Annotated in this window: 54 protein-coding genes (2 of these 54 cut by a window edge); 35 read left to right on the top strand and 19 right to left on the bottom strand. The window is 69.3% G+C overall.

The annotated features are described in order from the left end of the window. On the bottom strand, positions 1–630 hold the 5' portion of the coding sequence (locus FHW73_RS11105; RefSeq protein ID WP_183426775.1) for an HlyD family efflux transporter periplasmic adaptor subunit. Its footprint begins 318 nt before the window's first position; only the first 630 of its 948 coding nucleotides appear in the window; it begins with the start codon at positions 628–630; its stop codon lies off the left edge, out of view. Then, on the bottom strand, positions 627–1,286 hold the full coding sequence (locus FHW73_RS11100) for a TetR/AcrR family transcriptional regulator (RefSeq protein WP_255492927.1): 660 nt from the start codon (positions 1,284–1,286) through the stop codon (positions 627–629). Before FHW73_RS11100 ends, FHW73_RS11105 begins: the two co-directional genes overlap by 4 nt. Positions 1,287–1,386: 100 nt before the next feature. On the opposite strand from FHW73_RS11100, the gene FHW73_RS11095 reads away from it, so the two are divergent. The 3 genes from FHW73_RS11095 to ybeY are packed head-to-tail and all read left to right on the top strand — an operon-like array spanning position 1,387 to position 3,469. Further along, on the top strand, positions 1,387–2,367 hold the full coding sequence (locus tag FHW73_RS11095; RefSeq protein ID WP_183426773.1) for a PhoH family protein: 981 nt from the start codon (positions 1,387–1,389) through the stop codon (positions 2,365–2,367). A 3-nt stretch (positions 2,368–2,370) separates the two neighbouring features. Continuing rightward, entirely contained in the window at positions 2,371–2,943 is a 573-nt protein-coding gene (locus tag FHW73_RS11090) for a hypothetical protein (protein ID WP_183426772.1), read from the top strand. Between the two features lie 40 nt (positions 2,944–2,983). After that, positions 2,984–3,469 (top strand): rRNA maturation RNase YbeY, encoded by a 486-nt coding sequence (gene ybeY / locus FHW73_RS11085; protein WP_183426771.1) that lies wholly within the window; start codon positions 2,984–2,986, stop codon positions 3,467–3,469. 23 nt (positions 3,470–3,492) lie between these two features. Here ybeY and FHW73_RS11080 read toward each other — a convergent pair whose 3' ends face one another. Beyond that, on the bottom strand, positions 3,493–3,993 hold the full coding sequence (locus tag FHW73_RS11080; RefSeq protein ID WP_183426770.1) for a hypothetical protein: 501 nt from the start codon (positions 3,991–3,993) through the stop codon (positions 3,493–3,495). A gap of 213 nt (positions 3,994–4,206) precedes the next feature. Here FHW73_RS11080 and FHW73_RS11075 point away from each other — a divergent pair, with 213 nt between their 5' ends. From FHW73_RS11075 to FHW73_RS11060, 4 genes are all read left to right on the top strand, one after another. Next, positions 4,207–5,073, top strand: a complete 867-nt coding sequence (locus FHW73_RS11075) for a transporter associated domain-containing protein (protein ID WP_183426769.1) — start codon at positions 4,207–4,209, stop codon at positions 5,071–5,073. Continuing rightward, positions 5,060–6,283, top strand: coding sequence for a DUF4105 domain-containing protein (locus tag FHW73_RS11070; protein WP_183426768.1), 1,224 nt, complete (start codon positions 5,060–5,062; stop codon positions 6,281–6,283). The genes FHW73_RS11075 and FHW73_RS11070 overlap by 14 nt, the downstream gene beginning before the upstream one ends. A gap of 164 nt (positions 6,284–6,447) precedes the next feature. Further along, a complete protein-coding gene (locus FHW73_RS11065; RefSeq protein ID WP_183426767.1) occupies positions 6,448–8,481 on the top strand; it encodes a glycoside hydrolase family 97 protein in 2,034 nt (677 codons plus the stop codon). Between the two features lie 82 nt (positions 8,482–8,563). Next, entirely contained in the window at positions 8,564–9,577 is a 1,014-nt protein-coding gene (locus tag FHW73_RS11060) for a magnesium and cobalt transport protein CorA (RefSeq protein WP_255492926.1), read from the top strand. A 45-nt stretch (positions 9,578–9,622) separates the two neighbouring features. Here FHW73_RS11060 and FHW73_RS11055 read toward each other — a convergent pair whose 3' ends face one another. Next, positions 9,623–10,267 (bottom strand): exopolysaccharide biosynthesis protein, encoded by a 645-nt coding sequence (locus tag FHW73_RS11055; protein WP_183426766.1) that lies wholly within the window; start codon positions 10,265–10,267, stop codon positions 9,623–9,625. Between the two features lie 253 nt (positions 10,268–10,520). Here FHW73_RS11055 and FHW73_RS11050 point away from each other — a divergent pair, with 253 nt between their 5' ends. Continuing rightward, a complete protein-coding gene (locus FHW73_RS11050; RefSeq protein WP_183426765.1) occupies positions 10,521–12,614 on the top strand; it encodes a carbon starvation CstA family protein in 2,094 nt (697 codons plus the stop codon). 28 nt (positions 12,615–12,642) lie between these two features. Beyond that, on the top strand, positions 12,643–12,867 hold the full coding sequence (locus tag FHW73_RS11045) for a CstA-like transporter-associated (seleno)protein (protein ID WP_183426764.1): 225 nt from the start codon (positions 12,643–12,645) through the stop codon (positions 12,865–12,867). Positions 12,868–13,104: 237 nt separating this feature from the next. Here FHW73_RS11045 and FHW73_RS11040 read toward each other — a convergent pair whose 3' ends face one another. From FHW73_RS11040 to FHW73_RS11030, 3 genes are all read right to left on the bottom strand, one after another. Then, positions 13,105–14,364, bottom strand: coding sequence for a DUF819 family protein (locus FHW73_RS11040; protein WP_183426763.1), 1,260 nt, complete (start codon positions 14,362–14,364; stop codon positions 13,105–13,107). Positions 14,365–14,471: 107 nt separating this feature from the next. Continuing rightward, entirely contained in the window at positions 14,472–16,565 is a 2,094-nt protein-coding gene (locus FHW73_RS11035; protein ID WP_183426762.1) for a S9 family peptidase, read from the bottom strand. Positions 16,566–16,679: 114 nt separating this feature from the next. Beyond that, on the bottom strand, positions 16,680–18,644 hold the full coding sequence (locus tag FHW73_RS11030) for a S9 family peptidase (RefSeq protein WP_255492925.1): 1,965 nt from the start codon (positions 18,642–18,644) through the stop codon (positions 16,680–16,682). A 146-nt stretch (positions 18,645–18,790) separates the two neighbouring features. On the opposite strand from FHW73_RS11030, the gene FHW73_RS11025 reads away from it, so the two are divergent. The 3 genes from FHW73_RS11025 to FHW73_RS11015 all read left to right on the top strand — a co-directional run bounded on the left by FHW73_RS11025 (position 18,791) and on the right by FHW73_RS11015 (position 21,109). Next, entirely contained in the window at positions 18,791–20,518 is a 1,728-nt protein-coding gene (locus FHW73_RS11025) for an oligopeptide:H+ symporter (protein ID WP_183426761.1), read from the top strand. 151 nt (positions 20,519–20,669) lie between these two features. Further along, positions 20,670–20,822, top strand: a complete 153-nt coding sequence (locus FHW73_RS11020) for a hypothetical protein (protein WP_183426760.1) — start codon at positions 20,670–20,672, stop codon at positions 20,820–20,822. Then, positions 20,819–21,109: a DUF6522 family protein gene (locus tag FHW73_RS11015; RefSeq protein ID WP_345776177.1), complete on the top strand. Its 291-nt coding sequence runs from the start codon at positions 20,819–20,821 to the stop codon at positions 21,107–21,109. The genes FHW73_RS11020 and FHW73_RS11015 overlap by 4 nt, the downstream gene beginning before the upstream one ends. Before the next feature lie 34 nt (positions 21,110–21,143). Here FHW73_RS11015 and FHW73_RS11010 read toward each other — a convergent pair whose 3' ends face one another. Further along, positions 21,144–22,811 carry a phosphoethanolamine--lipid A transferase gene (locus FHW73_RS11010; protein WP_183426759.1) on the bottom strand — a complete coding sequence of 556 codons (1,668 nt, stop codon included), beginning with the start codon at positions 22,809–22,811 and terminating at the stop codon, positions 21,144–21,146. A gap of 76 nt (positions 22,812–22,887) precedes the next feature. Between FHW73_RS11010 and FHW73_RS11005 the strand changes: the two genes are divergently transcribed. From FHW73_RS11005 to FHW73_RS10995, 3 genes are all read left to right on the top strand, one after another. Beyond that, the gene (locus FHW73_RS11005; protein ID WP_183426758.1) at positions 22,888–23,583 is read left to right on the top strand and encodes a response regulator transcription factor; all 696 of its coding nucleotides are present in this window, start codon (positions 22,888–22,890) and stop codon (positions 23,581–23,583) included. Positions 23,584–23,608: 25 nt separating this feature from the next. Beyond that, on the top strand, positions 23,609–24,841 hold the full coding sequence (locus FHW73_RS11000) for a HAMP domain-containing sensor histidine kinase (protein ID WP_183426757.1): 1,233 nt from the start codon (positions 23,609–23,611) through the stop codon (positions 24,839–24,841). 121 nt (positions 24,842–24,962) lie between these two features. Beyond that, complete coding sequence (locus FHW73_RS10995; RefSeq protein WP_183426756.1) at positions 24,963–25,355, top strand: diacylglycerol kinase; 393 nt, start codon at positions 24,963–24,965, stop codon at positions 25,353–25,355. Positions 25,356–25,532: 177 nt separating this feature from the next. On the opposite strand, the gene FHW73_RS10990 is transcribed toward FHW73_RS10995, so the two are convergent. Beyond that, positions 25,533–26,051 carry a single-stranded DNA-binding protein gene (locus tag FHW73_RS10990; RefSeq protein ID WP_183426755.1) on the bottom strand — a complete coding sequence of 173 codons (519 nt, stop codon included), beginning with the start codon at positions 26,049–26,051 and terminating at the stop codon, positions 25,533–25,535. A 178-nt stretch (positions 26,052–26,229) separates the two neighbouring features. Between FHW73_RS10990 and FHW73_RS10985 the strand changes: the two genes are divergently transcribed. Beyond that, a complete protein-coding gene (locus FHW73_RS10985; protein WP_183426754.1) occupies positions 26,230–27,228 on the top strand; it encodes a polyprenyl synthetase family protein in 999 nt (332 codons plus the stop codon). 47 nt (positions 27,229–27,275) lie between these two features. On the opposite strand, the gene FHW73_RS10980 is transcribed toward FHW73_RS10985, so the two are convergent. The 5 genes from FHW73_RS10980 to FHW73_RS10965 all read right to left on the bottom strand — a co-directional run bounded on the left by FHW73_RS10980 (position 27,276) and on the right by FHW73_RS10965 (position 34,036). After that, the gene (locus FHW73_RS10980) at positions 27,276–28,058 is read right to left on the bottom strand and encodes a dienelactone hydrolase family protein (protein WP_183426753.1); all 783 of its coding nucleotides are present in this window, start codon (positions 28,056–28,058) and stop codon (positions 27,276–27,278) included. Positions 28,059–28,125: 67 nt separating this feature from the next. Continuing rightward, positions 28,126–29,592 carry a UDP-N-acetylmuramoyl-L-alanine--D-glutamate ligase gene (gene murD, locus FHW73_RS10975; protein ID WP_345776176.1) on the bottom strand — a complete coding sequence of 489 codons (1,467 nt, stop codon included), beginning with the start codon at positions 29,590–29,592 and terminating at the stop codon, positions 28,126–28,128. After that, entirely contained in the window at positions 29,573–30,946 is a 1,374-nt protein-coding gene (gene murL / locus FHW73_RS17475) for a UDP-N-acetyl-alpha-D-muramoyl-L-alanyl-L-glutamate epimerase (protein ID WP_255492924.1), read from the bottom strand. Before murL ends, murD begins: the two co-directional genes overlap by 20 nt. Further along, the gene (locus FHW73_RS10970; RefSeq protein ID WP_221187518.1) at positions 30,943–31,338 is read right to left on the bottom strand and encodes a hypothetical protein; all 396 of its coding nucleotides are present in this window, start codon (positions 31,336–31,338) and stop codon (positions 30,943–30,945) included. The genes murL and FHW73_RS10970 overlap by 4 nt, the downstream gene beginning before the upstream one ends. Positions 31,339–31,432: 94 nt before the next feature. After that, positions 31,433–34,036, bottom strand: a complete 2,604-nt coding sequence (locus FHW73_RS10965; RefSeq protein ID WP_183426750.1) for a bifunctional aspartate kinase/diaminopimelate decarboxylase — start codon at positions 34,034–34,036, stop codon at positions 31,433–31,435. A 187-nt stretch (positions 34,037–34,223) separates the two neighbouring features. Between FHW73_RS10965 and FHW73_RS10960 the strand changes: the two genes are divergently transcribed. Next, the gene (locus FHW73_RS10960) at positions 34,224–35,105 is read left to right on the top strand and encodes a PhzF family phenazine biosynthesis protein (RefSeq protein WP_183426749.1); all 882 of its coding nucleotides are present in this window, start codon (positions 34,224–34,226) and stop codon (positions 35,103–35,105) included. A 78-nt stretch (positions 35,106–35,183) separates the two neighbouring features. Here the strand turns inward: FHW73_RS10960 and FHW73_RS10955 are convergent, their stop codons facing one another. Further along, entirely contained in the window at positions 35,184–35,618 is a 435-nt protein-coding gene (locus tag FHW73_RS10955) for an OsmC family protein (protein ID WP_183426748.1), read from the bottom strand. A gap of 299 nt (positions 35,619–35,917) precedes the next feature. On the opposite strand from FHW73_RS10955, the gene FHW73_RS10950 reads away from it, so the two are divergent. The 6 genes from FHW73_RS10950 (at position 35,918) to FHW73_RS10925 (ending at position 39,650) form a co-directional block, all read left to right on the top strand. After that, positions 35,918–36,319 (top strand): HU family DNA-binding protein, encoded by a 402-nt coding sequence (locus tag FHW73_RS10950; RefSeq protein ID WP_183426747.1) that lies wholly within the window; start codon positions 35,918–35,920, stop codon positions 36,317–36,319. 198 nt (positions 36,320–36,517) lie between these two features. Beyond that, positions 36,518–37,156, top strand: a complete 639-nt coding sequence (locus tag FHW73_RS10945; RefSeq protein WP_183426746.1) for a tellurite resistance TerB family protein — start codon at positions 36,518–36,520, stop codon at positions 37,154–37,156. 51 nt (positions 37,157–37,207) lie between these two features. Next, the gene (locus FHW73_RS10940) at positions 37,208–37,810 is read left to right on the top strand and encodes a M23 family metallopeptidase (protein ID WP_183426745.1); all 603 of its coding nucleotides are present in this window, start codon (positions 37,208–37,210) and stop codon (positions 37,808–37,810) included. A gap of 109 nt (positions 37,811–37,919) precedes the next feature. Next, on the top strand, positions 37,920–38,369 hold the full coding sequence (locus tag FHW73_RS10935; RefSeq protein WP_183426744.1) for a hypothetical protein: 450 nt from the start codon (positions 37,920–37,922) through the stop codon (positions 38,367–38,369). A gap of 56 nt (positions 38,370–38,425) precedes the next feature. Beyond that, positions 38,426–38,983: a DUF1439 domain-containing protein gene (locus FHW73_RS10930; protein WP_183426743.1), complete on the top strand. Its 558-nt coding sequence runs from the start codon at positions 38,426–38,428 to the stop codon at positions 38,981–38,983. Continuing rightward, the gene (locus FHW73_RS10925) at positions 38,973–39,650 is read left to right on the top strand and encodes a hypothetical protein (protein ID WP_183426742.1); all 678 of its coding nucleotides are present in this window, start codon (positions 38,973–38,975) and stop codon (positions 39,648–39,650) included. Before FHW73_RS10930 ends, FHW73_RS10925 begins: the two co-directional genes overlap by 11 nt. A gap of 30 nt (positions 39,651–39,680) precedes the next feature. On the opposite strand, the gene FHW73_RS10920 is transcribed toward FHW73_RS10925, so the two are convergent. After that, on the bottom strand, positions 39,681–40,160 hold the full coding sequence (locus FHW73_RS10920; RefSeq protein ID WP_183426741.1) for an SET domain-containing protein-lysine N-methyltransferase: 480 nt from the start codon (positions 40,158–40,160) through the stop codon (positions 39,681–39,683). Between the two features lie 161 nt (positions 40,161–40,321). Here FHW73_RS10920 and FHW73_RS10915 point away from each other — a divergent pair, with 161 nt between their 5' ends. The 9 genes from FHW73_RS10915 (at position 40,322) to FHW73_RS10875 (ending at position 49,777) form a co-directional block, all read left to right on the top strand. Continuing rightward, a complete protein-coding gene (locus FHW73_RS10915; protein ID WP_183426740.1) occupies positions 40,322–40,792 on the top strand; it encodes an SUF system Fe-S cluster assembly regulator in 471 nt (156 codons plus the stop codon). Positions 40,793–40,811: 19 nt separating this feature from the next. After that, complete coding sequence (gene sufB / locus FHW73_RS10910) at positions 40,812–42,275, top strand: Fe-S cluster assembly protein SufB (RefSeq protein ID WP_183426739.1); 1,464 nt, start codon at positions 40,812–40,814, stop codon at positions 42,273–42,275. Between the two features lie 107 nt (positions 42,276–42,382). Beyond that, positions 42,383–43,147 carry a Fe-S cluster assembly ATPase SufC gene (gene sufC, locus FHW73_RS10905; protein ID WP_183426813.1) on the top strand — a complete coding sequence of 255 codons (765 nt, stop codon included), beginning with the start codon at positions 42,383–42,385 and terminating at the stop codon, positions 43,145–43,147. Next, the gene (sufD, locus tag FHW73_RS10900; RefSeq protein WP_183426738.1) at positions 43,147–44,379 is read left to right on the top strand and encodes a Fe-S cluster assembly protein SufD; all 1,233 of its coding nucleotides are present in this window, start codon (positions 43,147–43,149) and stop codon (positions 44,377–44,379) included. Before sufC ends, sufD begins: the two co-directional genes overlap by 1 nt. Continuing rightward, positions 44,376–45,656, top strand: coding sequence for a cysteine desulfurase (locus FHW73_RS10895; protein ID WP_183426737.1), 1,281 nt, complete (start codon positions 44,376–44,378; stop codon positions 45,654–45,656). The genes sufD and FHW73_RS10895 overlap by 4 nt, the downstream gene beginning before the upstream one ends. A gap of 88 nt (positions 45,657–45,744) precedes the next feature. Further along, positions 45,745–46,302 (top strand): GNAT family N-acetyltransferase, encoded by a 558-nt coding sequence (locus tag FHW73_RS10890; protein WP_183426736.1) that lies wholly within the window; start codon positions 45,745–45,747, stop codon positions 46,300–46,302. Continuing rightward, a complete protein-coding gene (locus FHW73_RS10885) occupies positions 46,299–46,634 on the top strand; it encodes a non-heme iron oxygenase ferredoxin subunit (protein ID WP_183426735.1) in 336 nt (111 codons plus the stop codon). The genes FHW73_RS10890 and FHW73_RS10885 overlap by 4 nt, the downstream gene beginning before the upstream one ends. A 160-nt stretch (positions 46,635–46,794) precedes the next feature. After that, complete coding sequence (locus FHW73_RS10880; protein ID WP_183426734.1) at positions 46,795–47,196, top strand: hypothetical protein; 402 nt, start codon at positions 46,795–46,797, stop codon at positions 47,194–47,196. 136 nt (positions 47,197–47,332) lie between these two features. After that, positions 47,333–49,777, top strand: coding sequence for a TonB-dependent receptor (locus FHW73_RS10875; RefSeq protein WP_183426733.1), 2,445 nt, complete (start codon positions 47,333–47,335; stop codon positions 49,775–49,777). Here the strand turns inward: FHW73_RS10875 and FHW73_RS10870 are convergent. Next, complete coding sequence (locus FHW73_RS10870) at positions 49,767–50,450, bottom strand: HutD family protein (protein ID WP_183426732.1); 684 nt, start codon at positions 50,448–50,450, stop codon at positions 49,767–49,769. The genes FHW73_RS10875 and FHW73_RS10870 overlap by 11 nt on opposite strands. 285 nt (positions 50,451–50,735) lie before the next feature. Continuing rightward, entirely contained in the window at positions 50,736–51,089 is a 354-nt protein-coding gene (locus FHW73_RS10865) for a ComEA family DNA-binding protein (protein WP_183426731.1), read from the bottom strand. Positions 51,090–51,298: 209 nt separating this feature from the next. Between FHW73_RS10865 and FHW73_RS10860 the strand changes: the two genes are divergently transcribed. From FHW73_RS10860 to murU, 3 genes are all read left to right on the top strand, one after another. Next, positions 51,299–52,819 carry a M20 family metallopeptidase gene (locus FHW73_RS10860; protein WP_183426730.1) on the top strand — a complete coding sequence of 507 codons (1,521 nt, stop codon included), beginning with the start codon at positions 51,299–51,301 and terminating at the stop codon, positions 52,817–52,819. Between the two features lie 119 nt (positions 52,820–52,938). Then, a complete protein-coding gene (locus FHW73_RS10855) occupies positions 52,939–53,958 on the top strand; it encodes a sulfate ABC transporter substrate-binding protein (RefSeq protein ID WP_183426729.1) in 1,020 nt (339 codons plus the stop codon). 135 nt (positions 53,959–54,093) lie between these two features. After that, positions 54,094–54,798, top strand: a complete 705-nt coding sequence (gene murU, locus FHW73_RS10850; RefSeq protein WP_183426728.1) for an N-acetylmuramate alpha-1-phosphate uridylyltransferase MurU — start codon at positions 54,094–54,096, stop codon at positions 54,796–54,798. 77 nt (positions 54,799–54,875) lie between these two features. Here the strand turns inward: murU and FHW73_RS10845 are convergent, their stop codons facing one another. After that, on the bottom strand, positions 54,876–55,228 hold the 3' portion of the coding sequence (locus FHW73_RS10845) for a hypothetical protein (RefSeq protein ID WP_183426727.1). It continues 187 nt past the right edge of the window; 353 of the gene's 540 nt are visible here — the last part of the coding sequence; its start codon lies off the right edge, out of view — the gene reads right to left on this strand; its stop codon occupies positions 54,876–54,878.

Genomic DNA, 55,228 nt, shown 5'->3' with positions numbered 1-55,228 from the left:
CGGCAGGCTGTCCACACGCGCCGCGCGCGGCGCAACGACATCCAGCCGCCCGGTGCTGACCGACTGCGTCCGCGCCTGGGCCTGCGCCGCCTCGAGCGCGGCCTGCGCCTGCGCGATCTGCTCGGGGCGCGCGCCGTTCTGCAGCTCGGCCAACGCGGCCTGGGCGCCGGCGACCTGGGCCTGGGCATTGCCGGCGGCCGCACGCGCGCGATCGACATCGGCGGCCGAGACCAGTTGCCGGCCGCCGAGCGGCTGCAAGCGCTCGTAGTAGGCACGCGCATCGCGGGCCTGCGCCAGGGCGGCGGCGAGATTGGCCCGCGCCTGGTCGATGTCCTCGCGACGTGTGCCGTTGCGCAGCTCTTCCAGCACCTGGCGCTGGCGCGCGACTTCGGCTTCGGCGGCTGCGAGCTGGGCATCGCCGCGGGTGCGCTCCAGGGTCAGGATGCGCTCGCCGGCCTCCACGCGCTGGCCCTCGCGCACCGCAATCTCGGCGATGCGCTCGGCAGCGGGGGCCGGCAGCGTGATGCGGTCGTATTCCAGGGTGCCGAGCGCATGCGGCGGCTCGCGGCTGCAACCGGCGAGCAACGCGGCCGCGAGCGCGAGACCGGCGATCGGGATAAGACGGGTCATGCGGGCAGCTCCAGGCCGCGATCGAGCAAGGCGAGCGCGTGCAGGCGAATGTCGTCGATGCCCAGGTCGTCGCTGGCGAACAATTGCCGCCAGATCGGGGTGCCGGCGGCCGGGAACAGGGTCAGCCCGACCAGCGAGACCATCAGCAGCCGAGGATCGAGCGCGGGATTGAGCCGACCGGCCTGCTGCTCCTGGGCGAAGCGCGCGGCCATGAACGCACTGATCTCCGGCGCCAGCCGGGTGACCAGCAGGTCGCGCAGGTCGCCACCTTCGCTGACCACCTCGCGGATCCACAGCGCCGGCATCCACGGGTGCCGTGCGACCAGTGCGCACAACAGGTCGACGAACGCGACCAGCACCGTGCGCAGCGACGCATCGGCCATGCCCAGCAAGGTCTCGCGGACCTCGTCGAACACCGGCATCAGCCGTTCGGCGATCACCGCATCGCGCAGACCGGCGGCATCGCGGAAGTAGTAATGCAGCAGCGCCGGGGTCACCCCGGCCTCGGTGGCGATGTCGCGCAGCGAGGTCGCCGCAATGCCGCGGCGCACGTAGCAGGCAAGCGCGGCATCGAGCGCGCTGCCGCGCCGGTCGGTGTCGCCAGCGGGCGGACGCCCTGGCGTGCGTGCGGGGTCGGGGGTGCGGGATCGGGCCATGCGCCTGATATTAATTGATCGATCAATTAATGTCCGACTGCGCGCTGAATCCTGGGCCGCGACGCCGTCCTGCATGGCGATGCGCTACCCTGCGCGCCCTATGCAGACCAGCCCCCAGACCGACTTCGTCCTCGAACCGGACGACACCGAGCGCCTCGCCAACCTCGCCGGCCCCTTCGACGGCCACCTGCGCCAGATCGAACTGCGCCTGGGCGTGGAGATCGCCAACCGCGGCCATGTGTTCCGCATCACCGGCCGCGACCGCGATGGGGTCGCGCGCGCCGAAGCCTTCGTGCGCGCGCTCTACGACGAGACCGAAACCGAGACGCTCGACAGCCAGGCCGTGGCGATGCGGCTCTCGGAGGCCAATGTGGCGCGCGACGACGATGTCGTGCCGCAGGAAGTGGCGGTCCGGGTCAAGCGCGGCACGGTCCGCGGGCGCGGCGCCAACCAGGTCCGCTACCTGCACCGCATCGCCACCCACGACATCAATTTCGGCATCGGCCCGGCGGGCACCGGCAAGACCTTCCTCGCGGTGGCGATGGCGGTCGAGGCGCTCAACGAATCCAAGGTCCAACGGCTGGTGCTGGTCCGTCCGGCGGTCGAGGCCGGCGAGAAGCTGGGCTTTCTGCCCGGCGATCTGAGCCAGAAGGTCGACCCGTACCTGCGCCCGCTCTACGACGCGCTGTACGAGATGCTCGGCGTGGAGAAGGTCGCCAAGTTGCTGGAACGCAACGTCATCGAGATCGCGCCGCTGGCCTACATGCGCGGACGCACGCTCAATGATGCATTCGTGATCCTCGACGAGGCGCAGAACACCACGATCGAGCAGATGAAGATGTTCCTGACCCGCCTGGGCTTCGGCTCGACGGCCGTGGTCACGGGCGACCTGACCCAGATCGACCTGCCCAAGCACGTGAAGTCCGGCCTGCGCGACGCGCTGGACGTGCTGCGCGAGGTCGAGGGCGTGAGCTTCACGTTCTTCGAAGCACGCGATGTCGTGCGCCATCCGCTGGTCGCGCGCATCGTTGGGGCCTACGAGCGCCGCGATGCCAGCGACGCGGCGACCGGGCCGGCCTGAGCGATGGCGCTGCGCCGCATCGGTGCGTTCGCCCTGGCGCTGGCCCTGCCCACTGCGGCCGCGGCGCAGACGCCTGCGACATCGCAGCGGATCGCCACCGCGGCCGCGATCGCCGCGCCCTGCCTGTCGATCGAGGCTGGATCGGTCATGGTGAGCCTGCCGCTGGTCGACCTCGAGCGCGCGGTCGTGGCCCGGCCGCAGCCCCCGCAAAAAGAAAACGACCGCGCGGCCGACCTCGACGCGCCGCTGTGGCGCGACGAGTCCGAACGCCTGGCCCTGATCCGCGGCAATCGCGCAGCCCAGCTGCTGGCCTCGCCCCGGCTGCCTGGACATGACCGATACGGCTGCCTGCGGGCGGCGCTGGAGGACGTACCGGGCGACGCGCGCTATCTGATCGGCGCGATGCTCGAGCGCGGCGACGCCGCGGTGTGGCGTTCCGACGAGGCGGGCCTGCGCGATGCGGTGTTGGTCACGCGGACCAATCCCCGCCGGGGTGATGGCCCCATGGGCACCGTGCTCTATCGGCTGGACGAGGGCGAACGCCCGTTCCTGATGCTGGTCGAGTGGATCGCCTGACCGCCTGCCCCTGATTTTTCCTGTTTGCATGAGACCCGCCATGACCCAGGCCGCGCCCCATCTCGACATCGCCGTCGGCTATGCGCTGCCGCGCAAGGGCATTCCCTCGGCGGCCAGCTTCCGCCGCTGGGCGAGTGCCGCGCTCGATGGCCGGATCCGCGAAGCCGACCTGGCGATCCGCCTGGTCGACGAGGACGAAGGCCGTGCGCTCAACCGCCACTACCGCGGCAAGGACTACGCGACCAACGTGCTGAGCTTCCCGGCCGAGCTGCCCGAGGGGCTGCCCGAAGGTGTCCGCCTGCCCTTGCTGGGCGACCTGGTGATCTGCGCACCGGTGGTCGCGCGCGAGGCTGCCGAACAGCACAAGCGCCTGGGCGACCACTACGCCCACCTGACCGTACACGGCGTGCTGCACCTGCTGGGCTGGGACCACGAGAACGACAAGGACGCCGAGGCGATGGAGCAGCTCGAGCGCGAAGTCCTCGCCTCGCTCGGCATCGACGACCCTTACCGGTTACCCGGCTAAGCCGCCGGCGCTTGCCCAGGCGCTCAGAGGCAATCGACCAGCCCGTCGAAGATCGACCGCCCACCCGGCAGTACCGCATCGAGCGCGTCCCCGCCGGCCACCGCGTCGAGCATCGCCGGCAGCGTGGTGCCGGCCGCCAGCGGTGTGCGGCAATGCCAGACCTTCGGCTGCACGATGATCCGGCCGGTGCGCGCCACCAGGAACTCCTCGCTGGCCGCGAAACTCCACACGCACATGCCGATCCGTCCATCGTCCCGGTGCACCGAGCATTCGAAGCGCAAGGGCTGGAGGTTGGTGTACTCGCCCTCGCAAAAGGTGTCGCCGCAGATCTGGTCGAACTGCCGGGGCAACTGGTAGGTCATCGCGTACCAGGCCTCGACGCGCGCATCGTCGCCGCGGGCGTAGGTCGCGGCGTCGATGTAGGGCCCGTCCAGACGCGCGTCGGCGCTGGCCAGGCCAGGCAGCGCGAGCACGGCGGCCAGCCCCAGGGCGGCCAGGCGGGATGGGCGGATCGCAATCGACATATCGGTGCTCCTGAATGAACGTGTGGCCAGCATCGCCGCCAACCGCCGACCGCCGCGATCGGGCATCGCCGCAGCGCGGGCTCGGAATTCGCCGCGCCGGGCGTCGGGGTTCGGCCCGTGACGGCCGCCTGGACATCGGCGGCGGCGGACGCGCTAGACTTTCCCGCACGCCCCACCATCGCCCCTCCCCCCTGGGGCGCCCATACCAACGCAATGTCAGAAGACGACAGTAGTCAAACCGCCACCGAGCCCCACGAAAAGCGCCGCAGCTGGCTGGACCGGATCAGTTCGGCGATCTCCGGCGAACCCACCAACCGCGAGGACCTGGTCGAGCTGCTGCGTGACACCCACGCCGACGGCCTGATCGACGCCGACACCCTGCGCATGTTCGAAGGCGCGCTGGGCATCTCCAGCAAGACGGTCGGCGATGTGATGGTGCCGCGTGCGCAGATGGTCGCGCTGCCGGCCGACGCCAAGTTCCTGGACCTGATGAAGCAGGTGGTCGAGTCCGGCCATTCGCGCTTTCCGGTGCACGGCGACGACAAGGACGAGGTGCTCGGCATCCTGCTTGCCAAGGACCTGCTGCGCGGCGTGGTCGCCGACAACGGCCCCGGCTCGATCCACGAGCTGCTGCGCCCGGCGGTGCTGATCCCCGAATCCAAGAAGCTCAATGTGCTGCTGCGCGAGTTCCGGCTCTCGCGCAACCACATGGCGATCGTCATCGACGAGTACGGTGGCGTCGCCGGGCTGGTGACGATCGAGGACGTGCTCGAGGAAATCGTCGGCGAGATCGACGACGAGCACGACGACGCCGAAGATCCGAACGCGCTGATCGCCGCCCAGGCCGATGGCCAGTTCGCGGTCAGCGCGCTGACCCCGATCGCCGACTTCAACGAGCGCTTCGGCGCCGACTTCGACGACGACGAGTACGACACCATCGGCGGGGTGATCATCGGCGCGATCGGCCATCTGCCCGAGGTCGGCGAGGAGCTGGCACTGGGCCGGTTTGCCTTCCGCGTCACCGATGCCGACTCGCGCCGGCTGCATGCGCTGCACGTCAGCGTGCATGCCCAGGACTGAGACACCGCGCGCGACCGTTTCGCGCGCCTGGCGCCACGCGTTCGCGCTGCTGCTGGCGCTGCTCGCCTGGCCGGCGCTGGCGCAGGTCGCAGGCGATGCCCCGCGGGTCGGGGTGGCGACGATGCAGCCGGGCGAAGTGTTCTTCGAACGCTTCGGCCACAACGCGATCGTGATCGACGACCCGGCAGCGCCGGAGCCTGTGTCCTACAACTTCGGCTTCTTCGACCCGTCGGAGCCCGATTTCGTCGCCCGCTTCGTGCGCGGCGACATGCGCTATCAGCTCGCCGCGCTGCCGCTGGCCGACGATCTGGCCTACTACCGCGAGGTCGGGCGTGGCGTGTCGATCCAGTGGCTGGACCTCGACCCGGCGCAGGCCCGGCATCTGGCCACGGCCCTGGCCTGGAATGCGCGCCCCGAGAACGCGCATTACCGCTACGACTACTTCACCGACAACTGCTCCACGCGCGTGCGCGACGCGCTCGATGACGCCTTGGGCGGATTGCTGCACCGGCAGTTGCAGGGCCGCTCACGCGGCAACACTTATCGCGGCGATGCGGTGCGCCTGGCGTCCCCGGCGCTGTGGATGTGGCTGGGCTTCGACATCGGCCTGGGCCCGGCCGCCGACCGGCCGAATGCGCTATGGCAGGACATGTTCGTGCCGATGCGGTTGGCCGAAGCGCTGCGCGGCATCCGCCATGCCGATGGCCGGCCGCTGGTCGCCGAGGAAGTCGAGGTGCTGCCGCACCGCCAGCCGGCCGAGCCGCCGGAGCGTGCGCGCCAGTGGTGGCCGTGGCTGCTGGCCGGCCTTGCCCTGGGCGCGGCCGTGTTGGCGCTGGGCCGCCGCGCGCCGCGCGCGCTGGCCGCGACCGCGCTCGGGTTCTGGACGCTGTGCGCGCTGCTCGGCACAGTGATGCTGTTCCTGTGGCTGGGCACCGAGCATGTGTTCGGCTGGCGCAACCACAACCTGCTGCTGTTCAACCCGCTGTGCCTGTTGCTGCTGCCCGGTGGCTGGCGGCTCGCGCGCGGCCGCGCGCCTGGCCGGTTGTTCGCGATCGTGCTGCCGACGGTCGCCACGCTCGGCATCGTCGCGCTGTTCCTGCACTGGTTGCCGGTGCTGCCGCAACGCAATGCAGCCTGGCTGTCGCTGGTGCTGCCGCTGCATCTGGCCCTGCTTGCGGCGCTGCGCCCCAAGCAAGCCGCCCTCGCCTAGGCACGCCGCAGCGGCGACGGATGGCCGCAGGTTGCGGCCGCGCGCACTGCTTGCATGGCAGACACCGCGCGTGGCGCCTGCATACGTATGCGGCCGCGGCGCCTCGGACCTGCGTGACAGAATCGGGACGACCGCACGCGAATGCGCTTGGGAGGGCGCCGCACATGTCGAACCGGTTCACGCTCTGTCTCGCCCTGCTGCTGCCGCTGTCGGCCTTGGCGAATCCGTCGGCCGGATCGGCCGCCCGCATCACCTCACCCGACGCGACGATTGCCGTCGAGGTCACGACCGACAACGAGGGCCGCGCGAGCTACCGCGTCAGCCGGGCCGGTCGGCCGGTGATCGCCGATTCGCGTCTGGGCATGCTGTTCGCCGACGCGCCGAAGTTCGAACGCAACCTCGCAATCGTCGACCAGCGCACGCGCCGCCACGACGAGGCCTGGGAGCTGCCGTGGGGCGAGCGCCGGCAGATGCGCGACCACCACAACGAACTGCGCGTCACCTTCGCCGAGACCAGCGGCGCCCAGCGTCGTTTCGACGTGGTGTTCCGCGTGTTCGACGATGGCGTGGGCTTTCGCTACGACTTCCCCGACCAGCCGGAACTGCGGCGCCTGGCGATCAGCGAAGAGCTGACCGAATTCGTCGTCGCCGATGCGGCGACCGCCTGGTGGATCCCCGCCTTCGAGTGGAACCGCGAGGAGTACCTCTACCATCGCACTCCGATCGAGCAGATCGGCGATGCGCAGACACCGATCACGCTGCGCACCGACGACGGCCTGCATCTGTCGATCCACGAGGCGGCGCTGGTCGACTATTCGGGCATGAACCTGACCCGCGTCGATGGCCGCAAGCTCAAAGCGGCCCTGACGCCGGGCATCGGCGAGGCCAAGGTCGAGGTCGCCGCGCCTTTCGCCACGCCGTGGCGCACGATCCAGGTCGCCGATCGTGCCGGTGGCCTGGTCGAGTCGGGGCTGATCCTCAACCTCAACGCGCCCAACGCACTCGGCGACGTGTCCTGGATCCGACCGATGAAGTACGTCGGCATCTGGTGGGAGATGCATCTCGATCGCAAGACCTGGGCCTCAGGCCCCAAGCACGGCGCCACCACCGCGCATGCCAAGCGCCACATCGACTTCGCCGCGGCCAATGGCCTGGGCGGTGTACTGGTCGAAGGCTGGAACGTCGGCTGGGACGGCGAGTGGTTCGGCAACGGCGAGACCTTCAGCTTCACCCGCGCCTATCCCGACTTCGATCTCCAAGAGGTCACCCGCTACGCCCGCGAGCAGGGCGTGATGCTGATCGGCCACCACGAGACCTCGGGCAATGCCGCCCACTACGAGCAGCAGCTCGACGACGCGTTCGACCTGTACGCACGGCTGGGCGTGCACGCGGTCAAGACTGGCTATGTCGCCGACGCCGGGCAGGCCAAGGTGCGCGATGCCCAGGGCCGCCTGCGCTACGCCTGGCACGAAGGCCAGGCGATGGTGCGCCACCACCAGCGCGTGGTCGATGCAGCCGCGAAGCGACGCATTGCGGTCAACCCGCACGAGCCGGTCAAGGACACCGGGCTGCGCCGCACGTATCCCAACCTGATCACGCGCGAAGGCGCACGCGGCATGGAGTTCAACGCCTGGGGCAATCCGGGCAACCCGCCCGAGCACGAGGCCACGCTGGTGTACACGCGACTGCTGGCCGGGCCGATGGACTTCACGCCCGGCGTGTTCGGCATGGACACCAAGTCCGGCGAACCGATGGCCAGCACGCTGGCCAAGCAGTTGGCGCTGTATGTGGTGATCTACAGCCCGCTGCAGATGGCCGCCGACCTGCTCGAGCACTACGAGGCACGCCCCGAGGCGTTCCAGTTCATCCGCGACGTGCCGGTGGACTGGGAAGACACCCGCGCAGTGGCCGGCGAAGTCGGCGAGTACGCGGTGATCGCGCGCCGCGCGCGCGGCGGCGACGACTGGTACCTGGGTGCGGTCACCGACGACAGCGCGCGCAACGTCGAGGTGCCGCTGGACTTCCTCGCGCCCGGCCGCCGCTACACCGCGCAGATCTACCGCGACGGCGACAACGCCGGCTGGCGCGACGATCCCCACGACCTGGTGATCGAAACGCGCACCGTCGATGCCGGCGACACCCTGTCGATCCGACTGGCCTCTGCCGGCGGCCTGGCCGTCCGCCTCGTCGCCCTCTAAAACCAAACCGGGGTCAGCGTGCAATTTCTCGTCGCACGGCGAGAAATTGCACTCTGACCCCGGTTTCGCGGACGATGCGGCGATGAGCGAGTCTCCCGCAACGTCCGGCGCCATGCCGTCCAATCCGCCGAGTGTGGTGAACTGCGCTGTCTACGGGCCTGGCGGCAAGCGCGACGTCGCCTTGGCCGATGTCGGCGAGGCGCTGGCCGACGATCCGGCGTGCTTTGCCTGGATCGGCCTCTACGAACCCGACCAGAGCGTGCTGGCGCAGTTGCAGGCCGAGTTCGACCTGCACGACCTGGCGATCGAGGATGCAGGCAAGGCGCACCAGCGCCCGAAGATCGAGGCCTACGGCGATTCACTGTTCATCGTCGCCAACACCGCGCAGGCGGTGGACGAGCGCATCGCCTACGGCGAGACCCACCTGTTTCTCGGCCCCCGCTATCTGGTGAGCGTGCGCCACGGCGCCTCGCTGTCGTACGCGCCGGCGCGCCGCCGCCTGGAGCGCGAGCCGGCACTGCTGGCGATGGGGCCGTCCTCGGCGCTGTACGCGGTGCTCGATGCGATCGTCGACAACTACCTGCCGGTGGTCGAGGAGTTCCGCACCACGCTCGATGCGCTCGAACGCCACATCGTCAGCGCGCAGTTCCACCGCCGCATCCTGATCCGACTCTACGAACTCAAGCGCGAACTGACCTGGATGCGGGTCGCGGCCACGCCGCTGCAGGATGTGCTCTCGCAACTGATGCGCAACACCGGGCCGCTGGTGCCCGCCGACATGAAGCCCTACATCCGCGACGTGCTCGACCATTCGGCCCGCATCAACGAGACCGTCGATGCGCTGCGCGACATGCTCGGCACCGCGCTTGCGGTCAACCAGGCGCTGGTGACGCTGACCCAGGGCGAGATCGTCAAGAAGCTCGGCGCCTGGGCCGCGCTGCTCGCCGCCCCCACGCTGATCACCAGTTGGTACGGCATGAACTTCCACAACATGCCCGAGCTCGACGAACGCTACGCCTACCCGCTGCTGATCGGTGGCACCGCCGTGGTCATGGGCCTGCTGTACCGCATGTTCAAGCGCGCCGGTTGGCTGTGACGTCGGCGTTTCCACCGCGCCATCAACACCGCGGGGCGGCCGGCGCTACGCCGGCCAGAAGCGCGTGACCGCCTCGCGGATCGCCAGTCCGCCACCGCCGATCAGCACTGCGAAATAGACGATCGTCAGCACATTGGCCAGGTGGCCCAGCAGCACCATCGTGCCGTCGCGCTGCAGCAGGCCGATCGCCAGGCACATCAGCGCCACGCCCGGCACGGTGTTGCTGAAGGGAATGAAGCCGAACGGCGCCATCAGCAGCAGCGCCCCCAGGATCAGTGCCGCGTCGTTGAACAACCCGACACCACGGCCGTGGGTCAGGCCCGCCAGGCGGCCGGGGCGTGTGATGCGCTCGAGCCGGCGCACCCACTTCAGGCCGGTGTCGAGCGCACCGCGCATGCGGCCGGCCGGCACCGAACGGCGGCGCACCGCGGACGGCAGCCACAAGGGACGCCCCATCATCCGGGCCACGCCGATCAGCACGATGACCGCACCGAACACCGTGCTCACCCCCGGGATCGAGACCGGGATCAGGAACACCAGCGTCAGCAGGATCACCAGCAGCAACATGCCCTGCGCGCCGAGCTCGTCGACCAGCGGGCCGACCTGCACGTCGCCGTCGGGCAAGCCTGCGATCAGCGCCTGCAGTTGCTCGCGCAGCGAGGCCTCCGAGGCCTCCATCGGAGCGTTCATCGCCAAACGCGCGGTCGATACGGGGCGGGCATGCGCAGGGCGGGCAGCGGCATCGTCGACACGGGGCAGGTCCGAAGGCGAAAGGGCGCGCCATCCTAGCAGGACGCCCGGGCCCGCCCCTGCCCCATTCACATTGCCGCGCGCGGCGTCTAATACGAAAGTCGTAAGGCTTTGGGCCGCGATCGTCCTCGATGCGCATTGACCGCGCCGCCCCCCGGCGCGACCCTGTGCGCGGTCTTTCCGGGGAATCGCTATGAAGGGTGTCGTCAACCACGTCGTCTGGGGCGCGGTCGCGCTGCTGGGCGCCGCCTGCATGGGCGTCGTCGCCCTGCGTCAAGGCGAACAGATCAGCGCGCTGTGGATCGTGGTCGCAGCGGTGTCGATCTATCTGGTCGCCTATCGCTACTACAGCCTGTACATCGCCAAGAACGTGATGGGGCTCGACGTGCGGCGTGCCACGCCCGCGCACGTCAACAACGACGGTCTGGACTACGTGCCGACCAACAAGCACGTGCTGTTCGGGCACCACTTCGCCGCGATCGCCGGTGCCGGTCCGCTGGTCGGCCCGGTATTGGCCGCGCAGATGGGCTACCTGCCCGGCATGCTGTGGCTGATCGTCGGTGTGGTGCTGGCCGGCGCGGTGCAGGACTTCATGGTCCTGTTCGTGTCCACCCGCCGCAACGGCCGCTCGCTCGGTGATCTGGTCCGCGAGGAGATGGGCCAGGTCGCAGGCACGATCGCGCTGTTCGGCGCCTTCATGATCATGATCATCATCCTGGCGGTGCTGGCGATGATCGTCGTCAAGGCGCTGGCCGAGAGCCCCTGGGGCATGTTCACGGTGATCGCGACGATGCCCATCGCGATCTTCATGGGCCTGTACATGCGCTACATCCGCCCCGGCAAGATCGGCGAGATCTCGGTGGTCGGCATCGTGCTGCTGCTGGGCGCGATCTGGCTGGGCGGCAAGGTCGGCGCCCATCCGACCTGGGGCCCGGCGTTCACCTTCACCGGCACCCAGATCACCTGGATGCTGATCGGCTACGGCTTCGTCGCTGCGACGCTGCCGGTGTGGCTGCTGCTGGCGCCGCGCGACTACCTGTCGACGTTCCTCAAGATCGGCGTGATCGTCGCGCTGGCGATCGGCATCGTCATCGCCAGCCCCGAGGTCACCTCGCTGAAGATGCCGGCGCTGACCGAGTTCGCGTCCACCGGCGACGGTCCGGTCTGGAAGGGCGGCCTGTTCCCGTTCCTGTTCATCACCATCGCCTGCGGCGCGGTGTCGGGCTTCCACGCGCTGATCTCCTCGGGCACCACGCCCAAGCTGCTCGCCAACGAGACCCACGCCCGCTACATCGGCTATGGCGGCATGCTGATGGAATCGTTCGTGGCGATCATGGCGCTGGTCGCGGCCTCGATCCTCGATCCGGGCATCTACTTTGCGATGAACAGCCCCGCGGCGATCGTCGGCACCGACGTGCACAGCGCGGCGGCGGCGGTGAGCCAGATGGGCTTTGTGATCACGCCCGAGGCGCTGGAGCTCAAGGCCCAGCAGATCGGCGAGCACACCATCATCTCGCGCGCCGGCGGTGCGCCGACGCTGGCGGTGGGCATTGCGGTGATCCTGCACGACGCCCTGCCCTTCACCGGCGAAGCGGCAATGGCGTTCTGGTACCACTTCGCGATCCTGTTCGAGGCCCTGTTCATCCTGACCGCGGTGGACGCGGGCACGCGCGCAGGTCGCTTCATGCTGCAGGACCTGCTCGGCAACTTCGTGCCGGTGCTGCGCAAGACCGACAACTGGGGCGCCAACGCCCTGGGCACGGCCGGTTGCGTGGCGCTGTGGGGCTACTTCCTCTACCAGGGCGTGGTCGATCCGCTGGGCGGCATCAATACCCTGTGGCCGCTGTTCGGCATCGCCAACCAGATGCTGGCCGGCATCGCGCTGATGCTGTGCACGGTGGTGCTGTTCAAGATGAAGAAGGACCGCTATGCATGGGTGACGGTGGTGCCTGCGGTGTGGCTGCTGATCTGCACCACGGCGGCCGGCCTGATCAAGCTGTTCGACCCCAAGCCGGCGGTCGGCTTCCTCGCCCAGGCCAGCCACTACAAGACCGCGCTGGCCAACGGCGAACTGCTGGGCGCGGCCAAGACCGCCGGCCAGATGCAGCAGGTGGTGGTCAACGCCTACGTCAACGCGGGCCTGACGGCGCTGTTCCTGTTCGTGGTGTTCAGCACGCTGTTCTTCGCGATCCGCGCGATCGTGCGGGCCCGCCGCGTCGCCACGCCGACCGCACGCGAGACGCCGTACGTGGAGCTCTCGCCCGACCAGCAGAAGGCCTGGCTGTGATGCGGGCCGCGGCAGGAGCGATGCGCTGATGGCCGGCACCCTGGTCCCGGTCGACTACTTCGCCACACACAAACGTGTGTGGCGAAGAGTGGTGCAGACCGCGCGGCTGTGCTGCGGCGTCCCCGATTACGACAACTACGTCCGCCACATGCTCGACAAGCACCCCGATCGCGAACCGATGGACTACAAGACCTTCTTTCGCGAGCGCCAGGAAGCCCGCTTCGGCGGGCGCAGCGGCTTCCGCTGCTGCTGACCCACCCGCAAACCGGGGTCAGAGTGCATTTCGCTCACGAAATTGCACTCTGACCCCGGTTTTGCTTTGTCTGCGGCCCTGGACGGCACAGCTCCGCGCTGCCCCCTTGCCGGGCGACCGGCCGAACTGCCGGTGCCAGAACGCTGCGGTGAAAACCGGGGTCAGCGTGCAATTCCCGAGAGATGCACGCTGCCCCGGTTGTGAAAAATCCACTCTGACCCCGGTTATTGACCCCGGTTATTGGCCGGCCATGAGGCGCAGGATCTGGCCGACGAAGTAGGCAATTACCGTGCCGGTGGCATAGCCGACGGTGCCCAGCAGCACGCCGACCGGCGCGAGCGTGGGATGGAACGCCGCGGCGATGACCGGCGCCGACGCGGCCGCGCCGACGTTGCCCATCGAGCCGACGCCGACGTAGAACATTGGCGCCTTGACCAGGCGTGCCGCGCCCCAGATCACCAGCACGTGGACTGCCATCCAGATCGCGCCGATCGCGATCAGTTCCAGCCGGTCGAACAGCTTCATGAAGTCCATCTGCATGCCGATGCAGGCGATCAGGAAATACAGGAACACGGTGCCCAGCCGCGAGGCGCCGGCGCTCTCCAGGTTGCGCGCGCGCGTGAAGCTGAGACTCAGCCCCGCCGCGGTGGCGATCAGGATCACCCACACGAAGGCGGAGTCGAGGCTGTACTGCGCGGCGTTCTCGACGTTGGCACCGAACCAGGCCGCCAGCGGCGCGGCGATCGCATGCGCCGCGGCGACGATACCGAAGGCCATACCGACGATGACCATCAGGTCAGTGAGCGTGGGAATGCGGGCATTCGCGGCCTCGAAAGCGGCCATCTTGGCTTTCATCTCGTCGATGGCGCGCGTGTCGGCGCCCGAACGCGCGTCGATCTGCGTCGAACGGTTGGCCAGGAACAGCAACGTCGCCATCAGGGCGCTGGCCATCGCGACGTCGACCACCGCGAACTGGCCGAACAATGTGGCATCGACGCCGTACACCTCGCGCATCGCGACCATGTTCGCGCCGCCGCCGATCCAGCTGCCGGCCAGCGCCGCCATGCCCTTCCAGGTGTCGCCGGCGACGACCGGCGGGTGCACCCATTCCATGATCTGGAACGAGACGATCGCGCCGAGCACGATACCGACCGTGCCGGCGACGAACACAAACAGCAGTTTGGGCCCGAGCTTGAGGATGCCCTTGAGGTCGATCGACAACGTCAGCAGCACCAGGGCCGCGGGCAGCAGCACGCGGCTGGCGATCGGGTTGTAGAGGCTGTTGTGCTCGCCGTCGATCAGCCCGACGGTGTTGTAGAACGCTGGCACGAAATAGCACAGCAGCAGCGCCGGCACCCAGGTGAAGAATTTCTTCCAGAACGGCGTCGGGCCGCTGGCCAGCCAGAAAATCAGCCCCAGCGTCGCGGCGATCAGGCCGAACAGGACGATGTCGCTGGTGATCAGCGCGGAGGAAGGTGCAGCGGATTCGATCGCCATGCGGTCGGACCTTCAAAAGACGGAGTCGGAAGACACGCTCGCGCCCGGCAGTGTGCCGGACGCGAGGCGACGCAGGCCCCGCCGGTGGCGACGAGGCGGCGCGACGCTTACTGGCCGATGTGCTGCTTGAGCCAGGCGTTGACGGTGTCGTGCCACAGCACGCTGTTGTGCGGCTGCAGCACCCAGTGGTTCTCGTCGGGGAAGTACAGCAGCTTCGACTCGATGCCCTTGCGCTGCAGCGCAGTGAACGTCGACAGGCCTTGGTCCACCGGCACGCGGTAGTCCTTCTCGCCCTGCACCACCAGCATCGGCACCTTCCAGTTGGCGACGTGATTGACCGGGTTGAAACGCTCGTAGTTCTTCGGCTGGTCGAACGGCGTGCCCTGGTTCTCCCATTCGGTGAACCACAGTTCCTCGGTCACATAGCCCATCGAACGCGTGTCGAACACGCCATCGTGATTGACCAGGCACTTCCACGGCGACTGCCCACTGCGGTCGAACCAGTTGCCAGCGATCCAGTTGATCATGTAGCCACCGTAGCTGGCGCCCAGCGCGCAGGCGCGGTCGCCGTCGAGGAAGGCGTACTTCTGCTGCGCCGCCGCCCAGCCCTTCTGCAGATCCTCGAGCGGCTTGCCGCTCCAGTCGCCGCTGATCGCGTCGGTGAACGCCTGGCCATAGCCGGTGGAGCCGTGGAAGTCGATCATCACCACCGCATAGCCCTGCCCGGCATACGTCTGCGGGTTCCAGCGGTAGCTCCAGCCATTGCCGAAGCTGCCCTGCGGACCGCCGTGGATCAGGAACGCGACCGGATAGGTCTGGCCTTCCTGGTAGTTCCACGGCTTGACCACATAGCCATAGACGGTCTCGTTGCCCGCGCCCTTGAACGAGAACTGCTCGTAGTCGCCGAAGGCGACATCGGGCAGATGCTCGGCGGCGGTCGGGGTGATCTGGCGCAGCTGCGCATCGGCACCCAGCGACTGCAGCGAACCGGTGTAGAGCGTGTCGCCGCTCTGGATCGAGTTGCGGGCGAGCGCGATGGTGTCACCGGCGATCGCGAACGCCGAGATCGACCCGTCGGCGACGAGCCGGGTGACGTCGCCGGTCGCGACATCGACGCGGAACAGCGGGTACTCGCCGGTGTCCTGCGCGGCGACGTACAGCGTGCGGCCATCGGCCGACGGCTGCAGGCTGCTCGGCGAGCGGTCCCACTGCGGCGCGATCTCGCGCGCCTGGCCGCTGGCGACATCCATCGCCATCAGCGCGTAGCGGTCGGCCTCGAAGCCCGGCCGCTTCATCGCGCGGTAGAACAGCGTGCGGCCATCGGCGCTGAACACCGGGCCGGCATCCCAGGCCGGGTTCGACGCGGTCAGGTTGACCGGCGCAGCATCGCCGATGGCGTCGATGCGGTAGAGATCGAAGTTCGTCGACCACGGCGCCTCGCGGCCCGCGACCTTGACGCTGGCCACGACCGAACGGCCATCCGGGGCCCAGGTGTAATCCTCCGCGCCACCGAAGGGCTTGGACGGGATATCGCCCTGCAGTGCATGGCCCAGCGCGCGCACGGTGGCGACCGGGCGCGCACCTGCGGCCGGCAGATCGGCGACGAACAGGCGGCTCATCGTGCCGTCCTTCCAGGTGTCCCAGTGGCGCACGAACAGTTGGTCGTAGACCACACCGCTGGCCTTGGCGTCCTTCTGCTCGCCGAGCTTGCGCTGGGTGCACGCCAGATCTGCGGCGCAGTCACCGAAGGTGTCGGCGCTGAACGCCACACGACGGCCATCGGGCGACACCTGGAAGCTGCCGATGTCGACCGCGACGTCGGTCAACTGGCGCGGGGCACCGCCGCCCAGCGGCATCGCGTAGACCTGTGAGCTGCCGTGCTTGCTGCTGAGGAAGTAGACCGTCTGGCCATCGGCCGACAACGCAGGCGAGTTGACGTTCCAGCCCTCGGGCGTGATCCGCTTCGGCGGCGCCAGGTCACGGGTCACCAGGTTGCGTGCGTAAAGCGCCGTGGTCGCCTTGCCCGAATCGAAGTCCAGCGTGCGCTGGGCAAAGACCAGTTGGCGGCCATCGGCGGTCAGCAGCGGCGAGGACACCCGGTCGAGCTTGACCAGGTCGCGCACGTCGAGCCCGCGCTCCTGGGCGGTAGCCGGCAGTACGGCGAGCAGGCACAACGACAGCAGGGCGGGACGCAATGGCATGGGACGGGCTCCAGGCAAAGAGTCCGCATGGTAGGCCGGTGCCGCCAGGCTGGCAAAGCGCCCGAGGACGCCCCGCCTGCGCGGGGCGTCGCATGACCGGGCACCGGCCCGCATTCATTCCTTCGCGGTGGCGCCGCCCAGGTGGGTGGACAGGAACGCGAGCAACCGGGTGTAGAACGCGCGCTTGTTCTCCGGCTTGTAGAAGCCGTGTCCCTCGTTGGCGACGTACAAGGTCTCGACCGGCACATTGGCCGCCCGCAGCGCACGCTCCATCCGGCGCGTGTGTTCGACCGGCGCGACCTCGTCCTGGCCGCCGGCCACCAGCAGCACCGGCACGCGGATCTGCGTCGCCAGACGCGTGGGCGAACGCGCCGACAGTTGCGCGGTATCGTCGCCGACCCACTCGTCGGTCCAGGTGCCCGCCCAGGCCGCGGATCGCCGGTTGTCTGCCCGCATCAACGGCAGGTCGTACACGCCGACATAGCCGACCGCACAGCGATACAACGCCGGCTCGCGCGCCACGCCCATCAACGACGCGTAGCCGCCATAACTGCCGCCGTAGAGGCAGACACGCTCGGCATCGGCGATGCCCTGCGCGATCGCCCAGCGGGTCGCATCGGTCAGATCATCCTGCATCGTCGTGCCCCAGCCGCGCGCACCGGCCTGGCGGAAGCTGCGACCGTAATTGCCCGAGCCGCGGTAATTGATCTGCAGCACGGCATACCCGGCCTGCGCCAGCACCTGCACGTCAGGATCGAACGCCCAGTCGTCGAAGATGCCGAACGGCCCGCCATGCGGCAGCACCACCAGCGGCAACGGGCCGTCGTCATGTCCCGATGGACGCGTGAGATAGCCGTGCAGCACCAGGCCGTCGCGGGCCGGCAACGAAACCGCGCGCATCGGTGCCATCTGCGTCGGGTCGACGCCTGCCCGCCGCGCGAGTGCGAACGCCGCCTCTTTGGTGGCCGCGTCGTAGGTGTAGAAGCTACCCGGGTCGACATCGCTGGTCGCCATCAGCACCTTGGTCGAGGCATCGCGCGTGGCCGAAATGATCCGTACGGCCTGGCCCGGGAATGCCTGTTCGAACATGCGCCCGAGCCTGGCGTCGGCGGAGTTGCCGTCGAAGAACACCTGTCGCGGCGTCGCGCCCAGGAACCGCGCGCCGACCGGCGTCGACGTGTCCGGTCGATAGATGACCTCCGGGTCGACGACGGCATCGCGCAGCACCTCGCGTCGTGTGTCCGCGGCGATGTCCCAGGCGACGATCGCATCCGGACCTTCGGCTTGGGTCACCCGCAGGTAGGCGATGCGGTCGTCCTCGGAGAAGCCAAGTGGATACTCATGGCGCCCGCTTTCACGTTCGTCATTGATCAACCGCCAGTCCTCGCCGCGCCCGGTGCGGTAATACAGCTTCGAGCGATTGTCGGCCTGGGCCCCGACCGCAAAGCGCACCTCGCCGGCGTGATCGGTCCTGAATCGCGCACGTGCGACCGGCACTGTGGCTTCGGTCGTGCGGCGCCCTGAGTAGACGTCAAGCCGATCGACGCGGGTCATCGGATCCTTGGTGAACGGCGAGACCGCCACCAGGATGTTGCGCGGATCGCCCGGTAGCAGGTCGATCGGAAACGCGCTGACCATCTCGGCCTTGCCGCCGGTCGGGATCCGGGTCCCGGTCGGCGTGCCGCGCACCCGCCAACCCACGAGCAACTGCGCGCGCGACCCATCGGCGTTCATTGCATAGAGCTCGCCGGTGAGCGATGGATAATCGCGCGCGCCGAAGCGCTCGGCCAACGCGAAGACCAGGCGATCGTCGTTGGCCCACCAGAAGTCGGCGATGTGGGTGTTGCGCGGCAACCGGTAGCTGCCGACGATGCTGCGATCGGTCCAGCGGATCACCCCGATCGCGGTGGTGTCCCCGTGCGGCATCGTTGCCGCGAAGTATTCGCCGGTCGGCGAGATCTTGATGTCGCGGAAACCGTCGTCCTCGACGAACGGCGCCAGATCGACCTGCGCATACGCGCCCGTACACGCGACCGCCACGACGAGCGCAAGCATCCACTGCAGTCCCTTGCGGACCATCTTATTGACTCCTTTGGTAAGCGGCCGCCGCAAGACGGCCGGCCGATGACGCGCTCCCCGCGCGTGTCGCCTAGTCTAGCGCGCGGCAGGCGCGCGCGGATGCCGCCTATACTCGCGACTTCCGCCATTTCCATGACGACGCGCCCATGGCCGCAGCCCCAAGCCCCGCCCTGCGCGGTACCGACGACTTCCTCGGCCACCCCAAGGGCGTTTTCGTCTGTTTCTTCACCGAGATGTGGGAACGCTTCTCCTTCTACGGTATGAAGGCGTTGTTGCTGCTGTACATCCTCAAGTACCACCTGTTCGGCGACGATGCCGGCTTCGACCTGCTCGGCGCCTACGGCGGCCTGGTCTATGCGATGCCGGTGCTCGGCGGCCTGCTCGCCGACCGCTACCTGGGCATGCGCAAGGCGGTGGTGCTGGGCGGCGTGCTGCTGGTGCTCGGCCACCTGGGCATGGCCTTCGAAGGCGAACAGGCGCGCATCGTCGACGGCACGGTCGTGCGCGACGAGACCGCGCTGCAGGTGTTCTACCTGTCGCTTGCGCTGATCATCATGGGCGTGGGGTTTCTCAAGCCCAACATTTCCACGATCGTCGGCAAGCTCTACGCCCCCGAGGACCCGCGCCGCGATTCGGGCTTCACGCTGTTCTATGCCGGCATCAACGTCGGTGCGCTGTTCGCCAGCCTGGTCTGCGCGTTCCTCGGCGAGACCTATGGCTGGAAGTATGGCTTCGGTGCCGCGGGCATCGGCATGGTCGCCGGCCTGATCGTGTTTCTGTGGGGGCAGAAGTATCTCGGGGGTCACGCCGAGCCCAACGACCCGGCGAAGCTGACCGAGAAGCTCGGACCGCTGAGTCGCGAATGGTGGATCTACGCCGGCAGTGTCGGCGGCGCGCTGGTCGTGTGGCAGCTGATCCAGCGCACGTGGACGGTTCACGGCGCGATGCATCTGATCGCCGCCGCGCTGGTGATCTGGTTCGTCTGGTTCCTGATCCGGCACTGCAGCCGGGTCGAGCGCGAGCAGATGCTGGCGCTGGTGTTGCTGATCTTCGGCGTGCTGATCTTCTTCACGCTCTACGAGCAGACCTACGGCTCATGGGTCACGTTCACCGACCGGATGCTGACCAAGGACCTCTTCGGCCTGACACCGGGCGGCTATACGCCAGGCGTGCCGTGGGCGATGTTCGCACTGGGCGCAAGCCCGCTGCTGATGGTGCTCGCGCTGCGCGCCAGCGACCGCGGCCGCACCGGCACCGCGCGTGCGGCGGCGGTCGCGATGGTCGTGGCCCTCGCGGTGGCCCTGGTGCACGACGTCGTGCTGGTGCCGCAGACGGCCGGCTCACTGACCTTCCTGGGCGCGTTCTTCATCGTCGTGCTCGCTCCCGTGTTCTCCTGGCTGTGGCCCTGGCTGGACCGTCGCGGCCTGAACCCCAGCAAGCCGACGAAGATGGCGATCGGCCTGGTGTTCGCGGGCCTGGCGTTCGTGCCGCTGCTGCTGGCCGCGCAGGCGGCCGGCAACGGCGTCCTGGCAAGCGTGTGGTGGCTGGTGCTGGCGTACTTCCTGCTGGAGATCGGCGAGATGTGCCTGTCGCCGATCGGGCTGTCGGCGGTCACCCAGCTGTCGGTCGCACGCGTGGTCGGCCTGATGATGGGCGCCTTCTGGCTGGCGACCGCGTACTCGGAGGTGCTGGCCGCGCAGTTCGGCAAGCTCACCGCGCTCGAGGTCGCCGAGGGCGAGGCGATCGACATGGCCGTGGCCGCGGCCAAGTACGGCGAACTGTTCCAGATCATGCTGTGGATCGGCGTCGGCTCGGGCGTGGCCTACTTCGTGCTCGCACCGCTGGTGCGGCGCTGGATGCACGGCGTGCGCTGACAGGCGCTGCTCGCCCCCGTGCGGCACCCGCTGCGCGCGCGTCGTGTCGCCGCCACACGCCCGCATCTCCGCCTGGGCGCCCTGGTCTGATCCAGATCAAGGCGCGGCACGCGCGGGCGGGCGAGGATGCCCGTGAACGAGGAGGCTTCCCATGCACGGCTATCAGGATCTCGCAGGCGATGACATGCCTGCGCCCCAGGTCGACGACGACAGTTCGCGTGGCGCGCTGATCGAGCGCTTCGCGCAGACCGCCAGCGACTTCGGCGCCCTAGACGCGGAGTCGCTGGCCGGCCTCGCGCTGTGAGCGAGGCGTTCACGATCGCCGCGCCGCGCAGGCGGCAGCCGGCACTCGAGGTCGATGGCGCGCTGGTTGCCGCCCGCCTGGGCCTGGCCGGCGAGGCGTTCCGCCAGTTGATGGCCGACGGCAAGGTCAACGTGCTGTGCGAGCGCGGCATCGGCGAGGATAGCGGCCGGTATCGCGCAACGTTCTACTACGCCGGCCGCCGCGCGCGGCTGCTGCTCGACGAGACGGGATGCGTCCTCGAGGCCACCGGCGACGCGATCGCGCGGCCCGGCCCCGCGGCCTCCTGACCGACGCGTCACCTGCCCCGCTCGCTACGGCCCGTCAGCCGGCGGGTCGTGCCGACGGCGTACGGCAGCCAGCGAACAGATCCAGATCACGCTCGTACACGCCGCTGCGCACATCGAACAGCCCGAGCATGGCGTGATAGAAGTTGTCGTGGCTGTAGGTGCGGCTGGCGGCATGGCTGCGCAGGCACGCGAGGTCGAGCCCGGTGTGCTGCGAGAACGCAGGCGAGAACCACATCAGCATCGGCACTTTCTTCTGCTCGTCGGGCGCGATCATGTACGGGGTGCCGTGCAGATACATGCCGCGCTCGCCCAGCGATTCACCGTGATCGGACAGGTAGATCATCGCGACATCGCGCCAGTCGGCGTAACGCTGCAACAGATCGATGGTGTTGGCGAGCATCCGGTCGGTGTAGACCAGCGTGTTGTCGTAGGTGTTGGTCAGCGCCTCGCTGCTGCACTTCTGGATCTGGTTGCTGTCACAGGTGGGCGTGAACGCGCGCGCCTGCGCCGGATAGCGCTCGAAGTACGTCGGACCGTGGCTGCCCAGCTGGTGCAGCACGATCAGGGCATCGCCATGCATCGCATCGATCCGGGCATCGAGCTGGTGCAGCAGGACTTCGTCGTAGCAGGTGCCGTCCTTGTTGACGCAGTGCTCGGCGATCCGCATTTTGGGCATGTCTTCGTTGGCCACGCGCACGCAGACGCCCTTGCAGCCGCCGTTGTTGTTGTTGCGCCAGAGAATCTCGACCCCGGTGCGCTGCAGAACGTCGAGCAGGTTTTCTTCCGTCGCTGCCCGTACCTCGTCGTACTGCGGGCGCGTCATGCGCGAGAACATGCACGGCAACGAGATCGCGGTGGCGGTGCCACAGGACCACACATCCGAAAAACTGATGATGTCCGAGCGCTTGGACAAGGCCGGATTGGTCGGACGCGGATAGCCGTTGAGCTGGAAATTCTGCGCCCGCGCGGTTTCACCCACGACCGCGATCACCAGTTTCGGCCGCGCACCTGCAACAGGCACTGGCCGGGTGGCGTCCTCGGCGACCGTGCGCAGCGGCTGCGAGGTCGCGCTGTACCTGCGCTTGAGATACCCATTGGTATTGCGCACGAAATTGAACGGCAAGAACTGGTCGCGAATATGGCCGTTATTGCGCAACAAAGACGCATAGTCCTTGTAGAACGCCATCGTCACCGCAATCAGCACGACCGATGTCACCAGCACATTGCCCAGCCACCAGAGCAGCGTGCGCATCGGCGTACCGACCGGCTTGGTCTGCAGGAAAATCGTGACCACAGCGGGCAATATCCCGAGCCCGAGAATGGTGAGCAGCAGCGGGAGTGAAAAGTACGAGGCCATTTCGGCCTGATTGGTCTCGAAAAAATTCTGCACCATGCTGCGGTCGATCAGCACGTTATAATGCAGCATGAAGTAACTGCAGCCGGCGCTGATCACCACCAGGGTGGCCAACAAGGGTTTACGGACGTACGGCAGGGCCACGACCGGTGTCAGCAGCAGGTTGATGATGCAGAACAGGAACACCGGCAGACTGAGGAAGAACGACAGGCTGCGCAGACCGTCGATCTCGACCTCCAGCCACAAGGTCCGCCACAGCACGACATTGCCGATGGTGGCGAAGAACAACGCTGCCACCCAGGTCAGCTGAACGGGATTGAGCCGCAGGGGCGTCGAGGGCGGTGACATGCGCGAGGTCCAGCCATAAAAAGGTGCGCGCAGTCTTGAGACCCCATCGTCAGGAAGTTGTTAGAGCACACGCCCCATGACCCGACTGCTCATCATCGAGGACAACCCCGAGCTGGTGGCCAACCTGTACGGCTTCTTCGAGCCGTTGGGCTACGTCATCGACGACGCCCGCGATGGCGCCACAGGCTTGCACATGGCCACCCAGAACGATTACGACGCCATCCTGCTGGATCTGATGCTGCCGCGGCTCGATGGCATGACGCTGTGCCGCAGGCTGCGCGAAGAGTTCCAGAACCCGGTACCGGTGCTGATGCTGACCGCGCGCGACCCGGTCGACGACCGTGTGCAGGGCTTTGCGCTGGGCGCGGACGATTACCTGGTCAAGCCGTTCTCGCTCAAGGAACTCGATGCACGCATCAAGGCGCTGGTGCGCCGCGCGCAGGGCCGGCAGGTGCAAGGCACGCTGCGCTGGGAAGACCTGCAGGTGGACACCCGCGCCCCGCAGGCCTGGCGGCAGTCCCAGGCGATCGCACTGACCCCCAGCACGCACAAGTTGCTGCTGTGCCTGATGCGCGCCGCCCCCGCCGTGGTCCGCAAACAGGAAATGGAGTACCTGCTCTGGGGCGACGATCCGCCCGACAGCGGCGCCTTGCGCACCCATATCCACGAGCTGCGGCAGCAGATCGACAAGAGCTTCGAGCCGGCGTTGATCGAGACCGTGCACGGCGTGGGCTGGCGCCTGCTTGCGCCTGCGGCCAAGATGCCGGACTGATCGAGGACGACCCGACGTGATGGTCATGCGCACCGCGCTCCGCCAGATGACGCTCAAGACCCGTATCACGGTGTCGTTCGTGCTTGCGATGGTCGCGGCGATGACGCTCGTGGTGCTGGCCGAGCAGCTCGATTACGACGAACTGCGGGAGAATGTGATCTCCCACAGCCTGACCCGCACGGCGCACCGGCTGGAGGCCGACCTTGCGCAAGGTGCCGCGCCTACGCTTCCCGAAGACACCCGGCTCTACGACGCCCGGACCGTACCTGAGGCACTGCACTGGTATCCGCCCGGCTACCACGGCGCCGAAAGGCCGGGCGGCTGGCACCTGCTGGTCTTCGAGCGCGACGGCGAGCGCTACTACCTGCAGCAAGCCGATGCGCACTTCGCGTATCTCGAACTTGCGATCAACATCTACGCATTGCTGATCATCCTGCTGTGCATCCTGTGCGCCTTCTGGATCGGACGCGCGACCGCGACCCGGGTCATCGCGCCGATCACGCGCCTGGCCGAAGCGGTGGAGCGCAAGCACAAGCCCTTTCCGTTCCAGGAGGCGCGCGACGAGATCGGCATCCTCGCCCGCGCATTCGCCCAGCACAGCGATGAAGCGGAGCAGTTCCTGCAGCGCGAACGCTGCTTCGTCGGCGACGCCAGCCACGAACTGCGGACGCCGCTGGCCATCATCGCGGGCGCCGCGGAAACGATCGCCCACCAGTTGCCTGCCGACAGCCGCTTGGTCGCAAGTGCCGAACGCATCGTGCGCACCACCCAGGAGATGCAGCGTCAGCTGGCCTGCATGCTGCTGCTCTCGCGCGATCCGCAGAGCCTGACCCGCAGCGACGTCGCGCTGCGGCCGCTGATCGAGGAATGCATGGCGCGCTGCCGGCCGTGGCTGGCGGGCAAGCCGGTGGCCCTGGTCCTGGACGCGCCGCAGGACATCCATCTGCACACGAACCCGGAACTCGCCTGCAGCGTGATCTGGAATCTGCTGCGCAACGCCTGCCAGTACACCGACGAGGGCGAGGTGCGCATCGCCCTGCACGACGCGACCCTGGTGATCGCCGACACCGGTCCCGGCCTGCCGCCCAGCATCGACCCGCAGCAGTTCCAGCGCTTCCAGCCGAGCGCACGGCAGAGCGGCGAAGGCCTGGGCCTGTCGATCGTGCAGCGCATCGTCGAGCACCTGGACTGGCGGATGACGGTCGACAGTTCGGAGGACGGGTGCCGGTTCACGCTCGACATGCGGGCCGATGCCTGACCGGGCGACCTGTCCCCTGCGCACGCGGCCCGGACCGATTCTCAGACGGCGACGCGGCTGACGAACATCTGACGGCGCCTGCGCCACGCTGGTCCTGATCCAACGTTGCAGGACATTGCAGATGCCATCGCCAGGCCCCACCGAGACCGGCAAGTACCCACACGGCAAGACCGGCCTGAGCCGGATCGCGCACACCTTGCTCTACTCGCGCGACGGCTTTCTCGCTGCCTTCCGCAGCGAGGCGGCGTTCCGCCAGTTGCTGGGCCTGCATGGCACGCTCATCGTCGTGGCCTGCCTGCTGGACGTGGGACCGCTCGCACGCGCACTGATGCTGGCGGTATGCTTCATCAGCCTGCTGACCGAACTGCTCAACTCGGCGATCGAAGCCGTGGTCGATCGCATCTCGCTCGAGCGCCATCCGCTATCCAAATGCGCCAAGGACATGGGCAGCGCCGCCCAGTCCGTTGCGCTGCTGATGGTCGGCACGGTCTGGGCCTCGATCCTGCTGGGTTAGGCGACAACGTAAGCACCGGGTCCTGCAGGCCTGGCCACGACACCGGTACTGACTGCCGGCACCGCTCGGTTCCCAGCGGTGCGATCGCGACGCTGCGAGGCATAGCACCCGCTTCAAACAAAAACCCCAGCGTGCACGGGCGCGCTGGGGTTCGTCGTCGACGCGATGTCGCCGGGATCAGAACGGGATGTCGTCGTCGGAGAAGTCGTCCATCGGGGCCGGACGCTGCTGCGGGGGGGCCTGGCGCTGCGCGGGGGCGCTGCGCTGCGGCGGACCGTCGTTGCCCGGGCCGCGCTGCGGACGGCTGCCGCGGTCGTAACCACCACCGCCACCGCCACCACCGCCACCACCGCCGCCCTCGCCGCGACCGCCGAGCATCTGCATCTCGTTGGCGACGATGTCGGTCGAGTACTTCTCCACGCCGTCCTGACCGGTGTACTTGTCGTAGCGGATCTCGCCTTCGACATAGACCTGGCTACCCTTGCGCAGGTACTCGCCGGCGATCTCGCCGAGCTTGCCGAAGAACACCACGCGGTGCCATTCGGTGCGCTCCTGCTTGTTGCCGTCGCGGTCGTTGCGCACGCTGGTCGTGGCCAGGCTGATACGGGTCACGGCCATGCCGCCCTGGGTGTACTTGGTGTCGGGATCGTTGCCGAGGTTGCCGACCAGGATCACTTTGTTGATGCCACGGGCCATGAGGAGTCCTTGGAATTGCGCCGGCGCGGGTGTCCGGGAATGAAGAGGGGGCGCGGACAGTGAATTATACCGGTCGCCGGGGCGGGATCCGGCAACCCCCTGGCGTGGGGCCGGGAAAGCGCCCCCGCCGCCGTCGGGGCTCTCCTATAATTCCGGGTCTGCCCGTCCCGGATCCCGCATGAACAACGCCGCCGCCCCGGCCGCCAGGCTCGACCTGCCGGCGATCCAGTCGCTCGCCGCCGCGGACATGGCCCAGGTCGATGCGCTGATCCGGCGCCGGTTGGCGTCGGATGTGCTGCTGATCAACCAGGTGGCCGAGCACATCGTCTCGGCGGGCGGCAAGCGGCTGCGGCCGATGCTGGTGATGCTGGCCGGCCAGGCCACCGGGCAGGTGCGCGCCGACCACCACCAGCTTGCGGCGATCGTCGAGTTCATCCACACCTCGACCCTGCTCCACGACGATGTCGTCGACGAATCCGACCTGCGCCGCGGCCGCAGCACGGCCAACGCGATCTGGGGCAACGCCGCCAGCGTGCTGGTCGGCGACTTCCTGTACTCGCGCAGCTTCCAGCTGATGGTCGAGCTCGACAGCATGGCGGTCATGCGCCTGCTCGCCGACACCACCAACCGCATCGCCGAAGGCGAGGTGCTGCAGCTGCTGCACGTGCGCAACCCCGACACCGACGAGGCTGCGTATCTGCGCGTGATCGAGCGCAAGACTGCGGTACTGTTCGCCGCCGGCACCCGCCTGGGCGCGATGGCGTCCAGCGCCGACGCGGCCACCCAGCAGGCGCTCTACGACTACGGCATGCAGTTGGGCTACGCGTTCCAGATCGCCGACGACGTGCTCGACTACTCGGGCGACGCCATGGCGCTGGGCAAGAACCTCGGCGACGATCTTGCCGAAGGCAAGGCGACATTGCCGCTGATCCACGCGATGGCCCAGGCCACGCCCGAGCGCCGCGCGCGGCTGCGCACGATCGTCGAGCAGGGCGACACCACGGCCCTGCCCGAGGTGCTTGCCGCGATCGCCGACGCCGGCAGCCTCGCCTACAGCCGCGCACGCGCGGTCGAGTACGCCGACGCCGCCGAACGTGCGCTCGACGGCCTGCCGGACAACGACGCCCTCGCCGCGCTGCGCGGCCTGGCCCGTTACGCGGTCGAACGCGGGTACTGACGCCCCTGCCCGAGGGCGCGTAGTCGACGCCCCGCCGCAGGCCCGCCTCAGCGGCTCGGCGACGCCAGCACCTCCGCAAAGAAGCCCCCCATCTGCCGCCAGGCGCGCGCCGCCGCGCGCGGGTGGTAGACGCAGCCAGGCGGGCTCGCGGCATCGGACTCGGCGAAGCAATGCACCGCGCCGCTGTAGTTGACGAACTGCCAGTCGGCACCGGCCGCGTCCATCTCGCGCTCGAAACCGGCGATGTCGTCGGCGCTGACGCTGCGGTCGGCCGCGCCATTGAGCACCAGCACCGGCGCCCTCACCGCATCGGCCGCGGCCGGCAGCGGCGTCGACAGGCCGCCGTGCAGGCTGACGACGCCGGCGAGCGCCTCGCCGGCGCGGGCGAGTTCGAGCACGGTCGTGCCGCCGAAGCAGAAACCGAACGCGGCGATCCGATCTGCATCGACCTGGGGTTGGGCCTTGAGCACCTCGACCGCCTTGCGCGCGCGTGCGCGCAGGGTCGGCCGGTCGTCGCGCAGCGCCTTGGCGACCGGGGCGGCCTCGGCATCGGTCGTGGGCCGCACATGCTTGCCGTAGACGTCGGCAACCAGCACGACGTAGCGATCGCCGGCCGCCTGCCGCGCCTTCTCGACCGCCGAGTCGTTGACGCCCTTCCAGTTGGGCACCATCACCAACCCCGGCCGCGGGCCCGGGACGGCATCGTCGTAGACCAGCACGCCGGCGAAGGTCTCGCCGTCGAGTGTCCACTCGACCGGGTCGGCCTTTGGCGCGGCGAACGCAGACGTGGCGCAGACCAGCGACAACACGAGCAGGGACAGGCGTTTCATCGGACCGCTCCGGGCGACGGGGACCGAGCCAGCCTACTCCGCTCGGCGCACGTCCGGGCGTGCGGGTTCAGGCGATGCCCAGGCCCGGAATCGCGGTGATGGCATCGGGGTCGAAGCCGCCGAGTTCAGCGAAGTGGCGGCCGCGCGCGGTGTAGTCGCGATAGGCGCCGAAGCTCGGCGCGCCGGGCGAGAGCAGCAGCACGCCCTCGCCGCCGAGCGCCGCGCGCGCCTGCATCACCGCCGCGGCCAGGTCGCCCGCCTGCGCCAGTGCGAAACCGCGCGCACGCGCGACCGGCGCCAGCAGGGCGTGGATCCGCGGGCCATTGGCGCCCATGGTCACGATCGCGTGCGGCGCATGCGCTTGCATCGCATCGGCGAAGGCCTGCCAATCCAGGCCGCGGTCGTGGCCGCCGACCAGCAGCGCGACCCGGCGGCCGGAAAACACGTCGAGCGCCGCCAGCGTGGCGTGCGGGGTGGTGCTGATCGAGTCGTTGACCCAGGTCACGCCGTCGCGGGTGCCCAGCGCCTGCAGCCGGTGCGGCAGCGGCACGAATCCGGCGGCCGCGGCGGCCAGCGGCGCGGCGTCGATGCCGAGCGCCTCGATCGCGGTCAGCACCGCACACAGGTTGCCGCGGTTGTGGCGCCCGGGCAGCGGCAGGCCGGCGGTGTCGAGCACACTGGCATCACCGCGATACAGCACGTCACCGCGCAGGTGCCAGCCATCGGCGCGCCCGAACCAGCGCACCTCACTGCCTGGCAGCGTCAGCGCGGCCAGACGCGGATCGGCGGCGTTGAGCACCGCGACCCGCGGCCGGGCCCGGGTCACCAGCGCGAGCTTGTCCTCGACATAGCGCTGCTCGCTGCCGTGCCAGTCCAGGTGCTCGGGAAAAATATTGGTCACCACCGCCACATCCGGCCGCACGCCGCTCGCAGCGACGTCGCCGGTCTGGTAGCTCGACAGCTCGATCGCCCAGGCATCGGCCTGCGCCCCCTGCAGTTCCAGCAACGGCAGGCCGATGTTGCCGGCAAGCGCCGTGCGCCGGCCTGCGCTGCGCAGCAGATGGGCGAGCAGCGCGGTCGTGGTGCTCTTGCCCTTGGTGCCGGTGACGCAGACCGTGCCGACCGCGATCTCACCGGGTGCGGCGCGCTGCACGAACCACAGCGCGGTGCCGCCGATGAAACGCGTGCCCTGCGCCGCCGCGGCCACGGCCTCGGGCCGGTACGGGCTGATGCCCGGCGACTTGATCACCACGGCAAAGTGCGCCAGTCGTTCGGCGCTCGCCTCGGTCTCGACCGACAATGCCGGATCACCCAGTCGGCGCACTTCGTCGGCCTCGGCGGGCGTGCAGAACACCGTCAGCGGCAGCGCCGCGGTCCACGCCCGGCGCTCGCCGGACGACGGCGCCGACATCTCGGCTCCCGCCTCCCGCGCGGCGCGCAGCGCGGCATACGCGGCCCGTCCTTCGCGCCCCCAGCCCCACAGCGCGATGCGGCCGCCTTGGGCGGCGAGCGCGTCAAGCTGCGAGATGCGCACGCAGGCGTTCCCACAAGGCGGGGGGGACGCGATGCTCCTCGTCGACCACCAGCAGCGGCGCGATGTCCAGCTCGCCGGCGTCGAGCCGCGGCGCGATCTCGCGCGCGAAGCGGGCGACCACCGCGTCCTCGCGCCACTCCGGACGCTGCGCCAGCGCCGCCATCGCCGCACGCGACTCGCGGCCCTCGCCGACACACTCGAACGGCTTGTGGTCGCGGTACTCGAGCAGCGCGTCGAAGCCGGGCACCTGGGCCGGGTCATCGAGCAGATTGCGGCCGAAGATCGACACCAGCCTGGGCTTGGGCATGAACGGGGCCAGCGCGAGGAACACGAAATGGCACTTCGGGCAGATGCCGCACCAGCGGTTGACCGGCCGCTCGCCGAGCAGGTGGAAGTTGCGGTTGCAGCTGGAGAAGTGCGCGTCGTAGCGGTCGGTCCTGGCGAACTGGCGCGCGACCGCCAGTTCCGACAGCGGCCGCAGCAGCGAGTAGTAGCGCAGGTCGGCGGCGACGTGGCGCTGCACGTGCTCACCGAACGCGCGCTCGAACGCCCAGCCCTTCGACCACTGGTGGTTGACCTCGTTGGTCGTGCTGCCATCGGCGGCCTGGATCAGGCTGCCGTAGCTGGCCGAGCGTTCGTTGGAGAACACCACCTGGTCGACACCGTGCAGCACCGCGGCCAGCACCAGGATCGCCGAATTGATCGCGGTGACCGGGATGTGGCCGTTGAGGGCGCCCTGGCGGTTGTACTCGAACAACTGCGGCGCCAGTTGGCGGCCGATGTTGAGCGTCGGCAGACCGGTGCGCTCGGCGCAGACCCGGATCAGCTGCGAGCCGCCGATCCACGCCACGGTCTGCGCGACGTCCAGCGCGCGCAGCGCCTCGATCGATACCAGCGAATCCTTGCCGCCGCCGATCGCGACCAGCGCATGGGCGCGCAGGTCCAGCGCCGGTGCGGAAGCCTCGTCCGTGGCGGCGTCGGCCGGGAAGCGGATCTTGCCGTGCAGGTCGAGCCCGTTGCGGTAGGCGAATTCGCCCAGCCCATGCACGTACGCGTCCTCGAGCAGGGCCGCGGTGGCGGCATCGATCGTATAACCGTCGATACGGATCTGCGGCGGCACGGCGGCCTTGTAGTAGCTCACGCCGGCGAGCAGGTGCAGCAGGCGCAGCGCGCGGGTCGCGGCCTGTGCGCGCGCGCCCTCGAGCGCGAACGGAGCGCCGGGCACGGTCACAGTCTCGACCAGCTCCGGGCCATCGTCGAAGGCATAGCGCAAGCGCGCCACGCCGGTCGCGGCGTCGAGGTCGCAGTCGACGAAACGGAAACTGCGGATGGCGGATCTATCGAACGTGGTCATCGACTGGAAGGTTCCGGGCCACTGCGGCGCAGCAGGCGCCGGGCAGCGAAGTATTCGAAAAAGAGGGCCGGCACGCCGCCGAACACAGCGCCGATACCGGCGGCGATCACGGCGATTTCGACATCGACATCGCGGTACATCACGGTCCGCGTGGCCAGCAGCAACAGCGGATACAGCACGAACGCGAGCAGCACGGTGAAGAACGCAGTCCAGAACGCGCCCGCCCGACCGTTGCCGAGCGTGATCGGCAACCAGCGCCAGCGCGGGACCCACGCAGCAGCCAACCCCGCAGCCGCAGCGGCGAACACTGCAAACGTGGCAAACCCTGCCACACCGAACTTGTCGACACCGAACATCCACAACACGCTGCCCGCGAGCAGGCAGGCGATCAACGCCGAGACCAGCACATACTCCAGGACCGGGGGCATGCCCGGTCGCGGCCCAGCGACGTGCCGCCCGCCATCATCGACAGCGGGGCACCGGCCGTCATGCGTCACCGTCCGCCTCCAGCACCGTTTCGAGCGGCAGGCCGCGCAGGTTGTAGTCGTTGGCCATGACGAAGCCGTAGGCGCCGGCGTCGGCGAGCAGCACGGTGTCGCCCTCGGCGGTCGCCGCAGGCAGCAGGCGTCGGGTGCCGAAGACGTCGCTCGATTCACAGATCGGGCCGACGACATCGCAGACGACCTGGCGCTCGTCGTCGAGCCGGGACAGGTTGTGGATGCCGTGCCAGGCGTCGTACATCGCCGGCCGCATCAGGCTGTGCATGCCCGCATCGAGCCCGACGCGACGCGTGCCGAGCTTGTCGACGACCTGGGTCACCGTCGCCAGCAACACGCCGGACTCGGCAACCAGGAAGCGACCGGGCTCGATCGCCAGGCGATAGCGTGGGTACTCGGCCTTGATGCTGGCCAGGCCCGCCCCCCAGGCCGCGAGGTCGAACGGGGCGTCGTCGGGGCGGTAGGGAATCGGCAAGCCGCCACCGATATCGAGGGTGTCGACCGTGCCCACCGCATCGGCGAACGCCGCCAACTCGGCGTAGACCTCGCGCCAGTGGGCAACGGTCTCGATGCCGCTGCCCAGATGGGCGTGCAGCCCGGTGATGCGCACGTCGAGATCGGTGGCCGCGTGCACGAAGGCATCGAAGGCCGGCAGCGCCAGCCCGAACTTCGAGGCCGCGCCGCCGGTGACGACCTTTGCGTGGTGGCCATCACCGCGGCCCAGATCCAGCCGCAGCCACAGATCGCGACCGCGGAACACCTCCGGCCAGCGCTGCAGCGCCTCGACGTTGTCCAAGGTCACCGTGACACCGAGCGCGAAGGCGGCGGCGTACTCGTCGCGCGGCGCGAAGCTCGGCGTGAACAGCACGCGCGCCGGGTCGAGCCCCGGCAACGTCGCGAACACATGCTCGAGCTCACCGCGCGACACGCATTCCAGGCCGAACCCGGCCTCGACCAGCGTGCGCAGCACCGCCGGATGTGAGTTGGCCTTGATCGCATAGAACCGCCGGTCCACAGCGGCGACGCCCGCCAGCGCCTGCGCCCGTTCGCGCACCGTCGGCAGGTGGTAGACGTAGCGCGGCTCCCCGGGCGTCGCCAGCGCGAGCAGACGCGCGCGTGCGTGCTGCCACCACGGCGTCGGGCGTTCGCGGCGGCCGTGCGCGATCTCGCGCCAGCTCGGGCCGAACACCGCGCTGTCGTGCACCGGCATCGCGCCGCTGCCGATCAGTTCGGCATGCAGCACCGGCAGCAGGCCATCGGCATCGGCCTCATCGATGACGAAGGTCAGGTTGAGGTCGTTGGACGACTGCGAGATCAGGTGCACGCGCTCGCGCCCCATCGTCGCCCAGACATCGGAGAGCTTGTGCAGCAGCGAGCGCATGCCGCGCCCGACCAGGGTGATCGCCGCGCACGGCGCGATGACCTTGACCCGGCAGACCTCGGCCAGATCGTCGCTCAGCCGCGCCAGCACATCGGTGCTGACCAGGTTCTCGCTCGGATCGAGCGACACGGTGACGTTGGTTTCCGACGAGCCGATCAGGTCGACCGACAGGCCGTGACGCTTGAAGCGCTCGAACACGTCGGCCAGGAAGCCGACCTGCTGCCACATGCCGATGCCTTCCATCGACACCAGCACGATGCCATTGCGCCGGCTGATCGCCTTGACCCCCGGCACCGGCTCGGCGCTGCCGTCGATCGCAGTGCCCGGCAAGTCCGGACGCTCGGTGTCGAGGATCGCCATCGGCACGCCGCCGTCGCGGCAGGGCTTGATCGAGCGCGGGTGCAGCACCTTGGCGCCGGTGGTCGCGATCTCCTGCGCCTCGGCGTAGTCGAGGCGCGCGAGCAGGCGCGCATCGGGCACGTCGCGCGGGTTGGCGCTGAACATGCCCGGCACGTCGGTCCAGATTTCCACGCGGCGCGCGCCCAGCAATGCACCGAAGTACGCCGCCGAGGTATCCGAGCCGCCGCGGCCCAGGATCGCGGTGCCGCCATCGCCGTGCCGCGCGATGAACCCCTGGGTCAGCAGCATCCGCGTCGGCTGCGCGGCGAACCGCCCGCGCCAGTCGCCGTCGGGCTCGCGCCGGCAGTTCACCGACAGCCGCGAGGCCCAGCCGCTCTGGTTGGGCAGCGCCACCGCGTCGAGCCAGTCGCGCGCATCGCACCAGCCGAAGTCCAGCCCCTGCGCGGCCAGATACGCCGCGCCGATGGTCGAGGACAGCAGTTCGCCCTGCCCCAGCACCTCGGCCTGCCAGTCCAGCGGCCGCTCGGACGCACGCGCATCGCGCACCAGGGCCTGGAGCGCGGCGAGGCGGACGCCGAGCACGGCGTCGGCATCGAGCCCGAGCTCGGCGACGAATGCGCGGTGGCGCTCGACCAGCGCATCGACAGTCCCGTCGGCCGCGTTGCCATCGGCGATCGCGGTCAGTTCGTTGGTCACTCCCGACAGCGCCGACACCACGACCAGCACGCGTGCGTCGTGCTCCTGCGCCCGGCGTTTCGCCAGCCGGCCGATGGTGTCCCAGCGGTGGCGGCGCGACACCGAAGTGCCGCCGAACTTGAGCACGATCCAGCGATCGTCGAAAGGTGAAGACATCGGAGGTGGGGTCTCGGACGAAGGGAGAAGACAGCACCGCGCGGACGCTGCGGTGGACGCGTCGCCGACGCAAGGCCATGCGCGGCGGAACGCCGATTCTAGGCGCCGGCGCAGGCGGAGGGAATCGAACCGCCCGATTTCGGGCGCGGGTTGGGTAAGCTGTCGCGCCGCACGACGCCCCCTGCGCATGACTTCCCGACGTTTCGTCCAGGTGGACGTGTTTGCCGACCGGCCCGGTGCCGGCAATCCGCTGGCGGTGGTGCTCGATGCCGAGGGGCTGACCGACGATGCGATGCAGGCCATCGCCCGCTGGACCCGGCTGCCCGAGACCACGTTCGTCTTCCCCCCCTCGAGCGAGGCGGCCAGCTACCGCATCCGCATGTTCTCGCCCCGCCGCGAAGTGCCGTTCGCCGGGCACCCGAGCGTCGGCACCGCGCACGTCGTGCTCGACGCCGGCCTGGCGCATCCGTGCGACGGCGTGCTGGCGCAGGAGGGCATCGCCGGATGCCTGCCGCTGGCGGTGGTCGGCGAGGGCGCGGCCCGGACGATCGCTGTGCGCACGCCGCGCGCACGCATCGTCGAAGTCGCGAGCAGCGAGGACCCGCGGCTGCGTACCGCCTTGGCGTCGCTGCCGCCGGGCGCGCTACCGCCGGCGCTGATGGACGGCGGGCGACGCTGGTGGCTGGCCGAGGTTGCCGACGAGGCGTCGCTGCGCGCGGCGACCCCGCAGTGGGATGCGATCGCCGCCTTGGCCGAGGCCACCGGCAGCATGGGTGTGTGCGCCTTCGCGCGCAGCGCAGGCGGCAGCGATTACGACCTGGCGGTGCGCGCGTTCGTCGGCGCCACCGCGTGCTTCGAGGACGCCGCCTCGGGCGCGGCCAACGCGACGCTGGCCGCCTGGCTCGCGGCGCGCGACGCACTGCCCGGACAAGACGGTGGCTACCGTGTCAGCCAGGGCCGGGAAGTCGGCCACGACGCGATGCTCGAACTGCGTGTCGACGCCGATGGCGAGGTCTGGTCGGGCGGCCGGGTCCAGAGCGTGGTGCGCGGCATGATCGACTGGCGCTGAGCCGAGCATCCGCCTGCTGGCATCCACGCCGACAGGCCCCTGCCGCACCGCGCTGCGGCACGGCAGGAGGCAGGTGCATCAGCCCTCGAGTTCGGCCTCCAGCGACAGCGGCACCGCCGACAGCGCCTTGGAGACCGGACAATTTTGCTTGGCGTCGTCGGCGATCTCGCGGAACTGCGCCGCGTCGATGCCCGGCACCTTGGCGCGCGTCTTCAAGCGGATCGCGCTCAGTTGCGGGCCGCCATCCATCGACAGGTCGACATCGGCGCGGGTGTCGATCGACTCGGGCGCGAACCCGGCCTCGGTGAGCTTGGCCGACAGCGCCATCGTGAAGCAGCCGGCATGCGCGGCGGCAATGAGCTCTTCGGGATTGGTGCCCTTTTCCTCGCCGAATCGGCTGTTGAACCCGTAGCGCACGGCGTCCAGCAGGCCGCTCTGCGGCGTCGACAAAGCGCCCTTGCCGGACTTCAGATCACCGCTCCAGCGGGCGGTGGCGTGGCGGGAAATACCCATGACGCGTTCTCCATCGGGACAGGAGCCGGCGAGGGTATCGGCGCAGACGTGACGCGGGCGTTCTTGGGGCGACGCGCTGCCGTCCCAGGTGGCCATGGGTGCGCCAACGGGTCGCGTTTGCGCACGCGGACAGCCGCCAGACAGGCGCAACCGCGATCGGCGGCGCCGCGGGCGGCCTAAAACCGCTGTTTTTTTGCGTTTTCCTATTGGCGGGTGCGCAGGGATGCCCTACATTTCGCTTGCCGGCTCGCTCGGCCAGGAATCATCCAATCCATATTTGACGAGGGAACCACAGACCCATGGCAACGAAGAAGGCCACCACCAAGAAAGTGCCGGCCAAGAAGGCGGCTGCGCCGAAGAAGACCGCCGCCAAGTCCGCAGCACCCAAGCCGATCAAGGAAGCGCTGAGCAAGTCGGGTCTGGTCGCGCACATTGCCGAGGCCACCGGCCTGGCCGCGAAGGAAGTCCGCGCAGTGTTCTCCGCGCTCGAAGGCGCCGTGCACGGCTCGATCAGCAAGAAGGGCGCCGGCTCGTTCACCCTGCCGGGCCTGCTGAAGATCACCTCGGTCAGCGTGCCGGCCAAGCCCAAGCGCAAGGGCATCAACCCCTTCACCAAGGAAGAGCAGTGGTTCGCCGCCAAGCCCGCCTCGGTCAAGGTCAAGGTGCGTCCGCTCAAGAAGCTCAAGGACGCCGCTGCCTGATCCCAGGCGGACGATGCGTTGCCCCGATCGGGACGGCCTTGGCCGTCCCGATCGCGTTTCCGGACCGCGCGATTCCCTTGCCGCCCAACCACCGGCACCGCGCATGCGCCCTGTCGCGCAACGTGCACACGATGCGAACGGTCGGCATCGCAAGCTCGCCGGCCCGCGCCTGAGCGCCCATCACGTCGGATTGCCGCCATGAGTTTCCAGGGGTTCCTCAACCATCTCCTCACCTCCCAGAGCGGCGGCAAGCCGGGCAGCAGCCTGCTCAATGCGGACTTCGGCAAGGGCGCAGTCGCCGGGGGCGCGCTGGGCCTGTTGCTGGGCAAGCATCGCAAGACCCGCAAGCTCGCCAGCTACGGCGGCCTGGCCGCGATCGGCATGATGGCCTACCGCGCCTATGGCGATTATCAGAAACAGCAGGCGGACGCGGCCGTACCGGCGCCGCAGACCGTCGACCGGTTGCCCGCACCGCAGGCCGATCTGCACAGCCAGGCGATCCTCAAGGCCCTGGTCGGCGCCGCCAAGGCGGACGGCCATCTCGACGCACGCGAGCGCGAGGTGATCGAGGCCGAGTTCCGGCGCATCGACACCGCTGCCGACATCCAGCCCTGGCTGCACGCCGAACTGGAAAAGCCGCTGGATCCGGCCGAGATCGCACGTGCCGCGACTTCGCCGGAGATCGCCTCGGAGATGTACTTGGCCAGCGTGCTGGTGGCCGACGAGACGAGCTTCATGGAACGCAGCTATCTCGACGAGCTTGCGCGTCAGTTGGGCATCGCGCCCGAGCTCAAGGCGAACCTCGAGAAGGAAGTCCGCGCTGCCGCCGGACGTTGACGCACAGCACGCCGACCCCACCTTCGCAGCGACGCGGTTACCGTCGCTGCCATGACGCCGCCTGCCTCCGCCCGCCCCCGCGACTACACGCCGCAGTTGCGCCGCACCTTGCGTGCGGTGCTGGTGTTGGCGGTACTGGCCGCCGCCGGCCACTGGGCCTGGCATCAACCCTTCATGGCGCAGCCGCGTGCCGTCGCCCGGATCGCCACCGCGCCGGCGCCTGAGGCCCTGCCGATGCCGGTCGACGGCGTTACCGCCGGCCGCGTTGCCGACACCTTCGGTGCGCCACGCGGGCGCGATCGACAGCACGAGGGCGTGGACATCTTCGCGCCGCGCGGCACGCCGGTGCGCAGCACCACCGAGGGCCTGGTCGTGGGCATCCGCGACGCTGGCCTCGGGGGACGCCAGGTCTGGGTGGCCGGCCCGGGACGCCAACGGCACTACTACGCGCACCTGGACGATTTCGCCGAGCTGCTGTCGGTCGGCGACGTGGTCCGTCCGGGCGACATGCTGGGCACGGTCGGCGACACCGGCAATGCGCGCGGCACGCCGCCGCATCTGCACTACGGCATCTACGCGGCCGACGGCGCGTTCGACCCGCTGCCCCTGTTGCGCGCCGCCGCGGCGTCCGACAACGCGCCCGCCGCGCGTTGAAGCGCCAACGACGGCGTGCGCTGCCGCAGCGCACCGCCGCGGTCCGGCACTGCGCCGCACTTCCGGGTTACCCTGCGCGCGGCGCTGGCATGCATCATCGGAGTTGGAGATGGACAAGCGTTTCTGGATCTGCGGGTTGACGCTCTCGGCCAGCGCGCTGCTGCTGGGTTTCCTGGTCCATGGCGTGCTGCTGCGCACCGACTACCTGGCGCTCGCCCATCTGTTCCGCCCACGCGAGGATGCCAACGCCAATGTCGGCTGGATCCTGCTGGCGTATCTGTCGCTTGGCCTTGCGATGACCTGGCTCTACCGCTGGCTGCCGCCGCCGGTGCGCAGCAAGCGCTGGCATGGCGCCCGCTTCGGGCTGGCGCTGGCAATGGTGTCGTTCGTGCCCTGGCATCTGCTCGCCCATGCCGGCCAGCCGTTCCCGCTGAGTCTGACGCTGCGCCAGGTCGTGCTCGATGTGATCGCGATGCAGTTGCTCGGCCTGCTGCTGGCGTGGCTGCAACCGCATCGCCGCGTGCTCGCGCCCGCGCCCGACGAGCGCGGCCACCGCTAACCCGGCATTCACCCCCGACACGTAGGGTTCGCAGGACTGCACCAGGAGACCGTCGCATGCGCGCCCTCGCCCGCCCCTTTGTCTTGTCGCTGCTGCTCGTGCTGACCGCCTGTACCTCGCTGGGCGTGGTCCAGGCCTGGCTCGGCGACCAGGTCGCGTTCACCGCGCCGCAGTTGCAGCGCCAGCTCGACACGCGCTTTCCCAGGACCTTCGAGCGCGTCGGCGGGCTGGTCTCGGTGACGCTGCAGAACCCGCGGTTGACGATCCCGCAAGGCGAGCAGCGGCTGCGACTGGATTTCGATCTGGGCGTGGGCGGCGCCGTCGCCGACGACCGTCTGGGCCACCTGGCGCTGGTCAGTGGCCTGCGCTACGACGCCGCCACGCGCGGCCTGCATCTGGAGGATCCGCAGTTGCTGCAATTCGATCTGCCCGGCACCCATGCGCTGCTCAAGGGCGGCGCGCAGGGCATCGTCAACGGCCTGCTGGCCGAGTACGCGCGCAGCGAGCCGATCTACCGGCTCGACGACGACCTGCTGTCGAAGCTGCCGGCCGGCAAGCGCATCGGTGAGGTCGCAGTCGGCGACGGCCGCGTGGTGGTGCACCTTGCGCGCTGACCGCGCCGCGTTGGCGCTGTGCACCGTACTGGCGCTGGCAGCCTGTGGCGACCGCGATGCCCAGCGCGGCAAGGCCGCGGACGGCAGTGCGGACACCACTGGCCTGCCGCAACCCGTTGCCACCGGCGATCCGGTGACCGGCATGCCGGGCGCGCCCGGCCCCGGCGATGTGCCACTGGGCGGCCGGGCCCCGGCGCCCGAGGTGGCCGATCTGGCCGCCGTTCCACTCGAGGACAATCCCGAGACCGGCCTGTTGCCGGCAGCGACGGACGCCACCGCGGACATCGCGCCGCCGAGCCCGGAGGCGGCGGTGGCGGCGATCCGCAGCTACTACACCGCGATCAACGCGCTCGATTACGCCAGCGCCTATGCCCTGTGGTCGGATGGCGGCCGGGCGAGCGGGCAGACGCCCGAGCAGTTCGCCGCCGGCTTTGCGCAGACATCCACGGTCATGGTCGACATCGGCGCGCCCGGGCCCATCGATGCGGCCGCCGGTTCGCGCTACATCGAGGTACCGGTGTCGCTGCGCGCCCAGCAGGCGGACGGTTCGATCCGCCGCTACGAGGGCCGTTACGTCCTGCGCGCTGCGGTGGTCGATGGGGCCAGCCAGGCGCAGCGCGCCTGGCACATCGCGTCTGCGGACCTGCGCGAGGTGGCCGCGCCCTGATCGCCGGGCGCGGACGGCTGTGCGCTGACCTCAGCGCTTGGGCTGGAGCATGGTGCCGGTGCAGTTCGCCGCGCCGCAGCGGCAGCCCCACAGCTTCTTGAGCGCGGGCGTGTGCCGCTCGGCCAGGGTGATGCCGTAGTTGTAGGTCAGCTCCTCGCCCTGGGCGATATCGCGCAGCGCCTCGATGAAGACCTTGTCCTTGTGGCGCCGGTCCTTGGCGTCTTCCTCGACCACCGCCTCGCAGTTCGGATCGCAGGAATGGTTGATCCAGCGCGCGACGTTGCCCTCGATGTTGGCGTCGATGACGTACTCGTCGTTGAGCGTGAACAGGAAGGTATGGCCGTCCTCTTCCTGGTCGCCGTACTCGGCATCGACGTCCGCGTGGCTGCGCAGAAAGCCCTTGTAGCGGATGATGCGCTCGCCCTTGGCGATCGCTTCGGTGGCGAACACGCCATTGCCGTGGATCGCCGAACGGCGGGCCTCGATCTTCCTGGTCTTCTTCTTGGGCATCGTGCGCTCTGGGGCGATGAGGACAAGCGCCGCATTGTCGCGGACCCGCTCGTCCACCGCCACTGGCGCGTGGCACTGAACGCCGGCACGCGCGGACGTTGTGATCGCACGACCAAAAAAGTACAATTTTGGTCCGCATTCCGCAGTCAGCTTTTCCCACAATGCTCCGGGTCACCAAGCTCACCGATTACGCCACCGTCGTTCTGACCGTGCTCGCCGCCCGGCCGGACACGGTGATGAGCGCGACCGAGCTCGCCGAGCGCGCAGGTCTGGAGACGCCGACGGTCAGCAAGCTGCTCAAGCCGCTGGCCCAGGCCGGGCTGGTCGAGGGCTTCCGCGGCGCCAACGGCGGCTACCGCCTGGCACGCGCGCCGTCGGCGATCAACCTGGTGCAGATCGTCGAGGCGATGGAAGGCCCGCTGGCGATGACCGAATGCAGCCTGCACGACAGCCAGTGCGGGATTTCCGACCAGTGCGGCGTACAGGGCAACTGGCGCCGCATCAACGAGGTTGTCGCCGAGGCCCTGCGCGGCGTGACGCTGGCGCAGATGCTCGACGACGCCCCGCGCGCCCCTTCCTTTCCCACCCCTGCCGGGGCGAAGCGCATCGACGCCCGCCTCGCGCACCCATAGACAGTAGGCAGCCGCCCCCATGGCCACCGACATCATCGAAGCCCCCGAGACCAACCGGGAGATCCACGCGCAGCTCGGCCGTCGCTACGACGCCGGCTTCGTCACCGATATCGAATCCGACAGCTTCCCGCCCGGTCTGGACGAGGACGTCGTGCGCGCCCTGTCGCACAAGAAGGGCGAGCCTGCGTGGATGACCGACTGGCGCGTCGCCGCCTATCGCCACTGGCTGACGATGCCGGTGCCGCACTGGGCCAAGCTGCAGATCGCGCCGATCGACCTGCAGGCGGTCAGCTACTACTCCGCGCCCAAGGGGCCGAAGTACAAATCGCTCGACGAGGTGCCCAAGGAGCTGATCGACACCTACGACAAGCTCGGCGTGCCGCTGCACGAGCGCGCCAAGCTCGCCGGCGTCGCGGTCGATGCGGTGTTCGACTCGGTCTCGGTCGGCACCACGTTCCGCAAGGAGCTGGCCGAGAAGGGCGTGATCTTCTGCTCGATGTCCGAAGCCATCCAGGAACACCCCGAGCTGGTGCGCCAGTACCTGGGCAGCGTGGTGCCGGTCGGCGACAACTACTTCGCCGCGCTCAATTCGGCGGTGTTCTCCGACGGCAGCTTCGTGTTCATCCCCAAGGGCGTGCGCTGCCCGATGGAACTGAGCACCTATTTCCGCATCAACGCCGGCCACACCGGCCAGTTCGAGCGCACGCTGATCATCTGCGAGGACAAGGCCTACGTCTCGTATCTGGAAGGCTGCACCGCGCCGATGCGCGACGAGAACCAGCTGCACGCCGCGGTGGTGGAGCTGGTCGCGCTCGAGGATGCGGAGATCAAGTACTCGACGGTGCAGAACTGGTATCCGGGCGACGAGAACGGCGTAGGCGGTATCTACAACTTCGTGACCAAGCGCGCCGAGTGCCGCGGGGCACGCAGCAAGGTGACCTGGACCCAGGTCGAGACCGGCTCGGCGATCACCTGGAAGTACCCGTCCTGCGTGCTGCTGGGCGACGATTCCTCGGGCGAGTTCCACTCCGTGGCGCTGACCCATCATCGCCAGCAGGCCGACACCGGCACCAAGATGATCCACGTCGGCAAGCGCACCAAGAGCAAGATCGTCAGCAAGGGCATCAGTGCCGGCCGCGGTCAGAACACCTACCGCGGCCTGGTCAAGGTCGGCAGCGGCGCCGATGGGGCGCGCAACTACACCCAGTGCGACTCGCTGCTGATCGGCAAGGACTGCGGCGCGCATACGTTCCCGTACATCGAGGTCCGCCACCCCGGCGCGACCGTCGAGCACGAGGCGACGACGTCCAAGATCAGCGACGACCAGCTGTTCTACTGCCGCGCGCGCGGCATCTCCGAGGAAGACGCGGTCAGCCTGATCGTCGACGGCTTCTGCAAGCAGGTCTTCCGCGAGCTGCCGATGGAATTCGCGGTCGAGGCCAAGAAGCTGCTGGAAGTCTCGCTGGAAGGCTCGGTCGGCTGACGCCACACGCCCCTTCCCGGGCGACGGACCGGAGGATTCGGGCCTCGAGCCTGCCCCAGCCTCTCGCCCCGCTTTTTCCAAAATCCCCATCCCCAATGCCCAATCCCATGCTCAACATCGACAACCTCCACGCCCGCATCGGCGAACGCGACATCCTCAAGGGCCTCTCGCTCGACGTGAAGCCGGGCCAGGTGCACGCCATCATGGGCCCCAACGGCGCGGGCAAGTCCACGCTGGGCAACATCCTCTCCGGTCGCGACGGCTACGACGTCACCGCCGGCACGGTCACGTTCGAAGGCCAGGACCTGCTGGCGCTCGAGCCCGAAGAGCGCGCTGCCGCCGGCGTGTTCCTGGCGTTCCAGTACCCGGTCGAGATCCCGGGCGTGAACAACACCTACTTCCTGCGCAGCGCACTCAACGCGCAGCGCAAGGCGCGCGGCCAGGAGGAGCTCGACTCGATGCAGTTCCTGCGCCTGGTGCGCGAGAAGCTCGCGGTGCTGCATCTCGACGACCGCCTGCTGCATCGCGGCGTCAACGAAGGCTTCTCGGGCGGCGAGAAGAAGCGCAACGAGATCTTCCAGTTGGCCGTGCTCGAGCCGAAGCTGGCGATTCTCGATGAGACCGATTCGGGTCTGGACATCGACGCGCTCAAGAACGTGGCCGACGGCGTCAACGCGCTGCGCTCGCCCGACCGCGCGTTCATCGTGATCACCCACTACCAGCGCCTGCTCGACTACATCCGACCCGACGTGGTGCACGTGCTGGCCGACGGCCGCATCGTGCAGAGCGGCGGTCCGGAGCTCGCGCTGCAGCTCGAGGAAAAGGGCTATGCGTGGGTCAAGGACCGCGTTGCCCCCGAGGCGGCGGCGTGATGAGCCCCCTGCTCGAATCCCTCGCCGCAGGCTTCGACGGCGACGCCGCGCGCCGCCCTGCACTCGACGCTGCGCTGGCGGCGGGCCTGCCCGGCCCGCGCAGCGAGTCGTGGAAGTACACCTCGCTGCGCGCGCTCGAGCGCCGCGTTTTCGCCGCGCCCGGCGATGCCGCGATCGACCCGGCGCTGCTCGCCGGCATCCCGGCCCCGCGCCTGGTGTTCGTCAACGGCCGCCCCGCCCCCGCACTGTCGGATCCGGGCACCGGCATCGCCGGCTTGTCGATCGGCTTCACCGAGGCCGCTGCGCTGCCGGCGATCGAGGACCGGCCCGATGCGGTGTTCGCCCGGCTCAACGCCGCGCTCGCTACCGACGGGGTCGTGATCACCGTCAACGCCGCGACCGAGGTCGCCACCCCGTTGCACCTGGTGTTCGTCGGCGCACCGGCCGATACCGACCAGGCCTGGCACCTGCGCCACCACATCGCGCTCGGCGCCGACGCGCGGCTGACCGTGGTCGAGCACCATCTCGATGCGGGCACCCATCGCCATCTCGACAACAGCGTGTGCTCGCTGCGCCTGGCCGATCGCGCGCACCTGCGCCATCTGCGGCTGCAGCGCCGCGACGCCGGCGCGACCGCGTTCCTGCGCACCGACGCCGAGCTGCAGGCCGGCGCCATCTACGACCGTGTCGATGTCGAGGCCGGCGCGGCCCTGTCGCGCCACGAGCTCGACGTGCGCCTGGTCGGTGCGGATGCGCGCCTGACCGCCAACGGCGTGCTGCTGGCCGGCGGCCGCGGCCACCTGGATACGCGCCTGGGCATCCGCCACATCGCCCGCGACACCGCCTGCCAGCTGCTGTGGCGCGGGATCGGCGATGGCCGCGGCCGGGTGGTCTTCCACGGCGGCATCACCATCGACGCCGGCGCCGACGGCACCGATGCGCGGCTGTCGAACAAGAATCTGCTGCTGTCGGCGACCGCCGAGATCGATACCCAGCCGGTGCTGGTGATCCATGCCGACGAGGTCCAGGCCGCGCACGGCGCCACGGTCGGCCAGCTCGATCCCGGCGCGCTGTTCTACCTGCGCTCGCGCGGCCTGCCCGCCGGCGATGCGCAGCGCCTGCTCACCGCCGCCTTCGTGCGCGAACCGCTGGCCGCGATCGCCGACGAGACGCTGCGCACGCTGGCCGAAACCGCCCTGGACGACGCGCTCGCCGCGCTCGTGCGCGCATGAGCGCCCTGCCGCCGCTCGATCCACCGTTCGACGGCCCCAGCGTGCCGGCCGACGGCCACGGCGAGATCGACTGGGCGTCGGTGCGCGTCGACTTCCCGCTGCTGCTGCGCGAGGTTCACGGCAAGCCGCTGATCTACTTCGACAACGCCAACACCGGCCAGAAGCCCGCCTGCGTGATCGAGGCGGTCGACGGCCACTACCGCCGCCACAACGCCAATGTCAGCCGGGCCGTGCACCAGCTCGGCACCGAGGCGACCGAGGCCTACGAAGGCACGCGGCGCAAGCTGGCGCGGTTCCTCAATGTGCGCGCCGACGAACTGGTGCTGTGCAGCGGCACCACGTTCGCGATCAACCTGGTGGCCTACTCGTGGGCGCTGCCGCGGCTGAAGGCCGGCGACACGATCCTGGTCTCGCGCATGGAGCACCACGCCAACATCGTGCCCTGGCAGATCGTCGCCGAGCGCACCGGTGCGACGGTGCGAGTGGCGGAGATCCTCGAGGACGGCACACTCGATCTCGAGGCGCTGCGCCGCGCGATGACCGCGGACGTGAAGCTGCTCGCGGTCACCCACGTCTCCAACGTGCTGGGCACCGTCAACCCGGTACGCGAAATCTGCCGCGAGGCGCGCCGGCACGGCATCGTGACGGTCGTCGACGGCTCCCAGGCGGTGCCGCACCGCCGGGTCGACATCGCCGCGATCGGCTGCGACTTCTACGCCTTCACCGGCCACAAGATGTGCGGGCCGACCGGCACCGGCGCGCTGTGGGCCCGCCGCGAGCATCTCGAGGCGATGCCGCCGTTCCTGGGCGGCGGCGAGATGATCAAGGAGGTCGCCTTCGGCGGCACGGTCTACAACGACCCGCCGCAGCGCTTCGAAGCCGGCACCCCGAACATCGCCGGCTTCGCCGGCCTGGGCGCGGCGGTCGACTACCTCGAACGCCTCGGCATGGACCACATCGAGCAGCGCGAAGCGGCGCTGCTCGCGCACCTGACCGAAGCGCTGGGCACGATCGAAGGCCTGCGCATTCTCGGCGCAGCGCCGGACAAGGCCGCGGTGGTGTCGTTTCTGGTCGAAGGCGCGCATGCGCACGACCTGGCGACGCTGCTCGACCTGGAGGGCGTGGCCGTGCGCTCGGGCCAGCACTGCGCGCATCCGCTGCTGCAGTTCTACGGGGTCGCGGCCACCTGCCGCGCCTCGCCGGCGTTCTACAACACCCACGACGAGATCGACGCCTTCGTCGCCGCGCTGCGCAAGGTCCGCCGACTGCTGGGCTGACGTGCCGCGGCGCGTCGCGGCGTCCCGGTCGGCGCCGCGCGCGCCGCCGGCCATAATGGTGATCTTCCCGTCCGCCAGCCTCGCCACGATGCCCGCTTTTCCCACCTTCCGCCTTGCCACTGTCGACGACGTGCCCGCGCTGGTCGCACTGGTGACGTCCGCCTATCGCGGCGACACCAGCCGTGTGGGCTGGACCACCGAAGCCGACCTCCTCGACGGCGCCCGGATCGATCCGGACGTGCTGCGCGCCGACATCGTGCGTCCCGACAGCCGCGTGGTCGTGGTCGACGGCATGGACGGTGCACCGCTGGCCTGTGCGCATGTCGCGATCGAGGACGGCCACGGCTACTTCGGCATGTTCGCCGTCGCCCCGCAGTTGCAGGGCCGGGGCACCGGGGACGCGGTGCTGGCCGAATGCGAGCGCATCGTCCGCGACGACTGGCGCCTGCCCGGCATGCGCATGACCGTCATCGATGTGCGCGAGGCGCTGATCGCATGGTACGAGCGCCGCGGCTATCGCCGCACCGGACGCCACAAGCCATTTCCCTATGGCGACGTCCGGTTCGGCATCCCGTTGCGCGCCGATCTGCGCTTCGAAGTGCTGGAAAAGATGTTCGCGGCCACCTCTTTCGGAGCCGCACGATGAGCGAGACCTGGACCTTCGTCTGCGCAACCGCCGAGCTGCTGCCCGGCGAGATGCGCACCACCTTCGACGAGGTGACTGGGGTGCCGATCGTGGTGTTCAACCTCGACGGCGACCTGTACGCGCTGGAGGACCAGTGCAGCCACGAGGACTTCGCGCTGTCGGGTGGCGGCGACTTCGATCCGGGCGAAGCGACGATCGAATGCGTGCTGCACGGCGCGAAGTTCGATGTGCGCGACGGTCGCGCCCTGTGCGCGCCGGCCTACGAACCGGTCGCGAAGTTCCCGACCAAGATCGAGCACGGCGGGGTCTGGACGCGCGACGACCGGGATTGACCGTCCAGCGATCGCCGCGCTGACGCACTGCGATGGAGGCCTCCGGCTGGTGCGCGCCCGCTGCATGTCACATATGCGAATGAATTGCGTTAAGACTTGTTTATGAAAATCATTCTCATATAATCGCTCGTCAGCTTTCTTGCTCGAGCGTGCCCGGTTCGTGACGACGCGGCCTCCATCGCAGTGGACGATATCGGTCTGGGCCAGTCTGGCCCTGGCGGCCTTACTGGCGCTGGCTGTCGTCCTCGGCGTCGCACCCCGCAGCCTGCCGGCGGTCGCCGGCCCCGGTGATGCGGTCGCGCTGCCCGATCTTCCGGCCACGCAGGACGCGCCGCCTGAGGCCAAGTTCCGTCGCCCACTGCCGCTGTCGGCTCGTGTCGCGCCGCGCGATGCCGCGCCCGGCCTGCCGCCGCGCCCCGCGATGGCCTCGACGCTGCTGCTGCCGCCCGCCGACGCCACGCAGGCGCTCGGGCAGCCGTCTTTCCCCGACGCGGTCGACGCGCCGCATGCGCTGCGTCCAGATCTGACGCTGCCGCCGGGACAGGCGCCTCCGCGCGCCTGACGCAACGCGCGCCGGCGATCCCGGACCGCGCTGCTCCCCTCGCCGTCTGTTGTGCCTCCGTCTTGCGACGCCGCCGTCCGGTGGCGCGCCACGCCGCGTGTGCGGCCGTTTTCCGATCTTTCGACAAGGACCTTCCATGATCCGTTCGACCGCCCCGCGCCGCCGTGCGCTGGCCGCGAGCCTGCTCGCCCTGCTGTCCGCACCCGCGCTGGCCGACACCGCCCTGCCCCAGGACGACGCCCGCAACTTCGACACCATCGTTGTCACCGCCGCCGGCTTCGAGCAGAAGATCACCGACGCCCCGGCCAGCATCAGCGTGATCACGCAGGAAGACCTGACCCATCGCCCCTACATGACCCTGCTCGACGCGGTGCGCGATATCGAAGGCATCGACATCGGCGAGACGCGCGACAAGACCGGCCAGGGCACGATCTCGATGCGCGGCATGGGCGCGGACTACACGCTGATCCTGATCAACGGTCGGCGCCAGAACAACCACGGCGACATCTATCCCAACAACTTCGTCGGCAACCAGTTCAATCACATTCCGCCGCTGGATGCGATCGAGCGCATCGAAGTGATCCGCGGCCCGATGTCCACGCTCTATGGCGCCGACGCGATGGGCGGGGTGATCAACATCATCACCAAGCGCGAGCTCGACAGCTGGGCCGGCTCGGTCACGCTGGGCCGCACGTTCGAGACCGACGACCAGTTCGGCGACGACACCACCGCCGACCTCTTCGTCACCGGGCCGCTGGTGCCGGGCAAGCTCAACCTGAGCGCGCGCGCCAGCTGGTACGACCGCGAGGCCTCCAATCCTGTGTACGCGCCGGTCACCGACCCCAATGGCGAGGTCCACACCCGCGCGCTGGGCTTCGGCGGCGGCGGCAAGACCGTGGACAACACCAACAAGGCGGCCGGCATCACCTTGAGCTGGACACCGACCGACGCGCAGACCGTGACCCTCGACATCGATGCCTCGCGCCAGGAGTACGACAACAGCACCCGACTCAACGACAACGGGGTCGAGGAATATCCGGTCGGCACCGTCGACGACTACGGCGCGATGCTGCGCATCGGCAACAACGGCCGCATCGAACCGCGCGCCGGCTATCGGCCCAGCCAGGAATTCACCCGCGACACCTGGTCGATCGCGCACGAGGGACGCTGGTCGTTCGGCAACAGCCTGGTGTCGCTGGGCTATGTCGAGACCCGCAACGAGGGCCGCACCCTGCCCTACACCGTGGCCGAGCGCCAAAGCCTGCAGTCGCTATGGAACGCGGCCTGCGGCAACCTGGGCGGGACGGTCAATGCCGCCGGCTACTGCCCCAACTCGGCTGGCGGCACCGGCTACAGCGCGACCGCCTGGAACAACCTGTCGGAGGCGCAGAAGCTCGCGGTCATGGAGGCCCATCTCGCGCCGGACCAGTACGCGCAGTTGCTGGCCTACCTGCCGCGCCCCGATCGCACGCTCGAGAGCAACCAGTACACGCTCGACGCCAAGCTGGACCTGCCCTTCGACTGGAATGGCGCGCACGTCGCCGTGGTCGGCGCCCAGGTCATCCGCGGCGAGCTGATCGATGGCGTGTTCGGCATGGAGCGCGGCGTTGCCGGCGCCAAGCAGAAGCACGACATGTATTCGCTGTTCGCCGAGGACACCTGGACCATCGCCGAGCCGGTGTCGGTCACCGCCGGCCTGCGCTACGACGATCACAAGGTGTTCGGCAATCACGTCAGCCCGCGTCTGTATGGCGTGTGGACGCTGAGCGAGCAGTGGACGGTCAAGGGCGGCGTGAGCACCGGCTTCAAGACGCCCAAGACCACCCAGCTCTATGACGGCATCACCGGCTTCGGCGCCCAGGGCGTCTCGCCGATGTTCGGCAATCCCGACCTGCAGCCCGAAACCAGCACCAGCACCGAACTGGCGGCCTACTGGCAGCACCCCGACGGCCACAGCTTCAACGCGACGATCTTCCACAACAAGTTCGACGACAAGATCGGGTCGGAGAACTGCGGCCCGACGCTGACGATCGCCTGCAGCGGCACCGGTGACTATGCCGATCTGGGCTATTCGAACTCGACCAAGACGGTCAACATCGACGAGGTCGTGGTCCAGGGCGCCGAACTCGCCGGCCGCTGGCGGATCAGCGATGCCTTCGGCTTCCGCGCCAACTACACCTTCACCGACAGCGAGCAGAAGAGCGGCAGCAACGCCGGCCGGCCCTTGGGCAACAGCGCCCGACATATGGCCAACGCCACGCTGGACTGGCGCGCGACCGAGGCCTTCACGGTGTTCCTGACCGCCGAGGCCCGCTCCAAGCGCTACCGCGGCTTCGACACGGTGCTCGAGCAGGAGTTGTACTGGAAGGACTACGAGGTGCTCCACCTCGGCGCCTCGTACCGCGTCAACGAGACGGTCACCATCAACGGTCGAATCAACAACCTGCTCGATCGCGACTTCACGTCCTATCAGTACAGCTTCGTCGAGGACAGCGGCAGCTACACGCTGTCGGCCCAGGACGACTACAACAACAAGGACAAGGCGCGCAGCATCTGGCTGAGCGTGAACGTCAGCTTCTGATCCCTGGCCTCGGGTCCGGCCCGGCAGGCGCGCACGCGTCGTCCGGGCCTGCGTCCAGCCGGTCGCGCAGGCAGACCGCGAGCAAGGCGCCCTCGCCCTCGATCGACACCCGGCCGGATGCAGACGCATCGCTCAACACGGCGGTATCGCCCGCCACCAGCGCCGCCTGCGCCGCGCCGCTGCCGCATCGCGCGTGCCCGGCCAGCAGATGGACGATCCAGGTCGTCGCCGGGTCGGCGCGCCACGCCAGGGCGCCGGCCAGCGGCAGGTGCCAAAGCCGGGCCCGGTGCAGGTCGCGCCGCCACATCAGGTTGAACACCTCGACGCCGCCTGCCGGCACGCAGGCGGCCACGTCGCGTTCGCCGGCGAAGCGATGCCGGGCATACCGCGACGCCAGCGCGATGCGGCGGTCCGCGACCTGCAGATCCAGCCGGCCGCCGCGCAGCAGCATCAGTTCGCGGTCGACACCGGGGAACGCCGAGAACGGCGCATCGCGGTCGATCCGCGCGATCGAGATCCGCCAGGGCCAAGGGGCCGCGGCGGCGTCGACCGAAAGCGCGGCCGCGGGTGCAGGCGCGCAGAACAATTCGCGCGTCCAGCCCTGGCCATTGCGCCAGCGCACCGAACGCGCGGTGGCGGCAGGAATGATGCGGACGGTTGCAGGGTCGGGCATCGTCAGAGTCTAAGGCCTGATCGAGAACACGCCCCGATCAAGAAGACCCCGGATCGAGCACACCCCAGCCGATAAGCGGGGCCGTGGCGCGCCAGCTGCCGGATGGTGGCTCCGAGATGGGGCCCGTGCAATCGGCCGGGCCCCAAAAGAGGTCGCCCGCCACGCATCCAATGCGGGGCGGGCGACGGCTACATCCATGTAACGGCGTCCTTGCCGGATCCTGTGGAGCATCCCGCTCCTCGACCTGCACCGACGCTCCTTGCCCCGGTGCGGGCGATGGGTGGCTCAGCGCTGCTGCGCCGCGCCCTTGGCCGGCGTCCCCGACGCGCGCTGGGCGGTCTGCTGCTGGCGCGCCATCGGCGACCCCAGCTCGATCCGGTCCCGGTTGTTCTCAACCGTACGCAGACCGATGCCCTTGACCATGGCCAGTTGCTCGGCGCTGCGGAACGGCCCGTTCTCGTCCCGGTAGGCCACGATCGCCTCGGCCTTGGACGGCCCGATGTTGTGCAGCACCCGGGCGAGGGTCGTGGCATCGGCGGTGTTGACGTTGACCTTCTCGACCCCGTCTGCGCCGAAGGCCGAACCGGCCATCAACAGCGAGAGGACGAGAGCGGCGATGAGGGCTTTGAACGGCTTCATGGCGAACTCCTTGGCGATTGGGTGGATTCCTTTCCCGACTGGCGATCTGTCATCCCTGTCGGTGTTGCCAGTCTCCCCAACGCCATGGACACAGCCTATCCGCCTGTCCGCCGTCGCGAAGCAGGCCGACTCCCCAATTTCGTGTAGGAAAAGTCCTACAACGCCCGCGCGGTAGAATGGCTGCTTACGCCGCAAGTGGAGCTCGCGCCATGGATACCCGCCGCACCGACCGTTTCGTCGGCGCCAAATGGGACGACGAGATCGTCCCGCAGCTTGTCGAATACATCCGTATCCCGAACAAATCGCCGATGTTCGACGCCGATTGGGTGGCCAACGGCCACATGGAGCGCGCCGTCGAGCTGATGGCCGGTTGGGCTGGCGCCCAGGCGATCCCCGGCATGCAACTGGAGGTGGTGCGTCTGGAAGGCCGCACGCCGCTGATCTTCATCGAGATCCCGGCCGCCAACGGCGGCAGCAATGACGATTGCGTGCTGCTGTACGGGCATCTGGACAAGCAGCCGGAGATGACCGGCTGGGACGATGACCTCGGTCCCTGGCAGCCGGTGCTGCGCGACGGCAAGCTCTACGGCCGCGGTGGCGCGGACGACGGCTATGCAATCTACGGCTCGCTGACCGCGATCCTGGCGCTGCACGAGCAGGGCCTGCCGCACGCGCGCTGCGTGGTGCTGATCGAGGCCTGCGAGGAATCGGGCAGCTACGATCTGCCCGCCTACGTCGACCACCTCGCCGACCGCATCGGCAAGCCATCGCTGGTCGTCTGCCTGGACTCGGGCTGCGGCAACTACGACCAGCTGTGGTGCACCACGTCACTGCGCGGCCTGGCCGGCGGCAACCTGACGGTCAAGGTGCTCGACGAGGGCGTGCACTCGGGCGACGCGTCGGGCGTGGTGCCCTCGAGCTTCCGCCTGCTGCGTCAACTGCTGTCGCGCATCGAGGACGAGAAGACCGGCCGGATCCTACCCGAGGGGCTGCATGCCGACATCCCGGCCGAGCGGCTGGAGCAGGCGCGCCGCGCTGCCGAGGTGCTCGATACTGCGATCTACGACAAGTTCCCGCTGACCGGCGCGCTGCGTCCGATGTTCCCGGTCGGTGCCGACGGCAAGGTCACCGAGGACCTCGCCGAGCTCGTGCTCAACCGCACCTGGCGTCCGGCGCTGTCGGTGACCGGCGTCGACGGGCTGCCGTCGCTGCAGTCGGCCGGCAACGTGCTGCGCCCGCACACCGCGGTCAAGCTCTCGCTGCGCCTGCCGCCCACGGTCGACGGCAAACAGGCCGGTGAGCTGCTGCAGCAGGCGCTGACCCAGGATCCGCCCAACGGCGCGACGGTCACGTTGGCGCTGGAGAAGGCCGCGACCGGCTGGAATGCGCCGGCGATGTCGCCGTGGCTGTCGGAGGCGATCGAGGCGGCCAGCCAGGCGTTCTTCGGCAAGCCGGCGATGTACATGGGCGAAGGCGGCTCGATCCCGTTCATGGGCATGCTGGGCGAGAAGTTCCCCGGTGCGCAGTTCATGATCACCGGCGTGCTCGGTCCGCACTCCAACGCCCACGGGCCGAACGAGTTCCTGCACATCGAGATGGGCAAGCGGGTCACTGCCTGCGTGGCCCGGGTGATTGCCGAGCATCACCACGCCAGCCAGCGCGGCGAGACCTCGGGATCGGCAGTCGCTGCCGACAGCGGCCAGCGTCACGGCGACCACGGCTGCTGCTGATCGCGGCGACTGCTGATCCCGACACGGGACGGTGCTGCGGCACCGTCCCGTCGCGCGCACTGTCGCGGCGCCCCGCACCGCGCTAAGGTCGGGCGCCCACCCCTTCGATTGCGCGCATCATGAGCTGTCGTCTGCCGTCGATCGCCGTGCTCGTCCTGGCGCTGGCCGCGGGCCTCGCCTGTCGCGATGCTGCCGCGCAGGACACGACCCTGCGCAACGCGTCGTTCGATCCGACCCGCGAGTTCTACGTCGACTACAACCGTGCGTTCGCCTCGTACTGGCGCCAGCGCACCGGCGAGACCGTCGACGTGCGCATGCACCATGGCGGTTCGGGTGAGCAGGTGCGGGCGATCGTCGACGGGCTGTCCGCAGACGTGGCGACCCTGGCACTGGCTGCGGACATCGATGCCCTCGCCGGGGCCGGCCTGCTGGATCCGGACTGGCGCACGCGCCTGCCCCATGACAGCGTGCCCTACACCTCGACCGTCGTCCTGCTCGTGCGCAAGGGCAACCCGCAACGGATCCACGACTGGAGCGATCTGGTACGGCCCGGCGTGGGCGTGGTCACGCCCGACCCGCGCACCTCCGGCGGCGGGCGCTGGAACTATCTCGCCGCGTGGGCCTGGGCCTCGCGCACGTATCGCGACGGCACCCAGGTGCTGGACTGGATGCGGCGTCTGTTCGCCCATGTCGTCGTTGCCGACGCCGGCGCGCGCGCGGCGACCCGATCGTTCGTCGAGGGCGGTCACGGCGACGTGCTGCTGGCCTGGGAGAGCGAGGCGCTGCGCCTGCTCGCCGATCCGCACACCAGCCAGGCGCTGGAGATCGTCTATCCGAGCCTGAGCATCCGGGCCGAGCCGCAAGTCGCGCTGATCGACCGCAATGTCAATGCGCACGACACCCGCGCGTGCGCAGACGCCTACCTGCGGTACCTGTACTCGCCGACCGGGCAACGGCTCGCCGCGCAACACCACTACCGGCCTTCCGACCCGAGCCAGGTGCCGGCCTCGCAGCGTGCGCGCTTCCGCGCCGTGCCGATGGTGACGGTCGATGCGGCATTCGGTGGCTGGCAACACGCCCAGCGGATGCACTTCGCCGCCGGCGGGCTGTTCGACCACGTGGTCGGCCCCGCACGCTGAGCATCCGGTGATCGAGCCCACATCGCGGCGCCCCGGTAAGCTGACGGCCCCATCGCGCGAGCAGGCCGCCACCTTGCTTCCCTCCTTCCCCACTCCCGCAGCACGGATGCGCACGCCCGATACGAGCGCCGCCCGATGAAGGCACTGATCTTCGCTGCCGGCCTCGGCGAACGCATGCGGCCGCTGACCGACCACACCCCCAAGCCGCTGTTGGTCGTGGGCGGCAAGCCGCTGATCGTCTGGCACCTGGAGCATCTTGCCACCGCAGGCGTGCGCGAGGTCGTCATCAACGTCTCGTGGCTGGCCGACTGCTTCGCGCCCGTCCTGGGCGATGGCGAACGCTGGGGCCTGCAACTGCACTATTCGCACGAGGGCACCCCGCCGCTGGAAACCGGGGGCGGCATGCTGCAGGCGTTACCGTTGCTGGGCGAGGCACCGTTCCTGGCGATCAATGGCGACATCTGGAGCGACCACGATCTCGCATCGCTGCCGCGCGAGCCGGCCGGCGACGCGCACCTGGTCTTGGTCGACAACCCGGCGCACCACAGCGAAGGCGACTTCGTGCTCGAAGGCGACCGCGTGCACGCGTCGGGGCCGGACCGGCTGACCTTCGCCGGCATCGGGATCTACCGCCCGGCGTTGCTGCGGGGATGGCGCGACATCATCGGCGACGCGCCGGGGGCCGATGCCACGCCGCCACGGTTCCGCCTGGCGCCGCTGCTGCGCGCGGCAATGGCGCGGGGCGCGGTCTCGGGCGAGCACCACCGCGGCGCCTGGACCGACGTCGGCACGCCCGAACGGCTCGCCACGCTCGACGCCGCCCTCATCCAAGCGCGCTGATCTCGCAAAAAAAAACTCCTCCTCCGCCTGGGCATGCGGAGGAAGAGTTTTGCGGTGACGGCCCAACAGGCCGTCGGTCAGATCAGCGGCGTCGGCATGGTCGGGATGACGACCGGCGCGCTCTTCTTGGCACGCTTGGCAGGTGCACGCTTGGCAGGCGCCTTCTTGGCCGCCGTCTTCGTGGTCTTGCGAGCAGCCGCCTTCTTGGCGGTCTTCTTGGTCGCCTTCTTCGCCGCAGTCTTCTTGGTCGCAGCCTTCTTCGTCGCGGCCTTGCGGGTGGCGGTCTTCTTGGTGGCGCTCTTGCGCGTGGCCGACTTCTTGGCGGTCTTCTTGGTGGCCTTCTTGGCAGCGGACTTCTTGGTCGCCTTCTTGGTGGCCTTCTTCGCAGCCGACTTCTTGGTCGCCTTCTTGGTGGCCGACTTCTTGGTCG

This window comes from Luteimonas sp. RC10 (assembly GCF_014192745.1).
Classification (GTDB): Bacteria; Pseudomonadota; Gammaproteobacteria; order Xanthomonadales; family Xanthomonadaceae; genus Luteimonas.
Note: the sequence above shows the minus strand (reverse complement) of the source record. Positions and strands in the feature narration are given on the sequence as shown.

What these genes read in the sequence shown, in the direction of transcription:
- FHW73_RS11100 (WP_255492927.1), bottom strand. Translation starts at nt 1,286, where the DNA reads ATGGCCCGATCCCGCACCCCCGACCCCGCACGCACGCCAGGGCGTCCG.
- FHW73_RS11095 (WP_183426773.1), top strand. Translation starts at nt 1,387, where the DNA reads ATGCAGACCAGCCCCCAGACCGACTTCGTCCTCGAACCGGACGACACC.
- FHW73_RS11090 (WP_183426772.1), top strand. Translation starts at nt 2,371, where the DNA reads ATGGCGCTGCGCCGCATCGGTGCGTTCGCCCTGGCGCTGGCCCTGCCC.
- ybeY (WP_183426771.1), top strand. Translation starts at nt 2,984, where the DNA reads ATGACCCAGGCCGCGCCCCATCTCGACATCGCCGTCGGCTATGCGCTG.
- FHW73_RS11080 (WP_183426770.1), bottom strand. Translation starts at nt 3,993, where the DNA reads ATGTCGATTGCGATCCGCCCATCCCGCCTGGCCGCCCTGGGGCTGGCC.
- FHW73_RS11075 (WP_183426769.1), top strand. Translation starts at nt 4,207, where the DNA reads ATGTCAGAAGACGACAGTAGTCAAACCGCCACCGAGCCCCACGAAAAG.
- FHW73_RS11070 (WP_183426768.1), top strand. Translation starts at nt 5,060, where the DNA reads ATGCCCAGGACTGAGACACCGCGCGCGACCGTTTCGCGCGCCTGGCGC.
- FHW73_RS11065 (WP_183426767.1), top strand. Translation starts at nt 6,448, where the DNA reads ATGTCGAACCGGTTCACGCTCTGTCTCGCCCTGCTGCTGCCGCTGTCG.
- FHW73_RS11060 (WP_255492926.1), top strand. Translation starts at nt 8,564, where the DNA reads ATGAGCGAGTCTCCCGCAACGTCCGGCGCCATGCCGTCCAATCCGCCG.
- FHW73_RS11055 (WP_183426766.1), bottom strand. Translation starts at nt 10,267, where the DNA reads ATGAACGCTCCGATGGAGGCCTCGGAGGCCTCGCTGCGCGAGCAACTG.
- FHW73_RS11050 (WP_183426765.1), top strand. Translation starts at nt 10,521, where the DNA reads ATGAAGGGTGTCGTCAACCACGTCGTCTGGGGCGCGGTCGCGCTGCTG.
- FHW73_RS11045 (WP_183426764.1), top strand. Translation starts at nt 12,643, where the DNA reads ATGGCCGGCACCCTGGTCCCGGTCGACTACTTCGCCACACACAAACGT.
- FHW73_RS11040 (WP_183426763.1), bottom strand. Translation starts at nt 14,364, where the DNA reads ATGGCGATCGAATCCGCTGCACCTTCCTCCGCGCTGATCACCAGCGAC.
- FHW73_RS11035 (WP_183426762.1), bottom strand. Translation starts at nt 16,565, where the DNA reads ATGCCATTGCGTCCCGCCCTGCTGTCGTTGTGCCTGCTCGCCGTACTG.
- FHW73_RS11030 (WP_255492925.1), bottom strand. Translation starts at nt 18,644, where the DNA reads ATGGTCCGCAAGGGACTGCAGTGGATGCTTGCGCTCGTCGTGGCGGTC.
- FHW73_RS11025 (WP_183426761.1), top strand. Translation starts at nt 18,791, where the DNA reads ATGGCCGCAGCCCCAAGCCCCGCCCTGCGCGGTACCGACGACTTCCTC.
- FHW73_RS11020 (WP_183426760.1), top strand. Translation starts at nt 20,670, where the DNA reads ATGCACGGCTATCAGGATCTCGCAGGCGATGACATGCCTGCGCCCCAG.
- FHW73_RS11010 (WP_183426759.1), bottom strand. Translation starts at nt 22,811, where the DNA reads ATGTCACCGCCCTCGACGCCCCTGCGGCTCAATCCCGTTCAGCTGACC.
- FHW73_RS11005 (WP_183426758.1), top strand. Translation starts at nt 22,888, where the DNA reads ATGACCCGACTGCTCATCATCGAGGACAACCCCGAGCTGGTGGCCAAC.
- FHW73_RS11000 (WP_183426757.1), top strand. Translation starts at nt 23,609, where the DNA reads ATGCGCACCGCGCTCCGCCAGATGACGCTCAAGACCCGTATCACGGTG.
- FHW73_RS10995 (WP_183426756.1), top strand. Translation starts at nt 24,963, where the DNA reads ATGCCATCGCCAGGCCCCACCGAGACCGGCAAGTACCCACACGGCAAG.
- FHW73_RS10990 (WP_183426755.1), bottom strand. Translation starts at nt 26,051, where the DNA reads ATGGCCCGTGGCATCAACAAAGTGATCCTGGTCGGCAACCTCGGCAAC.
- FHW73_RS10985 (WP_183426754.1), top strand. Translation starts at nt 26,230, where the DNA reads ATGAACAACGCCGCCGCCCCGGCCGCCAGGCTCGACCTGCCGGCGATC.
- FHW73_RS10980 (WP_183426753.1), bottom strand. Translation starts at nt 28,058, where the DNA reads ATGAAACGCCTGTCCCTGCTCGTGTTGTCGCTGGTCTGCGCCACGTCT.
- murL (WP_255492924.1), bottom strand. Translation starts at nt 30,946, where the DNA reads ATGACCACGTTCGATAGATCCGCCATCCGCAGTTTCCGTTTCGTCGAC.
- FHW73_RS10965 (WP_183426750.1), bottom strand. Translation starts at nt 34,036, where the DNA reads ATGTCTTCACCTTTCGACGATCGCTGGATCGTGCTCAAGTTCGGCGGC.
- FHW73_RS10960 (WP_183426749.1), top strand. Translation starts at nt 34,224, where the DNA reads ATGACTTCCCGACGTTTCGTCCAGGTGGACGTGTTTGCCGACCGGCCC.
- FHW73_RS10955 (WP_183426748.1), bottom strand. Translation starts at nt 35,618, where the DNA reads ATGGGTATTTCCCGCCACGCCACCGCCCGCTGGAGCGGTGATCTGAAG.
- FHW73_RS10950 (WP_183426747.1), top strand. Translation starts at nt 35,918, where the DNA reads ATGGCAACGAAGAAGGCCACCACCAAGAAAGTGCCGGCCAAGAAGGCG.
- FHW73_RS10945 (WP_183426746.1), top strand. Translation starts at nt 36,518, where the DNA reads ATGAGTTTCCAGGGGTTCCTCAACCATCTCCTCACCTCCCAGAGCGGC.
- FHW73_RS10940 (WP_183426745.1), top strand. Translation starts at nt 37,208, where the DNA reads ATGACGCCGCCTGCCTCCGCCCGCCCCCGCGACTACACGCCGCAGTTG.
- FHW73_RS10935 (WP_183426744.1), top strand. Translation starts at nt 37,920, where the DNA reads ATGGACAAGCGTTTCTGGATCTGCGGGTTGACGCTCTCGGCCAGCGCG.
- FHW73_RS10930 (WP_183426743.1), top strand. Translation starts at nt 38,426, where the DNA reads ATGCGCGCCCTCGCCCGCCCCTTTGTCTTGTCGCTGCTGCTCGTGCTG.
- FHW73_RS10920 (WP_183426741.1), bottom strand. Translation starts at nt 40,160, where the DNA reads ATGCCCAAGAAGAAGACCAGGAAGATCGAGGCCCGCCGTTCGGCGATC.
- FHW73_RS10915 (WP_183426740.1), top strand. Translation starts at nt 40,322, where the DNA reads ATGCTCCGGGTCACCAAGCTCACCGATTACGCCACCGTCGTTCTGACC.
- sufB (WP_183426739.1), top strand. Translation starts at nt 40,812, where the DNA reads ATGGCCACCGACATCATCGAAGCCCCCGAGACCAACCGGGAGATCCAC.
- sufC (WP_183426813.1), top strand. Translation starts at nt 42,383, where the DNA reads ATGCTCAACATCGACAACCTCCACGCCCGCATCGGCGAACGCGACATC.
- sufD (WP_183426738.1), top strand. Translation starts at nt 43,147, where the DNA reads ATGAGCCCCCTGCTCGAATCCCTCGCCGCAGGCTTCGACGGCGACGCC.
- FHW73_RS10895 (WP_183426737.1), top strand. Translation starts at nt 44,376, where the DNA reads ATGAGCGCCCTGCCGCCGCTCGATCCACCGTTCGACGGCCCCAGCGTG.
- FHW73_RS10890 (WP_183426736.1), top strand. Translation starts at nt 45,745, where the DNA reads ATGCCCGCTTTTCCCACCTTCCGCCTTGCCACTGTCGACGACGTGCCC.
- FHW73_RS10885 (WP_183426735.1), top strand. Translation starts at nt 46,299, where the DNA reads ATGAGCGAGACCTGGACCTTCGTCTGCGCAACCGCCGAGCTGCTGCCC.
- FHW73_RS10875 (WP_183426733.1), top strand. Translation starts at nt 47,333, where the DNA reads ATGATCCGTTCGACCGCCCCGCGCCGCCGTGCGCTGGCCGCGAGCCTG.
- FHW73_RS10870 (WP_183426732.1), bottom strand. Translation starts at nt 50,450, where the DNA reads ATGCCCGACCCTGCAACCGTCCGCATCATTCCTGCCGCCACCGCGCGT.
- FHW73_RS10865 (WP_183426731.1), bottom strand. Translation starts at nt 51,089, where the DNA reads ATGAAGCCGTTCAAAGCCCTCATCGCCGCTCTCGTCCTCTCGCTGTTG.
- FHW73_RS10860 (WP_183426730.1), top strand. Translation starts at nt 51,299, where the DNA reads ATGGATACCCGCCGCACCGACCGTTTCGTCGGCGCCAAATGGGACGAC.
- FHW73_RS10855 (WP_183426729.1), top strand. Translation starts at nt 52,939, where the DNA reads ATGAGCTGTCGTCTGCCGTCGATCGCCGTGCTCGTCCTGGCGCTGGCC.
- murU (WP_183426728.1), top strand. Translation starts at nt 54,094, where the DNA reads ATGAAGGCACTGATCTTCGCTGCCGGCCTCGGCGAACGCATGCGGCCG.